This window comes from Occultella glacieicola, from assembly GCF_004353825.1.
Taxonomy (GTDB): domain Bacteria; phylum Actinomycetota; class Actinomycetes; order Actinomycetales; family Beutenbergiaceae; genus Occultella; species Occultella glacieicola.
The window spans coordinates 283226-340896 of the sequence record NZ_SMNA01000005.1 but is presented as its reverse complement, the minus strand read 5'-3'; the positions used below and the strand labels follow the sequence as shown (position 1 = coordinate 340896).

Annotated in this window: 50 protein-coding genes, 1 tRNA gene, 1 pseudogene and 2 riboswitches (2 of these 54 running past the window's edge); of the genes and pseudogenes, 37 read left to right on the top strand and 15 right to left on the bottom strand. The window is 73.2% G+C overall.

What is annotated here, in order from left to right; genetic code table 11:
* A protein-coding gene (locus tag EXU48_RS11920) for a sensor histidine kinase (RefSeq protein ID WP_133107868.1) crosses the window boundary here: on the top strand, positions 1-294 show its end. It extends 1368 nt beyond the left edge of the window; only the last 294 of its 1662 coding nucleotides appear in the window; its start codon lies beyond the left edge, outside the window; the stop codon is at positions 292-294.
* A gap of 46 nt (positions 295-340) precedes the next feature.
* Entirely contained in the window at positions 341-2155 is a 1815-nt protein-coding gene (locus EXU48_RS11915) for a glycosyltransferase family 2 protein (RefSeq protein ID WP_235856982.1), read from the top strand.
* Between the two features lie 62 nt (positions 2156-2217).
* Here the strand turns inward: EXU48_RS11915 and EXU48_RS11910 are convergent, their stop codons facing one another.
* The 5 genes and pseudogenes from EXU48_RS11910 to EXU48_RS24495 form a co-directional block, all read right to left on the bottom strand.
* Positions 2218-2610: a response regulator transcription factor gene (locus EXU48_RS11910; RefSeq protein WP_133107867.1), complete on the bottom strand. Its 393-nt coding sequence runs from the start codon at positions 2608-2610 to the stop codon at positions 2218-2220.
* Between the two features lie 46 nt (positions 2611-2656).
* Entirely contained in the window at positions 2657-3979 is a 1323-nt protein-coding gene (locus EXU48_RS11905) for a UDP-glucose dehydrogenase family protein (RefSeq protein ID WP_133107866.1), read from the bottom strand.
* Positions 3980-4053: 74 nt separating this feature from the next.
* Positions 4054-5203, bottom strand: a pseudogene (gene wecB / locus EXU48_RS11900) (non-hydrolyzing UDP-N-acetylglucosamine 2-epimerase).
* A gap of 166 nt (positions 5204-5369) precedes the next feature.
* On the bottom strand, positions 5370-7682 hold the full coding sequence (locus tag EXU48_RS11895) for a helicase-associated domain-containing protein (protein WP_133107865.1): 2313 nt from the start codon (positions 7680-7682) through the stop codon (positions 5370-5372).
* Between the two features lie 111 nt (positions 7683-7793).
* Positions 7794-7967 carry a hypothetical protein gene (locus tag EXU48_RS24495; RefSeq protein WP_165962782.1) on the bottom strand — a complete coding sequence of 58 codons (174 nt, stop codon included), beginning with the start codon at positions 7965-7967 and terminating at the stop codon, positions 7794-7796.
* Positions 7968-8258: 291 nt separating this feature from the next.
* Here EXU48_RS24495 and EXU48_RS11890 point away from each other — a divergent pair, with 291 nt between their 5' ends.
* The 13 genes from EXU48_RS11890 (at position 8259) to EXU48_RS11830 (ending at position 18621) form a co-directional block, all read left to right on the top strand.
* Positions 8259-8642 carry a cold-shock protein gene (locus EXU48_RS11890; protein ID WP_133107864.1) on the top strand — a complete coding sequence of 128 codons (384 nt, stop codon included), beginning with the start codon at positions 8259-8261 and terminating at the stop codon, positions 8640-8642.
* A 23-nt stretch (positions 8643-8665) separates the two neighbouring features.
* Entirely contained in the window at positions 8666-9568 is a 903-nt protein-coding gene (locus EXU48_RS11885; protein WP_235856981.1) for a DUF3027 domain-containing protein, read from the top strand.
* A 165-nt stretch (positions 9569-9733) separates the two neighbouring features.
* The gene (locus tag EXU48_RS11880; protein WP_133107862.1) at positions 9734-10015 is read left to right on the top strand and encodes a hypothetical protein; all 282 of its coding nucleotides are present in this window, start codon (positions 9734-9736) and stop codon (positions 10013-10015) included.
* Positions 10016-10171: 156 nt separating this feature from the next.
* A complete protein-coding gene (locus tag EXU48_RS11875) occupies positions 10172-11404 on the top strand; it encodes an MFS transporter (protein WP_133107861.1) in 1233 nt (410 codons plus the stop codon).
* Complete coding sequence (locus EXU48_RS11870) at positions 11401-12222, top strand: 2-phosphosulfolactate phosphatase (protein WP_207947708.1); 822 nt, start codon at positions 11401-11403, stop codon at positions 12220-12222. The genes EXU48_RS11875 and EXU48_RS11870 overlap by 4 nt, the downstream gene beginning before the upstream one ends.
* 145 nt (positions 12223-12367) lie before the next feature.
* Entirely contained in the window at positions 12368-12976 is a 609-nt protein-coding gene (locus EXU48_RS11865) for a hypothetical protein (RefSeq protein WP_133107860.1), read from the top strand.
* Between the two features lie 35 nt (positions 12977-13011).
* Positions 13012-13707 (top strand): acVLRF1 family peptidyl-tRNA hydrolase, encoded by a 696-nt coding sequence (locus EXU48_RS11860; RefSeq protein ID WP_133107859.1) that lies wholly within the window; start codon positions 13012-13014, stop codon positions 13705-13707.
* Between the two features lie 144 nt (positions 13708-13851).
* Positions 13852-14268: a hypothetical protein gene (locus tag EXU48_RS11855; RefSeq protein ID WP_133107858.1), complete on the top strand. Its 417-nt coding sequence runs from the start codon at positions 13852-13854 to the stop codon at positions 14266-14268.
* Positions 14269-14341: 73 nt separating this feature from the next.
* On the top strand, positions 14342-14998 hold the full coding sequence (locus tag EXU48_RS11850) for a DUF305 domain-containing protein (RefSeq protein ID WP_133107857.1): 657 nt from the start codon (positions 14342-14344) through the stop codon (positions 14996-14998).
* 53 nt (positions 14999-15051) lie between these two features.
* Positions 15052-15906 carry a dTDP-4-dehydrorhamnose reductase gene (gene rfbD, locus EXU48_RS11845; protein WP_133107856.1) on the top strand — a complete coding sequence of 285 codons (855 nt, stop codon included), beginning with the start codon at positions 15052-15054 and terminating at the stop codon, positions 15904-15906.
* Positions 15907-16005: 99 nt separating this feature from the next.
* Positions 16006-16935, top strand: a complete 930-nt coding sequence (locus EXU48_RS11840; protein ID WP_133107855.1) for a phosphodiesterase — start codon at positions 16006-16008, stop codon at positions 16933-16935.
* 9 nt (positions 16936-16944) lie between these two features.
* Positions 16945-18159 (top strand): type I phosphomannose isomerase catalytic subunit, encoded by a 1215-nt coding sequence (locus tag EXU48_RS11835; RefSeq protein WP_133107854.1) that lies wholly within the window; start codon positions 16945-16947, stop codon positions 18157-18159.
* Positions 18160-18204: 45 nt separating this feature from the next.
* Positions 18205-18621: a GNAT family N-acetyltransferase gene (locus EXU48_RS11830; RefSeq protein WP_133107853.1), complete on the top strand. Its 417-nt coding sequence runs from the start codon at positions 18205-18207 to the stop codon at positions 18619-18621.
* Between the two features lie 123 nt (positions 18622-18744).
* Here EXU48_RS11830 and EXU48_RS11825 read toward each other — a convergent pair whose 3' ends face one another.
* Positions 18745-21465, bottom strand: a complete 2721-nt coding sequence (locus EXU48_RS11825) for an ATP-binding protein (RefSeq protein WP_133107852.1) — start codon at positions 21463-21465, stop codon at positions 18745-18747.
* 465 nt (positions 21466-21930) lie between these two features.
* On the opposite strand from EXU48_RS11825, the gene EXU48_RS11820 reads away from it, so the two are divergent.
* The 4 genes from EXU48_RS11820 (at position 21931) to EXU48_RS11805 (ending at position 27685) form a co-directional block, all read left to right on the top strand.
* Positions 21931-22881: a hypothetical protein gene (locus EXU48_RS11820; RefSeq protein WP_133107851.1), complete on the top strand. Its 951-nt coding sequence runs from the start codon at positions 21931-21933 to the stop codon at positions 22879-22881.
* A 423-nt stretch (positions 22882-23304) separates the two neighbouring features.
* Positions 23305-24471: a class I SAM-dependent methyltransferase gene (locus EXU48_RS11815; RefSeq protein WP_207947707.1), complete on the top strand. Its 1167-nt coding sequence runs from the start codon at positions 23305-23307 to the stop codon at positions 24469-24471.
* 77 nt (positions 24472-24548) lie between these two features.
* Positions 24549-26816: an alpha/beta hydrolase gene (locus tag EXU48_RS11810; protein ID WP_133107850.1), complete on the top strand. Its 2268-nt coding sequence runs from the start codon at positions 24549-24551 to the stop codon at positions 26814-26816.
* Positions 26816-27685, top strand: a complete 870-nt coding sequence (locus tag EXU48_RS11805) for an alpha/beta fold hydrolase (protein WP_133107849.1) — start codon at positions 26816-26818, stop codon at positions 27683-27685. Before EXU48_RS11810 ends, EXU48_RS11805 begins: the two co-directional genes overlap by 1 nt.
* 86 nt (positions 27686-27771) lie before the next feature.
* Here EXU48_RS11805 and EXU48_RS11800 read toward each other — a convergent pair whose 3' ends face one another.
* Complete coding sequence (locus EXU48_RS11800; protein WP_165962781.1) at positions 27772-28707, bottom strand: NAD(P)-dependent oxidoreductase; 936 nt, start codon at positions 28705-28707, stop codon at positions 27772-27774.
* Positions 28704-28955, bottom strand: coding sequence for a hypothetical protein (locus tag EXU48_RS25055; protein ID WP_165962780.1), 252 nt, complete (start codon positions 28953-28955; stop codon positions 28704-28706). Before EXU48_RS25055 ends, EXU48_RS11800 begins: the two co-directional genes overlap by 4 nt.
* 89 nt (positions 28956-29044) lie before the next feature.
* Here EXU48_RS25055 and EXU48_RS11795 point away from each other — a divergent pair, with 89 nt between their 5' ends.
* Positions 29045-30520 carry an NCS2 family permease gene (locus EXU48_RS11795; protein WP_133107847.1) on the top strand — a complete coding sequence of 492 codons (1476 nt, stop codon included), beginning with the start codon at positions 29045-29047 and terminating at the stop codon, positions 30518-30520.
* A gap of 78 nt (positions 30521-30598) precedes the next feature.
* On the opposite strand, the gene EXU48_RS11790 is transcribed toward EXU48_RS11795, so the two are convergent.
* Complete coding sequence (locus EXU48_RS11790) at positions 30599-32647, bottom strand: PhoX family protein (protein WP_133107846.1); 2049 nt, start codon at positions 32645-32647, stop codon at positions 30599-30601.
* A gap of 203 nt (positions 32648-32850) precedes the next feature.
* Between EXU48_RS11790 and EXU48_RS11785 the strand changes: the two genes are divergently transcribed.
* The 6 genes from EXU48_RS11785 to EXU48_RS11760 all read left to right on the top strand — a co-directional run bounded on the left by EXU48_RS11785 (position 32851) and on the right by EXU48_RS11760 (position 38994).
* On the top strand, positions 32851-33351 hold the full coding sequence (locus EXU48_RS11785; RefSeq protein ID WP_235856980.1) for a MarR family winged helix-turn-helix transcriptional regulator: 501 nt from the start codon (positions 32851-32853) through the stop codon (positions 33349-33351).
* Positions 33348-34679, top strand: a complete 1332-nt coding sequence (locus EXU48_RS11780) for an MFS transporter (RefSeq protein WP_133107845.1) — start codon at positions 33348-33350, stop codon at positions 34677-34679. The genes EXU48_RS11785 and EXU48_RS11780 overlap by 4 nt, the downstream gene beginning before the upstream one ends.
* A gap of 136 nt (positions 34680-34815) precedes the next feature.
* A riboswitch (TPP riboswitch) is annotated at positions 34816-34929 on the top strand.
* Between the two features lie 81 nt (positions 34930-35010).
* Positions 35011-35742, top strand: a complete 732-nt coding sequence (locus tag EXU48_RS11775) for a YkoF family thiamine/hydroxymethylpyrimidine-binding protein (RefSeq protein ID WP_133107844.1) — start codon at positions 35011-35013, stop codon at positions 35740-35742.
* The gene (locus EXU48_RS11770) at positions 35739-36419 is read left to right on the top strand and encodes an ECF transporter S component (protein WP_133107843.1); all 681 of its coding nucleotides are present in this window, start codon (positions 35739-35741) and stop codon (positions 36417-36419) included. The genes EXU48_RS11775 and EXU48_RS11770 overlap by 4 nt, the downstream gene beginning before the upstream one ends.
* Positions 36416-38140: an ABC transporter ATP-binding protein gene (locus EXU48_RS11765; RefSeq protein WP_133107842.1), complete on the top strand. Its 1725-nt coding sequence runs from the start codon at positions 36416-36418 to the stop codon at positions 38138-38140. Before EXU48_RS11770 ends, EXU48_RS11765 begins: the two co-directional genes overlap by 4 nt.
* Positions 38137-38994 (top strand): energy-coupling factor transporter transmembrane component T family protein, encoded by an 858-nt coding sequence (locus EXU48_RS11760; protein WP_165962779.1) that lies wholly within the window; start codon positions 38137-38139, stop codon positions 38992-38994. The genes EXU48_RS11765 and EXU48_RS11760 overlap by 4 nt, the downstream gene beginning before the upstream one ends.
* A gap of 7 nt (positions 38995-39001) precedes the next feature.
* On the opposite strand, the gene EXU48_RS11755 is transcribed toward EXU48_RS11760, so the two are convergent.
* Genes EXU48_RS11755 through EXU48_RS11745 form a run of 3 tightly spaced genes read right to left on the bottom strand, consistent with a single transcriptional unit; the run spans position 39002 to position 41930 of the window.
* Entirely contained in the window at positions 39002-39811 is an 810-nt protein-coding gene (locus EXU48_RS11755) for an SDR family NAD(P)-dependent oxidoreductase (protein ID WP_133107840.1), read from the bottom strand.
* Positions 39811-40917, bottom strand: a complete 1107-nt coding sequence (serC, locus tag EXU48_RS11750; RefSeq protein WP_133107839.1) for a phosphoserine transaminase — start codon at positions 40915-40917, stop codon at positions 39811-39813. The genes EXU48_RS11755 and serC overlap by 1 nt, the downstream gene beginning before the upstream one ends.
* A complete protein-coding gene (locus EXU48_RS11745) occupies positions 40914-41930 on the bottom strand; it encodes a citrate/2-methylcitrate synthase (RefSeq protein WP_165962778.1) in 1017 nt (338 codons plus the stop codon). The genes serC and EXU48_RS11745 overlap by 4 nt, the downstream gene beginning before the upstream one ends.
* Before the next feature lie 168 nt (positions 41931-42098).
* Here EXU48_RS11745 and EXU48_RS11740 point away from each other — a divergent pair, with 168 nt between their 5' ends.
* From EXU48_RS11740 to EXU48_RS11730, 3 genes are all read left to right on the top strand, one after another.
* On the top strand, positions 42099-42785 hold the full coding sequence (locus tag EXU48_RS11740; protein ID WP_133107837.1) for a metal-dependent transcriptional regulator: 687 nt from the start codon (positions 42099-42101) through the stop codon (positions 42783-42785).
* Between the two features lie 151 nt (positions 42786-42936).
* Positions 42937-43121, top strand: a riboswitch (cyclic di-AMP (ydaO/yuaA leader).
* Positions 43122-43181: 60 nt separating this feature from the next.
* On the top strand, positions 43182-43904 hold the full coding sequence (locus tag EXU48_RS11735) for a C40 family peptidase (RefSeq protein ID WP_235856979.1): 723 nt from the start codon (positions 43182-43184) through the stop codon (positions 43902-43904).
* Between the two features lie 162 nt (positions 43905-44066).
* Positions 44067-44999, top strand: a complete 933-nt coding sequence (locus tag EXU48_RS11730; RefSeq protein WP_133107835.1) for a universal stress protein — start codon at positions 44067-44069, stop codon at positions 44997-44999.
* Positions 45000-45024: 25 nt separating this feature from the next.
* Here the strand turns inward: EXU48_RS11730 and rocD are convergent, their stop codons facing one another.
* Together rocD and EXU48_RS11720 are read right to left on the bottom strand one after the other, a co-directional pair.
* Entirely contained in the window at positions 45025-46191 is a 1167-nt protein-coding gene (gene rocD / locus EXU48_RS11725) for an ornithine--oxo-acid transaminase (protein ID WP_133107834.1), read from the bottom strand.
* Positions 46192-46541: 350 nt separating this feature from the next.
* Entirely contained in the window at positions 46542-47009 is a 468-nt protein-coding gene (locus EXU48_RS11720; RefSeq protein ID WP_133107833.1) for a hypothetical protein, read from the bottom strand.
* 73 nt (positions 47010-47082) lie between these two features.
* Here EXU48_RS11720 and EXU48_RS11715 point away from each other — a divergent pair.
* Positions 47083-47155, top strand: a tRNA-Arg gene (locus EXU48_RS11715).
* A gap of 29 nt (positions 47156-47184) precedes the next feature.
* Here the strand turns inward: EXU48_RS11715 and EXU48_RS11710 are convergent.
* Positions 47185-48003, bottom strand: coding sequence for a TIGR03619 family F420-dependent LLM class oxidoreductase (locus tag EXU48_RS11710; RefSeq protein WP_133107832.1), 819 nt, complete (start codon positions 48001-48003; stop codon positions 47185-47187).
* Positions 48004-48171: 168 nt separating this feature from the next.
* On the opposite strand from EXU48_RS11710, the gene EXU48_RS11705 reads away from it, so the two are divergent.
* The 7 genes from EXU48_RS11705 to EXU48_RS11675 all read left to right on the top strand — a co-directional run.
* On the top strand, positions 48172-49080 hold the full coding sequence (locus tag EXU48_RS11705) for an ABC transporter ATP-binding protein (protein ID WP_133107831.1): 909 nt from the start codon (positions 48172-48174) through the stop codon (positions 49078-49080).
* A 10-nt stretch (positions 49081-49090) separates the two neighbouring features.
* Positions 49091-49831, top strand: coding sequence for an ABC transporter permease (locus EXU48_RS11700; protein ID WP_133107830.1), 741 nt, complete (start codon positions 49091-49093; stop codon positions 49829-49831).
* A 20-nt stretch (positions 49832-49851) separates the two neighbouring features.
* Positions 49852-51117: a sensor histidine kinase gene (locus EXU48_RS11695; RefSeq protein ID WP_133107829.1), complete on the top strand. Its 1266-nt coding sequence runs from the start codon at positions 49852-49854 to the stop codon at positions 51115-51117.
* The gene (locus EXU48_RS11690; protein ID WP_133107828.1) at positions 51114-51743 is read left to right on the top strand and encodes a response regulator; all 630 of its coding nucleotides are present in this window, start codon (positions 51114-51116) and stop codon (positions 51741-51743) included. The genes EXU48_RS11695 and EXU48_RS11690 overlap by 4 nt, the downstream gene beginning before the upstream one ends.
* Before the next feature lie 40 nt (positions 51744-51783).
* Positions 51784-52119, top strand: a complete 336-nt coding sequence (locus EXU48_RS11685; protein WP_133107827.1) for a DUF488 domain-containing protein — start codon at positions 51784-51786, stop codon at positions 52117-52119.
* Positions 52120-52341: 222 nt separating this feature from the next.
* The gene (locus EXU48_RS11680; RefSeq protein WP_133107826.1) at positions 52342-57141 is read left to right on the top strand and encodes a hypothetical protein; all 4800 of its coding nucleotides are present in this window, start codon (positions 52342-52344) and stop codon (positions 57139-57141) included.
* Positions 57142-57331: 190 nt separating this feature from the next.
* A protein-coding gene (locus EXU48_RS11675) for an MscL family protein (protein ID WP_133107825.1) crosses the window boundary here: on the top strand, positions 57332-57671 show its 5' portion. It continues 35 nt past the right edge of the window; 340 of the gene's 375 nt are visible here — the first part of the coding sequence; it begins with the start codon at positions 57332-57334; its stop codon lies beyond the right edge, outside the window.

The window sequence follows — 57671 nt, the reverse complement described above, 5'->3', positions numbered from 1 at the left end:
CTCAAATACACCCCTGCCGGCGGGCGGGTGGTGGTGCGGACCTGCAACGTCCCGGAGGCCTCGGAGGTCGAAGTGGCGATCGAGGACACCGGGATGGGGATGTCGCCTGCGGAGGTGGATCGGTTGTTCACCCGCTTCTTCCGTACCCCGAACGCCCGTGATCTGGCGGTCCCCGGGGTGGGGCTCGGCCTGGCCATCAGCAAGGAGATCATCAGCGCACACGATGGCGCCATCGCGGTCGAGTCCACGCCGGGGAAGGGATCGATCTTCCGCGTCAGGCTGCCCGTCGCGTGATCGGGTACCTTCGGCAACAGTTCGAGGATCGAACCGGGGGGAACACGTGAAGAACCTGCTCATGGTGGTCATCGCCGGCGCGTATGGCGCTGCGGCGTTCACGCTGTTCTCGGCCACGGGTATCTGGGGGCGCTGGGGCGAGAACGGATGGCGCGATGCCGCCCTTCTGCTCGTCACCATCACGGCGGCCTGCGCGCTCACCTACATCTCCATGCTGGTGATGGCCTACCTCCGCCGGTCTCGGAACCCCACCGGCGATCCGGGCCAACTCGAGTGGCACCTGATGATCCCCTGCCGGGATGAGGAGTCCGTGATCGCGGCCACCGTCTCCGCCGCGCGGACCTCCTTCCCACTGGCGCACGTCTGGGTCATCGATGACGACAGTGAGGACGCCACCGCGTCCATCGTGGCCGCACTGATGGAGTTCGACCCTCGCGTGCACCTGATCTCCCGGGTCCGACCGGACGCCCGGATCGGAAAGGGCGAAGCGTTGAACGCCGCCTACCGGACCATTGGCGCGAGCCTCGACGCGGGTACCGACCGGGCCCAGGTGATCATCGGGGTCCTCGACGCGGACGGCTATCTCTCCGACAACACCCTGGCGCACGTCGCCGGCCCCGAGGCGTTCGGCGACCCGAAGGTCGGCGCCGTGCAGGTCGAGGTGTGGATGAAGAACCGCAACGACCGCAGGCCGCTCCCGAACCGCGGGCGACTGGCCAACGCAGTCGGCCGGTTGCTGGTCCGGATGCAGGACGTGGAGTTCCGCACCACCAACTCGGCCATGCAACTGCTACGGGTCGCCGCGGGCAGCGTGGGCATGGGCGGCAACGGCCAGTTCACCAGGCTCAGCGTGCTCGACGAACTGACCGTCGCCAACGGCCGGCCGTGGGGACGCAAGCTGTGCGAGGACTTCGAGCTCGGCCTGGGCGTGCTGACCCTCGGGCACCGCACCCACTACGTCCGGGAGGCGCACGTCTCCCAGGAGGCGCTGCCCTACCTGCGCCGGCTGCTGACACAACGGACCCGCTGGGCACAGGGTGTGCTCGAGTGCGCCTCGTTGCTGCCCGCGCTGCGCCGCTCGGGAATGGTGCGCCTCACCGGACAGCTCGAGATCCACTACTTCATGCTGTTGCCGTGGATCATGATGGTCAACCTGCTCGTGCTTCCGACGCTCACCTTCCTTGCCGTCGTCGAAGGACGGTTCGACTTCCTCTCCGAGAGCAGCCTGGCATTCGCGGTCACCGCGCTGCTGGTGTTCCTGATCCTGCCGTACGCATCCTGGGGACCGATCTACCGCAGGGTCACCACGGAACGCATCGGAGTTCTGGCCGGGATCGGGCTGGGCCTGGCGACACTGGTGTACGCCTACCTCACCTACCTGTACTACCCAAGGGCGATCGCCCGTCTGGTCACCGGCCGTAACGCCTGGGCGAAGACGAAGCGAAACGCCGACGACGTCGTACCGCTGTCCGCGCCGGCGCTGCCCGTCCTGGACTCGCTCGCGCTACTCCGGCGGGAGCAGATCGAGGACCTGGCGGGCGAACTCGACCAGCGCAACGACCTCGCCCTCGAGTTCGTCTCCGGCTTCGCGATCATGTGGCCCACGCGCCTGGCTCGCCTGAACGAGACGGTCGCGGCGGCCGAGCAGCGCGCCGCACGCGACGCGGCCGTCAGCCTGGCCGCCTCCGCCGCGATGCTCGGCGCGGACCGGCTCGAGGCCGTGGCGCGGGCTGTGGACGCCGTCGTGGCCAATGGCCGGTTCGACGAGGCACGGCGCCTTCTCACCAGGGTCGACGAGGTGGGTGAGCAGACGGTCGACGTGCTCCGTACCCAAGTGCTGGCGGATATCCGCGGCGAGTGAGACCGGCGAGCGGGTGGTGCGAGCGATGCCCGCGTCGCAGGGTGCCGGTCGCTGCTTCCCGGTCAGGTCGCCGTCACGCCGCGGGCCGGCTCAGCCACGACCGAGGCGAGCGCTTCCCGGAACGCCCGCGGCCGGAACGGCTTCGTCAGGTACGCGTCAGCGCCGACCTGCATGCCGTACTCGGCGTCGTAGGCCTCCGCGCGAGCGCTGAGCATGACCAGGTGGCCGCCGTAGAACGTGCGCAGGGTCTCGGCGACGGCGTACCCGTTCGTGTCAGGCAGGCCCACGTCCAGGGTGATCAGGTCCGGCGGCGTCGCGCGGGCCAGCCGCACCCCGTCCGCTCCCGTCGCGCTCGAGGTGACCTCATACCCCGCTTGGCCCAGCACCACCTCCAGCAGCCGCCGGATGTCGTCGTCGTCCTCGATCACCAGTGCGTGTACCTGGGGCTTGCTCATCCCTCGAACCTACCGGCTGCGGCTCCGATCCCGCATCGGCGTGGAGTTACGGACGGCCCACTCCGTGGTACGCCCACCCGGCGGCCCGCCAGGTCGCCGGGTCGAGGACGTTACGCCCGTCAATGATCTGCGGGATAGCGACCACCTCACGCAGCTCGTTCGGGTCGAGGTCGCGGAACTGGCGCCACTCGGTCAAGAGCAGGACCAGGTCCGCGTCCTTCGCGGCCTCGAACGCATCCGCGGCGACCTCCATGTCCGGTCGGGACGTCGCGAGCTTGGGCCCGGCGGCAGGGTCGGTGATCACCACGCGGGCGCCACGGCCGGCGATGGCGTTCGCGATGTCCAGGGCGGGGGAGTTGCGCATGTCGTCGGAGTCCGGCTTGAACGCAGCACCGAGCACGGCCACCCGCTTGCCGCCGAGCGAGCCGCCCAGGAGCCGCTGCGCCAGCTCGACGGCGGCCGTGCGGCGGCGGGTGTTGATGGTGTCCACCTCACGCAGGAACGTCAGCGCCTGGTCCACGCCGAGCTCGCCGGCGCGGGCCATGAACGCCCGGATGTCCTTGGGCAGGCACCCGCCGCCGAAGCCCACCCCGGCGCGCAGGAACTTCGGGCCGATCCGGTCGTCGTGCCCGATCGCCTCGGCGAGCACGGTGACGTCCGCCCCGGTCGCCTCGCACAACTCGGCCATCGCGTTGATGAACGAGATCTTCGTGGCCAGGAACGAGTTGGCGGCCACCTTGACGAGCTCCGCAGTGGCGTAGTCCGCCGTCAGCCGCGGGATGTCCGCAGACAGCATCGGCGCGTACACGGCGTCGAGCACGGCGCCGGCGGCAACGGCAGCCTCCGGGTCACCGGGCAGCCCGTAGATGATGCGGTCCGGACTGAGCGTGTCCTGCACGGCGAATCCCTCGCGCAGGAACTCGGGGTTCCAGACCAGATGCGCGGGGGAGTCGGCGAGCTGGGCGGCGAGTCGCGCCGCGGTGCCGACCGGCACCGTCGACTTCCCGGCCACCACGGTGGGGCCGTCCGGGTGCGCGGCCAGGTGCGGTACCAGCGCCTCGACCGCGGCGTCCACGTAGGTCATGTCCGCGGCGTAGCCCTCGTCGGACTGCGGCGTGCCGACCGTGATGAAGTGCACCTGCGCGCCGCGCACGTCGGCGTGGTCGGTCGAGAACCGCAGCCGGCCGGCCGCGACCTGGCGCTCGAGGATCTCATCGAACCCCGGCTCGTGGAAGGGAGCCTTGCCGTTGTTGAGGAGATCGACCTTCCCGGCGTCGACGTCGATGCCCACCACGTCGTGCCCGAGCTCCGCCATGCAGGCCGCGTGCACCGCTCCGAGGTAGCCGCAACCGATCACCGAGATACGCATGATCGTGAGTCTAGGTCGGTCGATCCGCACCTGGCTGGCGTATCGGTGAGCATCGCGAATGCGTGGGGTGCTCGTCAGGCGGTCGCCGGCGCGGTCGGTTCGAACCCGGGTAGCCGTTCCCCCGTGCCGAGCAGGGCATTGATCGCGGCGACGGCTCGCCGTGCCGCCCGCCCGTCGCCGTACGGGTTCACGGCACGGGACATCGATCCGTAGTGTGCGGGATCACTGGCCAGCGCCGTGACCTCGGCGACGATGCGTTCCTCGTCCGTTCCGATCAGGCGGACCGTTCCCGCCTCGACCGCCTCGGGCCGCTCGGTGTTGTCGCGCATGACGAGGACCGGCTTGCCCAGGCTCGGTGCCTCCTCCTGGACCCCGCCGGAGTCGGTGAGCACGATCGTGGACAACGCGAGCAGACGCGTGAACTCCCCGTAGGGCAGCGGCTCGGTGACCAGGACGTTGGCCAGGCCCTCGAGGTGTGGCAGGACCGCCTCACGGACGATCGGGTTGCGGTGTGCCGGCAGCACGATCGTGTACTCGGGCAGGTCCGCGGCCAGCCGGGCTAGGGCGCGACCGACCCCTGCCATCGCGCCCCCCCCAGTTCTCCCGACGGTGGGTCGTGACCAGCAGCACGGGCCGGGCGGCGTGCGCGAGCGCCTGCAGGTGTGGGTCGGTGAACGGTGCTGCCTGCGCCACGGTGTGCAGCAGCGCGTCGATGACCGTGTTGCCGATCACCGCGACCGAGGCCGGGTCGACGTTCTCACGCAGCAGGTTGGCCCGGGAGGTGCTGGTCGGGGCCAGGTGCAGCGCGGTGACCTGTCCGGTGATCTTCCGGTTCGCCTCCTCCGGGAAAGGTGAGGTGATGTCGCCGCTGCGCAGCCCGGCCTCCAGGTGCACCACCGGGATGTTGCGGTAGAACGCCGCGATCGAGGCCGCCGCCACGGTGGAGGTGTCACCCTGGACCAGGACCGCATCGGGAGCGACCCGGGCGAGGACCGGGTCGAGCCCGCCGAAGACCTTCGCCATCAGGGCGTTGAGGGTCTGGCCGTGCGCGAAGACGTTGAGGTCATGGTCGGGCACGATGCCGAAGATCTCGTTGACCTGGTCGAGCATCTCCCGGTGCTGCCCGGTCACCACCGTGACGGACTCGAGCGTGCTCGACTCCTCGATGGCCCGGATCACCGGGGCCACCTTGATGGCCTCCGGACGCGTGCCGTAGACGGTCATGATCGTATGGGTGCTCATCACGGATCCCCTGCTCGGTGGTGGCGGCCCTGGTGCGGACCAATTGATCGTATCGAGCCGGCCGCCGGTGGGCCTGCGCGGATCAGTCCCGCGAGCCGCGTCCGCGCCCCGGGCGGCTGCGGGCTGGACGCCCTGCGGGTCGGATCGCTCAGTTCGACGTCGGGGCTGCCGGCCCGCTCGGCGCCGCCGGGCCGACCGGCCGCACCGCCGCGATCCGGTGAACGGCTACCGTGATCTCGGAGTCCCGGCTCAGGTCGCGGACCCGAACCCGGCCGCCGTCGACGCTCATCGGCCGGACCCGGCGCCGCTCGGTGCGCCCGCTCGGGCCGGCCATCACCAGGTCCACGTCGGTGCCGTGGGCCGCGGCGGCCCGGAGGAGTTCGACGGACCGGCCCGGGTCGGTGAGGTCGGGCTGGGCGGCGCGTTCGCTGAGCAGCCGACGGGCGCGCTCCTCCCCGGCGTGCATGCCGGCCACCACCTCGGCGAGCGGCACCGCCGTCGGGCTCGGTGTTGCCGGACCCGAGACCGGGCGGGCGGCGCGGACCCTCTGGGAGGAGAGGACGAGCAGTTCCCCGTCGGCCCCCTCCAGGAGCGGGGCGGTGCCGGCCGCGCGGAGGGCGTCCGCGACGTCATGCGCACTCGCCTGCGCGGCGAGCACGGTCGGGGCGATCAGCCGGAGCCCCAGGTGGGCCAGCCGGGAGTCGGCGAGCACCGCGGTCAGCGCCCGGGCGTCGTCCGACCGCAGGAACGCCCGCGCGGACCCGACCCGTACCTGCCCGTGCGTGCGCGCCGTGTCCGCGATCAGGTACTCCAGCGGCTGCGGCAGCGGCGTGCGGGAGACCTCCCGCAACCGGCCGGTCAGCGATTCGGCAGTGAGCCCGGAGTCGAGGGCGCGTCGGATCGACGTGGGCGTGAACCGCACGGTCAGCGCCGCGCCGCGGCTCTCGACGTCGGCGCTCGCCGCCAGCAGGGCGGCGAGCCCGGCCCCGGGCCGGCCCGGCACGATGCCGCTCAGGTCGCCCTGGACGAAGATCTCATCGACCGACGGCGGCAGGTCCCGCGCGAACGCCCGCGCCAGCTGGTCCTCGGTTGCGCCGTCGAGAAGCAGCCGGGCGGGCGCGCCGAGCGCGCCGGCGCCGGTGAGCCCGAGGGCGGCCGCCTCGTCGAGGATGGCCTGCACGGCACTCAACGGCGGCGCCGCCCTGGCCGTGTGCCACGCGACGTGGGCGTGCACGGCCGCCGCGTCCGGGGCGGCGTGCTCGGGCCAGGCGCGCACGGACTCCAGCACCCGACGCCGCAGCGGGGCCGCCCAGGCGCGCTCGAGGTCGGGTTCCAGCGCCGAGCGCAGCACGCCCTTGTCCGTGCGGGTGCCAGCCAGCCACGGTGTCCGTGGGGAGGCCAGCCAGGCCCGCACGGTCCGCGCCCACCGAGCCGGCACCGGCTCCTCGCGCCAGTCCTCGGCCTCGGCGACCGGGGCCCAGACGCTGCCGTCGGAGTCGTGGACGTGGCCGAGCAGCCCGAGCATCCCGGCGAGCTCGACGACGAACGCCGCCCGGGTGCTGGATGCCTCGAGCGCGCCTGCGACCTGGCGCAGGTCCCGCACGCCGAGCCCGCCCGAGCGCAGCACGGCCGGAGGGTCGTTCGCCCAGGCATCCAGGACCAGCCCGACGGCGTGCATCGCCTCCTCGGCGACGCGCACCGTCTCCGCCCCGATCGTCGCGGGCGGGCGGGCGGTCGCCTCGGGCAGGGGCGGCTCGGTGCGCAGCTCGCGGACCAGCCGGCCGCCGCGGGCGGCCAGGGCCACCTCCCGGGGCAGGACCAACTGGGTCGGTGCGATCCGGTACAGCACGTGCGCGTCCAGCAGCCACCGGGCCGCCGGCGGGATGTCATGGGTCACGGTGCCCAGCGGTGGCCCCCAGGTCAGCGCCTCGAGCATCCGCACCGGGCCGGGCGGCGCCTTCGCGAGCACGGCGGCCAGGGCCCGGGCCGTGGTGGGCCACCCGTCGGCCAGGTTCACCGGCAGGTCGCCCAGGCTCGGGCCGAGGCCGAGCGGATGCGGCCCGATCGCCTCCGCGAGCGCCGGCACCGCCCGGGCGCCGTCGAGGTCCCCGGTGGCGAGCGCCAGGTCGAGCAGGTGCTGCAGGTAGCCGGTCACGTCGGGGCCGATCAGGCCGAGCAGGCCGGCGAGCCGGTCCGCGGTGACCCCCGCCGCGTCGTCGGCCACCACCAGTGCCTCGGCCACCGTCAGGGTCGGCGCGTCCAGGTGGGCCAGGGCGCGACCGACCGACGCCCGCGAGCCGGCCCGGGCGATCATCGCGGTGATCGAACTGGGAGGCGGGCTCGCAAGGTCCGGCCGGGTCTCCAGCAGGGCCAGCAGGCGCGCGTCGTCCCACTCGCGTAGGGCCGCCGCGAGCGGGTCGCGGGCCGCGGACTGGCCGGCAGCGGCGGGGCGGGTGGTCATCCGCGCAATTCTACGGGTGGCCCGGGAAGGCGCGGGTCGTGTGCAGCCCCTGCAGTTCCGGATCGAGCCTCGACGCTGATGACGCCGCACCGGACCCGGGCGGGTCCACGGTCAGCGCAGCCGCACCGCCGCCGTGGCCGGGCTCGTGGCCGCTGTCGGCTCGGTCCGCGGATACGGGGCCGTGGACGGGGCGTCGGCAGGCCGGGTGTCGGCGCGGTCGCGCTCGACCTCCGGGCTGGTGGGGACCGGGACCGCGCGGTGGCGGATCCGGGCACTGGTGCTCATGGTGGGCCTCGAGGTCGGTGGCGGGACGGGACCCACCCTCCCGCAGGGCCGTCGGGCGTCGGTGCGGGTGCGCGGGTGATGGGTGGGTGAGGTTGGCCCCTCACCCCACGCTCGACGGCGGGCGGGCGCGGGTGAGCCGCGGTCGGGGGATAGTGGAGCGGTAATCGGGGTTCGTGCGGGTAAACTCGACGCTGCAGCACGCGTACCAGCGCACTTCGGCGCGCCCGCGTCCACGCAGCCAACGTTCCCGAACACACCGTTCACGGACACCCAAGAGAGTCAGGGATCTTCGTGCCCACCGGCAAGGTCAAGTTCTTCGACGCCGACCGCGGCTTCGGATTCATCGCGTCCGACGACGGCGGTGAGGTTTTCCTGCATGCCTCCGCGATGCCCGCCGAGACACCGGCGCCCAAGCCCGGCACACGCGTCGAGTTCGGAGTGGCCGACGGCCGCCGCGGCCTGCAGGCGCTCTCGGTGAAGATCCTCGAAGCAGCTCCCTCCGTGGCGCGGGCGCACCGCCGCCCCGCCGAGGACATGGGCCCGATCGTCGAGGACCTGATCAAGCTGCTCGACCGGGCCGGCAACAGGCTCCGGTCCGGCCGCTACCCGGACAAGGCCGAGGCCACCAAGGTGGCCAAGATGCTACGTGTCGTGGCTGACGAGTTCGACGCCTGAGACCCATGACGGAGACCTTCACCGTGCCATCAACCACCACCACGGCCGGCGCCCGTCGGCCGGCCAAGGATGCCGTCCTCGCTGGCGCCGTCGAGCAGGCCCGCGACACGCTGCTGGAGGCGGGCGCCAAGGACGTCGGTGACCACCTCGGCATGGTGCTCGAGGCGGAGCGGCTCGCGACGCACTATTTCGCGGCCACCTCGCCCGGCTACGAGGGCTGGCGCTGGTATGTGACCATGTCCCGGATCTCGAGGTCCCGGACCGCCACGGTCTGCGAGAGCGGGCTGCTGCCCGGTGACGGCGCCCTGCTGGCTCCGGACTGGCTGCCCTGGGCGGAGCGGCTGGCGCCGGGCGATCTGGGGCCGACCGACCGGCTGCCCTACGTGGCCGAGGACGATCGGCTCGAGCGGGGTTACCTGACCTCAGCCGACCCGGAGGAGGCACGGGTCGCGATCACGGAGCTCGGCCTCGGCCGTGACCGGGTCATGAACCGTCGGGCGATCGACGCTGCCGCCACCCGGTGGTACTCGGGCCCGCAGGGCCCGGACACCGCGGGCACCAAGGCGGCCGGCGCCAACTGCGCCGACTGTGGCTTCATCGTCCGGATCGCCGGGTCGCTCGGGACCGTCTTCGGGGTCTGCGCCAACGAGTGGTCACCCGACGACGGCAAGGTGGTCTCCCTCGATCACGGCTGCGGTGCCCACTCCGAGACCGACGTCCCGCCGCAGGGGCACGAGTGGCAGCAGAGCGCGCCACACCTGGACGAGGCCGACATCGAGGTCGTCGCCACCGAACCGTTGACGACGGACGGCGCGGAGGCGGCGCCTGTAGCGGAACCGGCAACCGTGGCGGATGCGGAACCGGCCCCCGTGGCGGACGCGGAGGTCGCACCCGAGTCGGGTGGCGAGCAGACGCCGACGGATTGAGACACCCGGCTCGACCGGGGTCGCGGGCCCACGAAGCGTTTCGTGGATCGCCCACAGGTGTGATAACGAGGGCTCGCCCAAAGGTGCCCCCTGGGGTAGATTTGATCGTGCAAGCCACAGTTGTGGACAACCATGCGCCTTACCCCGTCTCAAGGAGCCCTGAACATGCAGAAGTCTTTCCGCTTAAGAGTCCGAGTCGCCGCCGTCGCTGCTGCCGCCGCACTCGGACTTGTCGCTATTGCCCCTGCCGCCATCGCCGCCACGCAGGATGACGGTTCCGTCGCCACGGGCTGGGGCGACGAACTGATCCGCAACGGGTGGGGCGACGAACTGATCCGCGCCGGCTGGGGCGACGAACTGATCCGCAACGGGTGGGGCGACGAATTGATCCGCGCCGGCTGGGGTGACGAACTGATCCGCAACGGCTGGGGCGACGAACTCATCTGACCTTCGAGGTCCCGGGGGCCCGTGTGGACACCATCTCGGTGTTCCCACGGGCCCTTCGCGTGGGTACTGCCGATGGTTCGGCCACACGGGGCGGACCGTCTTGCCACCTGACCCGCCGCGCGCCGGACCGGGCCGGTGCGAGACGATGACCCCGCGATGACACCGACCCCCGAGCACACCACGTCCCTGCGATCGATGATCCCCGGCGTGTACCTGCCCTCGTTGCTGTTCGAGATCGGCGTGGGCGCGATGCTGCCGCTCATCGCGGTCACCGCGATCGGCCTCGGCGCGGATCTGGCCACCGCGGCACTGGTGGCCGCGCTGCTGCCGATCGGGCAGATCCTCGCCGATGTGCCCGCCGGGATGCTTGCCGCCCGGTTCGGGGACCGCCGGGCCATGATCGGCTCGTCGGTGGTGGCGATGGGCGGCATGGCCACCCTGGCGCTCGCACCGAACCTGCTCGTGATCGGCGTCGGCGTGCTGCTCGTGGGTGCCACGAACTCGGTGTACACCCTCGCCCGGCAGTCCTACCTGACCGAGGTGATCCACCCACTGCGCCGGGCCCGGGCGCTGTCCACGCTCGGCGGCGTGGCCCGGATCGGGCTGTTCATCGGCCCGTTCGCCGGCGCCGCACTGGTCCACGGCGGCGCGGACACCGCGAACGCCTACTGGCTCGGGGTGGGCACGTCCCTGCTCGCGGCCGTGGTGGTGATCCTCGCGCCGGAGGTGGCGCACGAACGCACGGTCGCCGCCCGGGACGCGGCACCGCGCCGTCCGATGCGGACCGTGTTCGCCGAGTACCTGCCGGTGTTCCGCACCCTGGGCGTGGCCGTGCTGCTCGTCGGCGCGGTCCGTGGCGCCCGCCAGACGGTCCTGCCCCTGTGGACCGAACACCTCGGCTTCGAACCCTCCGCCACCGCCCTCGTGTTCGGGATCTCCGGCGCCGTCGACATGCTGCTGTTCTACCCGGCCGGCAAGGTCATGGACCGGTTCGGTCGGCTCTGGGTGGCGATCCCGTCGATGCTCGTCATGGGCGCCGCGATGATCGCGCTGACCTTCACCGAGGGCCTCGTCAGCATCAGCATCGTGGCCATGGTCATGGGCTTCGGCAACGGCATCGGCTCCGGCATCCTGATGACCCTCGGCGCGGACACCGCACCACCGGCCGAGCGGGCCCAGTACCTCGGCATCTGGCGGCTGTTCTCCGACTCCGGCAGCGCCTCCGGGCCGCTCGTGGTCTCCGCCGGGACCGCGCTCGGGTCGCTCGCGGCCGGGATCGCGACGATGGGCGCCCTCGGCGCCGTGGCCGCGCTCGCCCTGTGGCGCTGGGTACCCCGCTGGTCGGAGCACGCGAACCGGACCACCCGCCGTCGGGCCGGGATCCTGTGAGCATCGACCCGGCGCACACCCAGGCCGGCGCCCGGATCCGCTTCGAGTGGGGCCATGCCGGCGCCGCCCTGATCCGGCCCGGCGGGATCGCCGTGGTCGTGGACGTGCTCAGCTTCAGCACCACCGTCTCGGTCGCCGCGGACCTCGGCGTCGAGGTGCTGCCCTACCCCTGGGCCCGCGGCGATGCCGCCGACCATGCCCGGCGGCACGGGGCCGCGCTCGCGGTGCGCCGGGACGAGGCCTCGCCCGGGCAGGTCAGCCTCGCGCCGGGCTCGCTGCGCCGGGCCGGCGACGTCCGCAAGGTGGTGCTGCCCTCGCCGAACGGCGCCACGATCTCCCACCGGCTGCAGTCCGCCGGTGCGCGGGTGGTCGCCGGGTGCCTGCGCAACGCCACGACGGTCGGCCGGTGGGCCGCCGCGCGGGACGTGGACGTGCTCGTGATCGCCGCCGGTGAGCGCTGGCCGGACGACACGCTGCGGCCCGCCGTCGAGGACCTCTGGGGTGCGGGTGCGGTCGTCGACGCGTTCGCCACCGCCCTGCCCGACGGCGGTGCTGCGGCCCGCCCGGACGGCACCCCGGGTGGGTGCTCGCCCGAGGCGCGGGCGGCCCGGGACGCCTATCTCGCGGCGCGCGCGGCGTCGGCCGCCGCCGGCTGGGAGGGTTTGCTGGCCGACCTCGCCAGCGGGCGCGAACTCACCGCCGCCGGCCACGGCGAGGACGTCCGGATCGCCGCCGAAGTCGGCGCCGGCGAGTCGGTCCCGCTCCTCACCGGCGCCATCGGCGACGGCCACGGGTTCGTCGGGGCCCAGCTCCCCTGACGCGACCTGCCGTTGGTCCCTACCCGACCCGCACGTCGGGTCAGGCGGACGCGGCGCCCGGTGACGCGCCGTCGGGCAGATGCACCTGCGCCGCGTGCGCCCCTGTGGGAGACTCGAAATCGAAGCCACCAGCGCAGGAGGCGTCATGTCGGAGACGGTCGAACAATCCAGCGATCTGAAGGCGGCGGAGCCGGACGAGGCCACCGCGTTCGCGCATGTGCTCGCCTTCGCTCGCAAGGTCGCCCACGAGTTGGAGGCGGCCCGGGTGCCGCGGGACGAGTGGCTGGCCCAGGAGTATCGGCCGGCGCACTCGGCCGAGCAGTTCGGCTGGCACCAGCTCGGCGAGTCCGTTCGGGTCCCCACCATGGAGCGACGCGAGCCGATCGACGGGTGGCGGGTGTTCGGGACCCCCGTGGAGGAGCGCTATGTCGCCGACGGCAGGGGTGAGCGCGTCGGCCCGGAGGTCGGGCGCCGGGTCCGCGAGCTCTGGCTGCTGCACACCGGCGAACTCCGTGACGTCATGCTCACCACGGATGCCTCCGGGGCGACCACCGCCGAGCGGACCGAACTCGACCGGGGGGCGGTCGGCGACCTGGTCCGCGAACCCGAGTGGACCGAGGACGTCACCCGGGTGCATGGGCAGCTGCACGTGCACCGGTACCGCACCGACGGCGACCTCGTGCACACCGACCCGGTCCCGGCGCTCTCGGGCCTGATCACCGCGCTGCGCACCCGGGTCCACGAGGCGCGCTGACCGGCGGCGACCGGCCCACCTGCCATGATCGGTGCGTGCCCCACGCCCCCGAACGCCGCCTCGAGGTAGCGCCCGCGCGGGTGGCCCGCTGGGTGGAGGGCTTCGCCGAACGGCACGACGGCGCCCGCCTCGTCCGGCCGGGAGCCGGCCGCGACGCGGCACCGGCCGGGTCGCACGTCCCGGAACCACCGCCCGACGGCGTGGTGCTGCTCGGCGGGGACGGCGCCACCGCCGTCCTGACGGCCTGGCCGGGCGAGCCCCCCAGTGCCCTCGACCGCCTGCCCGACTGGGCGCACGGCCCGGCCGAACTCGTCCTGATCCTGCTCCGCCGTGGCGGGTACGCCGTCGGGCGGGCGCACGGCGCCGACCTGACCGCGCACAAGAGCGGCACCCGCTACGTGCAGTCGCGTACGGCCGCGGGCGGCTGGTCGCAGCAACGCTTCGCCCGACGGCGGGGCAACCAGGCCGACGAACTGGTCACCGCGGTCGTCGGTCACGTCGTGCGGATGCTCGCCGAGCATCCCGTGCCGCCCGCCGGGGCCGGGCTGGTCCTCGGCGGGGACCGGGCGCTGGCGGCGCAGGTCCTGGCCGAGCCGCGGTTGCGCGCCGTGGTCGACCTGCCCCGGCGGTCCTTCCACGACATCGGCGACCCGCGGCTGCAGGTCCTGACCGAGGTCCTCGGCCGGGCCCGGGGCGTTCGGGTGGCGATCCGGGAGCCCGGCGAGCGCTGAGCGAGGGTCCCCGGCGGCCAATCACCCGGGCATCACCCACACGGCGGGAGCCCGGGTTGCGCGCGCGGTGTCGCGGGCAAGTATCGTGAGGTCAGGGGGACGACCAGGGGCAGGGCCGGACCTGACCGAGACGAAGGACGAGTGATGAGCGCCGCAGCGACGCGAGGGGATGGGACGGGTCCGATCGATGGGGATCTGGCCACCGTGCGAGCCTCGGCGACGATCGTCCACCCGCTCACCGAGCAGCTCCGGGACCGGCTCACCCACCCACGGTGGGGCAACGAGCTCCTCGTCGACGAACTCATCGAGGCGATCACGCTGCTTGTCACCGACGACGCCGGGCTGCCGCTGGCCGAGCCCCGGTGGCGCTACGAGGTCACGGCCGTCGGCATGGCCGTGAACAGGCGCGGCCGGGTCACCCGCCGACCCGAGGTGGCGGTGTTCGCCCCCGAGGACCTGCCCGAGCAGTACCGGGGCCTGCTCCAGGGGCCCGAGACGCTCTTCGCCCGGATCTCGTCCACGATCACCGATTCGCTCGACTCCTCCCGGCTCGTCGACTGAGACCGGCCCGACCGGGCGACTAGGGTGGGCCTGCCCGCCGCAGCCCGCGCGGGACGTCACGAAGGATCTCCCCATGCCGCGCCGCCTTGTCCAGTCCGCCGCCGTGCTCGCGCTCGGACTGCTGACCGGGCTGTTGGCCGGGTGCACGGACCCGTCGCCGCAGACCTCACCCTCGGCGACCGAGACCGCCACGGCGCAGGCCTCGACGAGCCCCAGCCCCGAGGCGACCACAGCCACGCCGGAACCGGGGAACGAGGCGGACATCGACTTCGCGAACGCGATCCGGGTCTACCACGCGCAGAGCTCGCAGATGCACCAGGCCATCCTCAGCAAGGCCGGGGTGCCCGACGACGTCCTCACGCTGGCCGGGACCCTCGCGAACGTGCAGGGCCGCGAGAGCGGGGACCTCGAGGCGCTGCTGGTCACCTGGGGGGAGGAGCCTGTCGATCCGGCGACCGCCGGCATCCGCACCGGGATGCTCACCCCCGAGGAGTTGCAGAACCTGTTCACCGGCAGCGGCTCCGACGCGACCGTCGTCTACCTGACCGGGATGGTCGGCCACCACGAGGCGACCCTGGACCTCGCCGAGCAGGTGCTGACCACCGGGTCCAGCCCGGAGGTCGCGGCCATCGCCGAGGAGATCACCTCCTCCCAGCCCGAGGAACTGGACGAGCTGCGCGCGCTGCTCGCCGCTACCGGGCCCACCGGGTCCGAGAGCAGCTCCGGCTGACCACGAACGTTGCCGGGGTCGCGTCGACCGGCCACCGACGAGAGGGAGAACACGTGCGGATCCTGGTCACCGGAGCCGGCGGCATGCTCGGTACGGACGTCGTGGCGAGCCTGCGCGCGGCCGGACACGACGTGCTGGCACGCTCGCGCGCCGACCTGGACATCGCGGCCGGCCCGGTCCCGCCGGAAGCCCTCGGTGGGTCCGCCCTGGTCGTCAACTGCGGCGCCTGGACGGCCGTGGACGACGCCGAGAGCGCCGAGGCGCAGGCGTTCACGGTGAACGCCGTCGGCGCCGCGCACCTGGCCCGGGCGTGCGCCGGGGCCGGTGCCCGGCTGGTGCAGATCTCCACCGACTACGTGTTCGCCGGGGATGCCACCACGCCGTACGCCGAGGACGCCCCGATGGCCCCCCGGTCGGCGTACGGGCGCACCAAGGCCGCGGGCGAGTGGGCGGTGCGGGCCGAGGCACCGGAGCACTGGATCCTGCGCACCGCGTGGCTGTACGGCGCCCACGGGCCCAACTTCGCCGCGACCATGGCGCGGCTCGCCGGGGATCGGGACTCGCTCAGCGTGGTCGATGACCAGATCGGGCAGCCGACCTGGACCGTGGACGTCGCGCAGCTGATCGTCGCGCTGATCGCCGCGGACGCCCCCACCGGCACCTACCACGCCACCTCCTCGGGGCGGGCGTCCTGGTTCGACTTCGCCCGCGCCGTCGTGGGCAGTGCCGGGCACGACCCGGCGATGGTGACCCCGACGGACTCGGGGTCGTTCGCGCGGCCGGCGCCACGCCCCGCCTGGTCGGTGCTCGGTCACGACGGGTTCGGCGCGATCGGCGTCGAACCGATCGGGGACTGGCGCGAGCGGTGGGAGCAGGCCGCGGCGGTCGTCCTCGGCGCGTCGGCCTGAGGCCCGCTCGAGGCCGGCCGGGACCGCCTGGACGTCGTCCGCCGAGGCTGTTCACGTGTCGTTCAACTTGCGGTTCGGCGGGTACTCCATACTCGGGCCGTGACCTCCTCATCGCCGCTGCGCGCCGCCGAGTACCCGCACGCCGACCATGTGCTGGTGCACCTGTCCGACACCCATTTCCTGCCCGATGGACAACTGCTGCACGGTGTCGCGCCCGTGCGTGAGCACCTCGAGGCACTGCTCGCGGACCTCGAGTCGACGAACCTGAGCCCGGAGGCCCTGATCTTCACCGGGGACCTGGCGGACCGGGGCGAGGAGGAGGCGTACCGGAACCTGCGCGGGATCGTGGAGCCGCTCGCGCAGCGGCTCGGCGCCGAGCTGATCTGGGTGATGGGCAATCACGACGACCGCGCCACCCTGCGGCGCACCCTCCTGGACACACCGGCCGGCAGCCCCGGCCTCATGGAGCCCTACGACCGGGTGGTCATGCTCGGCGGGTTGCGCCTCGTGGTCCTCGACTCCACGGTGCCCGGCCGGCACCACGGCGAGATCACGCCCGAGCAGCTGGACTGGCTGGCCGGGGTGCTCGCCGACCCCGCGCCCGAGGGCACCATCCTCGCGCTGCACCACCCGCCGGCGCCCTGCGTCATGGACCTGCTGGTCACGTTCGAGCTGCGTGACCAGCGGGCGCTCGCCGACGTGCTCACCGGCACCGACGTGCGCGCGATCCTGGCCGGTCACCACCACTACTCGTCCTCGTCCACCTTCGCCGGCATCCCGGTGTCGGTGGCGTCGGCCACCTGCTACACCCAGGACCTGCAGACCCCGGACCGGGGCACCCGCGGCCGCGACGGCGCGCAGGCCTTCAACCTGGTGCACGTCTACGCGGACACGATCCTGCACTCGGTGGTCCCGATGGGCGGCGGCGCCACCGTCGGCGAACAGGCCGACGCCGCCCGCACCGCCGAGCGGCTCGCGGCGGCCGGCATGTACATCCCGGACGCGCACGTCCCGAGCCCCGCCCGCTGACGCGCCACCGTGCACCTGCTCACCAACCCACTGCTGCGCTACCGCTGGGGTTCCGAGGACCTGCTCCAGCGCCTCCTCGGCGTGCCCACGGACGGCCACCCGCTCGCGGAGGTACGAATCGGGGCGCTCGGTGAGGCGTCGTCGCAACTGATCGACGGCGGCCACGCGGTGCGTCTGGACCGGTACGTAGCGGCACACCCGGCGGCGACGCTCGGGGATGCGGCCACCGGGGGCCACCGGCTGCCCTTCGGGGCCCGGCTGCTCGCCACCCGGGCTCCGCTGCCGCTGCAGGTGTGCCCGGACGCCGGCCAGGCCCGGACCGGGCACGCCCGGGAGGAGGCCGCCGGCGTCGACACCTACGCCGCGCAGCGGCTCTACCCCGACGCCTCGGCCCGCCCCGGCCTGATCCACGCGTTCGCACCGGTGCGGCTGCTCGGCGGGTTCCGGCCGGTGGCGGCGACCCGGGCCTCGCTGGACGGGTGGGATCTGTCCGTGCTCGACCCGATCATCTCGGCCCTGGCGCAGGCCGGCCCCGGTGACGAGCTGCTCTACGCCCTCACCACGCTGCTCGCCTCAAGCGCGGCGAAGCAGCGCCAGATCGCCGACGGCCTTGCGCGCGCGGCGGCGGCACAACCGGAGCACCCCGACGCGGCCCTGGTGTCGCTGCTCGCGACGCATCACCCGGGCGACGTGGGCGTGGTCCTGGCCCTGTTCCTGAACCGGGTCCGGATGGAGCCCGGCGAGGTCAGGTATCTGCCCCCCGGGATGATCCACGGCTACCTCAGCGGGATGGGTCTGGAGCTCACGGGTGCCTCCGACAACCTCGTGCGGGCGGGCCTGAGCCTGGAGCACGTGGACCTGCGCCAGGTGCTCCGGATCGCGGACCTGCACGTCGGCGAGCCGCCGCGGTTGGAGGCCGAGCCCGACGGCGGCGCTTCCCTCTTCACGTCGCCCGCGGGTGATCTGGGGTTGTGGCGCTCGCCCGGCGCGCGCGGCCAGGTGCCCGGGCCGGCGGCCGGGCCGCGGTTGGTGGTCTGCCTGCACGAGTGGGCTCCCGAGGTCGGCGCGGGTGCGGGCGGCCGCTCGACGGTCTCGCTGACGTCCGACACCGGTGGCCTGACGCTCTCGGCGGGCCAGAGCGCGTTCGTCTCCGACGCCGACGGCCCGCTCCGGGTCCGGTCCTCCGGCCCGGTACTGGTGGCCCACCTGCCGGACGCGCGGTAGCGACGCGGCTTGCGCCCGGGTGGACCGGTGCCGCATCGTGAAGGGATGCCGAGCGGATCGAGCACAGACGTCCAGATCGAGTGGCGGGCGCCGGTGTCCGACGACGAGCTCGTCGAACTCACCACGTCCCACGGCGGCACGCCCGAGGTCGGCTGGTGGGACCGGGTGCGTCCGCACTCACTCGGATGGGTGAGCGCCCGAACGGAGGATGGCCGGCTCGTCGGGTTCGTCAACGTCGCCTGGGACGGCGGCGATCACGCCTTCCTGATCGACACGAAGACGCGGCCGAGCCACCAGGGACGCGGCGTCGGCACCGCCGTCGTCGCCCACGCGGTCACGCAAGCGCGCGCGGCCGGATGCGAGTGGCTCTTCGTGGACTTCGAGCCGCCGCTGGCGCGGTTCTACCTGGACGCGTGCGGATTCCGGGCCACCCCCGCCGGCCTCATCCACCTCACCGACTGAGGCACTCCTCCACCACGCCGGGGACGCCGCCACGCACTCTCGGCTGCCGACGTCCAACTTCCAACGTTTCACTTTCCGGATGGAACGATTGAGGGTGGACGTCGGCGCGGATCGGGGTGGGTCTCAGCCCACGTCGCTCAGGACGACGGCGAGTTCGTCCCGGGAGTGGATCGCGAGCTTCGTGTAGGCCTTGCGCAGGTGGTACTCGATCGTCTTCGGGCTCAGGAACAGGGCCGCCGCGGCCTCCCGGGTGGTCCGGCCCTCAGCGAGCAGGAGGCACACCTGAAGTTCCTGCGGCGTGAGGGCGCCGGGGCCCGCGGCTTCGCGCGGCCGCACGTGCTCGCCGGTGGCCTCCAGCTCGGTCCGGGCGTTCGCCGCCCAGAGCCGCGCCCCCAGCTCGTCGAACGACGTCAGCGCGGCGCGCAGGGAGGTGCGGGCGTCGACCCGTCGCCCGGCCCGACGCAGCCGCATCCCCAGTGCCAGCTGGGTCCGCGCCGTCTCGAACTCGTCCCGGGTGTGCCGGTGGTGCGCCAGCGCGGAGGCGAAGTGCGTCTCGAAGTCCTCGTCGGTCGCGATCAGGCCGAGCGCCCGGTCGGCCCGCGCGAGGGTCCATGGTCGCCCGCTCGCGGCCGCTGCGGCCGTGAATCGCGCGGTCACCTCGGCCGCGGCGTCGGCGGCGCCGGTCCGCAGCAGGGCATCGACCAGGTCCGGCCCGGGATGCAGATCGGGGTCGCCGACCTGGTCCTGATCGAGCCGGGCAGCGACCCCACCGAGCCGTTGCGCGGCCTCGACCGGCCTGCCCTCGGACAGGGCCAGCTCGCCCACGGCGAGTTCGCACCAGATCTCACCGAAGCGGATCGATCGCTCCCGGCAGCGGGCCAGCGCGTCCGCGGCGTGCTCCCGGCACTGTGCGGCCCGACCGGAGCGGGCCTCGAGGCAGGCCAGCCCCGCAAGCGACATCGCCAGCTCGCCGCCCTGACCGGTCTCCCGGGCCAGCCGGGCCGCCTCGTCGTAGTTGGCCGCCGCCCGGTCCCAGGCGTTCGTGGTCGCCTGGTCGCGGGCCACGTGGAAGAGCAGGTTCGGCAGCGCCCCCACACCGACCCGCTCCCGCACCCGGTCCACGAGGGTGCGCAGCTCGCTTCCGGCGTCGGCATCACGCAGGAACAGCGGCGCGAGCAGCAGCCACGGAAGCGCGGCCGGATGCGCGAGCGGGTCGACGTGGTCGGCCAGCTGCGACACGGCGTCGGAGAGCACTGCCCTGCTGTCCCGGCCGAGCAGTACTCCGGCGGTTCCGGACGCGGCCAGCCCGACGGCGCCGGCCACGGGGTCCGTCGCGAACGGCAGGGCGGCGGCGAGCCGCGCGTCGATCCGCCGCATGGCGGTGGTGTCGGTGAGGTACATGCAGGCATGCCACGCCTGCGCCAGGATCAGCACCCGCTGGTCGGGATCGGCGAGCTCGGCCGCGCGCTCGAGAAGACCGAGGCCCTCGCGGGCCGAGCCGGAGCGCACGGCGATAGTGGCCCGTAGCTCGGATCCGGGCGCGGTCGCAGGTCCGCTCGGTGGCTCCACCTCGTCGAGCAGGGCCAGGGCCCGATCGCGTTGGCCCCCGGCCCAGGCCGCGCGGGCGGCGGCGATCATCCGGTCGTGGCTGTCGCCGGGGTCCGGGCTCAGCCGCGCCGCCCGTTCGTAGGCCGTCGCGGCGACCGTGAACGCGGTGCGCGCGCTGGCTCGGCCGCCGAGGTCCGCGAGGAGTGCGGCGACCGGCTCGTCGAGGTGGGTCGTGGCCGCCGCGAGGTGCCAGGCGTGGCGGTCGGCGTCCACACCGACGAGTTCCGCGGCCAGGGCGAGATGCGCCCGCCGCCGCAGGTCGGGCGTCACCGAGCCGTAGGCGGCCGCCCGCAGGAGCGGGTGCCGGAAGGTCACGTGAGCGCCGTCGACGGCGATCAGGCCGGCTCCGGACGCACCGTCCAGGCCGGCGGGGTCCACGCCGAGACGGCCACAGGCGGCGCGGGTGAGCCGAAGGTCGTCGCCGGCCATCGCGGCCACCATCGCGACGGTGCGCTCGTCCGGGGTGAGTGCCTCCAGCCGCCGGGCGAAGGTGCGCTGCAGTCGGTCGGGCAGGGTCCGCGGCAGGCCAGCGCCGGCGGCGTCGCCCGGGTCCGGCTCGCCGGCCAACTCGAGTAGGGCCAGGGGGTTCCCGCCGGTTGAACGGTACAGCCCGTCGACGTCGCGCCGGCAGTCCGATGAGCCGAACGCCTCGGCCAGCAGATTCTCCGCGGCCTCGGGGGACAGGCCGCCGAGCTCGATCGTGGGCATACCCCGCACCGGTTCCGGCAGTTCGGCGCTGCGCCCCGCGATCAGGATCGCGATCGGGTCGTTGTGTACCCGGCGCGCCGCGAACGCGAAGGCGTCGACGGAGGGTTGGTCCGCCCACTGCACGTCGTCGAGCACCACAACCACCGGCCCATCCTCGGCATACCGGCTCAGCAGGCTCAGCGTCGCGGCACCGATCGCGAACCGGTCCGGTTCGCCGCCGTGCCGCAGGCTCAGCGCGGTGCCGAGGGCCAGTGCCTGCGGGGCCGGAATATCATCGAGAAGCGGTAGCGCGGGCAGCACCAGGGCGTGCAGCGCAGCGAACGGCAGATTCCCCTCGGACTCCGCGGGCGTCGCCCGAAGCACGCGCACGCCACCTGGCGGCAGGCTCTCGAGCGCTCCGGTGAGCAGCGACGTCTTGCCGACGCCCGGTTCGCCGATGATCGTCAGCACCCCTCCGCTGCCCAGGCGCGCCGAGGCCAGGAGGCGGGACACCGTCTCCTGCTCGGCCGCCCTGCCGAGGAGCGTCACCGCTCAAGTGTAGGGAGCCGCCGCAGTCGAATTCGCGGGATCGATGTGGTTCCGACGTACCCGGTGCGTCGGAACCACACCTCAACAGTGGGCCGGTGGGCGGCGAGCGCGGAGCGGAAGGAACGTGCGGGCGCGGTCGCCTCGCGTGGTCCCCTCGCATGCCTGGGCCGCAGTGGTGCGATTCCGAGGTGCCCAGTGCGTCGGAATCACATCGCTGACGCTCCGACCTGTGCTGCGGGGCGGCGATCCTGGGGCGCTCGCGGCGGGGCGTGTGCGGGTGACCGGCCGGGCTCGCGGCGGGGCGTGTGCGGGTGAGCCCGCCGGGCTCGCCGCCTGGCGTGTGCGACCGTGAGCGCCCGCTGACGCTTGACCCGTGCCGCACAGGCGTGGCTCCGACGCCTGGCGGTCCACAGGGGTGGGCGCGCGATCGGGCATCTGCTACTACAGGCGTGACACCGTGCCGCGATGTCGGAACGGTTCGAGCTCGATCGCGTGCCCCTATTGGAGCTGCTCTCGGTGCAGGACGGCGTGGTCGCACGGTGGCAGTTGCTCGAGGCGGGTGCCCTGCTGCATGACATCGAACGGATGCTCCGGCGGCGCGAACTCCGGCGCGTCCATCCCGGCGTCTTCGTGAACCACACCGGCCCGCTGACCCGGCGGCAGCGGGAGTGGGCCGCGGTGCTGACGGCGTGGCCGGCCGCGTTGGCGGGCGCTTCCGCGTTGCCCGGTCCGGCTCCGGCGCACGTGCAGATCGCGATCGCACGCGCCCGCACTCTCCGGCTGCCGAAGGGCGTGGAGGTCCGCCGCATGAGCGACCTCCAGCGACGGGTGCTGTGGCATCGGGCGCCACCGCGGGTGCGGACCGAGCACGCGACGATCGACGAGATGTCGAAGCACATCCGCGCGGGGGACGTGGCCGCGGGTTTCGCCACGCTCGCCAGGGTCGCACAGTCGCGCCGGACCACGCCGGAGCGGATCCTGGTCGCGCTCGCCAGCCGTCGACGTGTTGCCGGGCGAACGATGATCGTCTCGATGCTCAACGACCTGCGCGACGGCGTGTGCTCTGTACTCGAGCGTGGCTATCGCGACAACGTCGAGCGCGCCCACGCGCTTCCGCGCGCGAGTCGCCAGCACGAGAGCTCGTCGCTCGGGATCCGCACCCACCAGGACGTCAGGTACACGCGGTTCGGGCTTGTGGTGGAGCTCGACGGTCTGGCCTTCCACGGCGACGCCGCCGCACGTGACGATGACGCTGCCCGCGACCTGGCCGAACTGGCTGCCTCCGGGGCGCCGACCGCGCGGGTCACGTACGGGCTGGCCTTCACCACGCCGTGCCGGACCGCCCGGTGGATCGCCGAGATCCTGCACCACCGCGGCTGGGCCGACGAGCTCGAACCTTGCCCGCGCTGCACATAGGACCCCGCTCAGCGCTAACGGTGCGATTGCGAGGTGCTGGGTGCCTCGCAATCACACCACAACAGGCTGGGCCGCATGCGGGGAGCGGTGGGCCCGGTGCGCTGGGGGAACGGGGCCGGGTGGGCGGAGCGGGGTGGGCGGAGCCGGGTGGGCGGAGCGGGGTGGGTGGAGCGGGGTGGGCGGAGCGGGGTGGGTCCCCTCGGCCCATGCCTGACCCGCTGTGGTGCGGTTGCGAGCCACCCGGTGCGTCGGAATCACACCACGGACGCTCCCGCCAGGCCAGGGGCCGGGCGGGTGAGGTGCTGGTTCGGACCAGGTGGGGCACCTGACGCGGGCCGGTGCCGCGCGAACCTACGTTCTCAAGTCACGGCATCAGCCGCGAACCACAACCCACTTCACACCGAGGAACCGACGGAGGATCCGATGAGCACCGAGACATCCGCACCGAGCACCCAGCAGGCCGCGAGCACGCCAGCCGTCACCCCGCCGACCGCCCCCGAGTCGGCTGCCAGCGCGCCGCCGGAGGCACCCCCCGCCGTCGACATGGACGCCCTGATGGCGTTCGTGTTCCGTGCGGTCGACGAGGTCGGCGCCACCCTGAACGCCGCCCTGGTCGTCCTAGGCGACAAGCTCGGCTACTACCGCGACCTGGCCGCGCACGGTCCCAGCACGCCGGCCGAACTCGCGGCCCGTACCGGGACGGCGGAGCCGTACGCCCGCGAATGGCTGAACGCCCAGGCCGCGGGTGCCTACCTGACCTACGACCCGCCGTCGGGCCGGTACACCCTGCCGCCGGAGCAGGCCATCGCGCTCACGGTCGAGGACAGCCCCGCGTTCCTGCCCGGGTTCTTCCAGATCGCGCTCGGCACCGTGCACGACGTCGACCACATCCTCGACGCGGCCCGCAACGGGTCCGGCTTCGGCTGGCACGAGCACGTCACCGACGTGCACGTCGGGTGCGAGCGGTTCTTCCGTCCGAGCTACAACGCGAACCTGATCGATTCCTGGCTGCCCGCCCTCGACGGCGTCGTAGAGAAGCTGCAGGAAGGGGCCCTGGTCGCGGACGTCGGTTGCGGCCACGGGGCCTCGACCGTGCTGATGGCCCAGGCGTTCCCGAACTCGCGGTTCGTCGGCTCCGACTACCACGAGGCCTCGATCGCCACCGCCCGGCGCCGGGCCGCGGACGCGGGGGTCGCCGACCGGGTGGACTTCCAGGTGGCGCCCGCGCAGGCGCTCCCGGGCTCGGGCTTCGACCTGATCACGATGTTCGACTGCCTGCACGACATGGGTGACCCGGTCGGCGCCGCCACCCAGGTTCGGCAGGCCCTCGCGCCGGGCGGGACCTGGATGGTGGTCGAGCCGATGGCCGGCGACCACGTCGAGGACAACCTGAACCCGGTGGGCCGGGCGTACTACGGCTTCTCCACGCTGCTGTGCACGCCCGCGTCCCTGTCCCAGGATGTCGGTCTGGCCCTCGGCACCCAGGCCGGCCCGGCCCGGATCCGGGACGTCGCCACCGCGGCGGGCTTCACCCGGTTCACCTCGGTGGCCCAGACCCCGTTCAACCGGGTGCTCGAGATCCGGGCCTGACCCCCGGGGCGGACATGAGGTCGGCGGCACTGCGGAAAGGCTGGGCGATGAGTGCCGAACCGGAGGACACTGCGGACATGACGGGACGTCCCGTGCTCGGGCGAAGCAGCCCGACGCGAGCCAGGGTCCTCCGGTTCACCCCCGCGGCCGGGGACCGGGACGAGCCACGGCCGGTCCGGGCGCCGGGGACCACCGGCGTCACCGTCCGGGACGGCGTGGCGATCCCGTACGCGGTCTACGGGTCCGGCCCCACCACGATCCTGCTGCTGCCCACCTGGTCGCTCGTGCCGTCCCGGTTCTGGAAGGCGCAGGTGCCTTACCTGGCCCGGTACTTCCGGGTGATCACGTTCGACGGGCGGGGCAGCGGCGCCGCCGGGCGGCCGTCGGGGGCGTCGGCCTACACCGACGAGCAGTACGCGGCCGACGCGGCCGACGTGCTGGACGCCACCGGGACCGACCGGGCCGTGATCGTCGGCTACTCCTGCGGCGCGGCGTGGGCGGTCCACCTCGCCGTGGGGCACCCGGACCGGGTCGCCGCGCTCGTGGCCATCGCGCCGTCCTGCGGCCTGGACGTGGCGGCGCCGGAGCGGGAGAGGTACGCCTGGGACGGCCAGCTCGACACCACGCAGGGCTGGGCCAAGTACAACAAGGAGTACTGGCTCGGCGGCGGGTACGACGACTACGTCGACTTCTTCGCCCGGAGGATGTTCACCGAGCCCCACGCCACGAAGCAGATCGAGGACGTGGTGGCGTGGGCCCACCAGATCGATCCGCAGACCCTCGCGGACACGACGGCCGGCCGGCTCGGCCTCGAGGGCGCCACCCGGATCAGGCTCGATCCGCTGTGCGAGCGGGTGCGCTGCCCCGTGCTCGTGGTGCACGGGGTCCAGGACGCGCTGCGCCCGGCGGCCATCGGGATCCGGCTCGCCGACCTCACCGGTGGCGACCTGGTCCTCGTCGAGGGCGGCGGCCACGGCCTGCCCGCCCGGGACCCGGTCCGGACCAACCTGCTCATCAAGGAGTTCGCGATGGATGCCACCACCGCCCGCGCCGCCCCGCCCGCCCCGAGCACCACGGACCGACCGGACCCGCGCTGGAGCCCGAACCCCCGCCGTCGGACCTGGACGCGCGCGCAGCGGCGCCCGCGCCGTGCCCTGTACCTGTCCTCCCCGATCGGCCTCGGCCACGCCCGGCGGGACCTCGCCGTCGCCCAGCAGTTGCGCCTGCACCACCCGGACCTGGAGATCGACTGGCTCACCCAGCACCCGGTGACCCGGGTGCTGGGCGACGCCGGGGAGCGGGTGCACCCCGCGTCCGCGTGGCTCGCGAACGAGTCGGCCCACATCGAGGACGAGTCCGCCGACCACGACCTGCACGCGTTCCAGGCCATCCGTCGCATGGACGAGGTCCTGGTGAACAACTTCATGGTGTTCGCCGACGTGGTGCGGGAGGAGAACTACGACCTCGTCATCGGCGACGAGGCGTGGGACGTCGACTACTTCCTGCACGAGAACCCCGAGCTCAAGCGCTTCTCGTTCGCGTGGATGACCGACTTCGTCGGGTGGGTGCCGATGCCCGACGGCGGCGCCGCCGAGGAGGCGCTCACGGCCGACTACAACGCGGAGATGATCGAGCAGCGGGCGCGCTACCGCCGGGTCCGCGACCGCTCGATCTTCGTCGGGAACCCCGACGACGTCGTGGACCTGACGTTCGGGCCGGGGCTGCCGGGCATCCGCGAGTGGACGGAGGCGAACTTCGACTTCGCCGGGTACGTCACCGGCTTCGTGCCGCCCACCGACGCGGAGCGCGCGGCGTTGCGACGGGGGCTCGGACTCGGCGCCGACGACCGGCTCTGCGTGGTCACCGTGGGCGGCTCGGGAGTCGGCACCGCACTGCTGCACCGGGTCCTGGACGCCGTGCCGGCGGCGCGCCGGGCGGTTGACGGACTGCATGTCCTCGTGGTCACCGGTCCGCGGATCGATCCCGACGACCTGCCCCGACGGCGTGGGGTCACCTACCGGGGGTACGTCCCCGACCTGTACCGGCACCTGGGTGCCTGCGACCTGGCCGTGGTCCAGGGCGGCCTGACCACGTCGATGGAGCTCGCCGCGGCCGGCCGTCCGTTCCTGTACGTCCCGCTCCGGCACCACTTCGAGCAGAACGTGCACGTGCGGCACCGGCTCGAGCGGTACCGGGCGGGCCGGTGCGTCGAGTACGAGGAGGCCTGCGACCCGGACGCGCTCGCGGCCGCGATAGCCGCGGAGATCGGGCGCGCCTCGACGGCACTGCCGGTGGAGACCGCCGGCGCGGCGCGGGCCGCGGCGATGCTCGCGGAACTCCTCTGATGCGCGCGCTCGCACCGACCCGGGCCGGCGAGGTCGGCGTGCGCGGGGTCCGCACGCACTACGAGGTCTTCGGCACCGGCGGGCCGACCGTGTTCCTGCTGATGCCGGACGTCATCGCGCAGGGCCGGGCCTGGAAGGCGCAGGTGCCGTTCCTGGCCCGGACCTGCCGGGTGGTGACCGCGGACCCGCGCGGCAACGGTGGGTCGGACCGGCCCACGGACCCGGCCGACTACGCGTTCGATGGCATGGTCGAGGACGCCTGGGCGGTGCTGGCGGAGGTCGGGTCCGCCGCGGCCGTGCTGTGCGGCGTGTGCTCCGGCGCCGGTCTGGCGCTGATCATGGCCGCCGAGCATCCGGAGCGGGTCCGCGGCGTCGTCGCGATCAATCCCGGGCTGCCGTTGACCCCGCCGCACCCGTGGAAGGTCGCCCACGACTTCGATGCCGTGCTCGACACCGAGGCGGGCTGGGCCAAGCTCAACCGGAACTACTGGCAGCGCGACTGGCCCGCCTTCACGCGGTTCTTCTTCGACCAGATGTTCCCGGAGCCGCACTCGAGCAAGCAGGTCGAGGACATGGTCTCCTGGGCCGGCCCGACGGCGGAGGCGAACCTCGCGGACGTCGGTGCGCCGCCGTCGAGGTACTCCGGGGAGGCCGCGGCCCGCGCCGCGTGCGCGGCCGTGCGGTGCCCGGTGCTCGTGATCACGGGCACCGAGGACCGGTGCCAGCCGCCCGAGCGGGGCCGGATCGTCGCGGACCTGACCGGGGGCGAGCACGTCGAGATCGACGGCGCCGGGCACCTGCCGATGGCCCGCGACCCGGTCTTCGTGAACCTGCTCCTGCGGGACTTCATCACCCGGGCCACCCGCTGACCCGCCCCTGACCCGCCGCCGACCCGCGAGGGTGCGGTCCTGCGGCCGATCGGCGCGATCCGCCGCCCGATCGCACCCTCGCTCGCTCAGACGGTGTAGAGCAGGTCCTCGCCGGCCAGGAAGCGGCGCAGGTTCTCCTCGATCCGCAGCTCCGGGTCGTGCGGCCGGCCGCCCGCGATGTGCGGAGTGACGATCAGGTTGGGGGAGCCCCAGAGCGGGTCGCCGGCGGGCAGCGGCTCGGTGGCGAAGACGTCCAATGCCGCCCCGCCGATGGTGCCGTCGGTGAGTGCCTGCTTGAGTGCCGCCTCGTCCACGGTGGCGCCGCGGCCGACGTTCACGAACCAGGCATGGGTGGGGAGCGCGCCCAGGATGGCGGCGTCGACCACGTTCTGCGTGGTCGGCAGCGCCGGGAGGATGTCCACGAGCACGTCGGCGTCGGTCAGTTCGCCCGGCAGGTCCGCGGGGGTGATCACCCGGTAGCCGCTGCGCTCCCCGGCCGTAGTGGCCACGCCGACCACCTCGGCGCCGAGGCCGGTCAGGTGGCCGGCCAGCCGGGTCCCGATCCCGCCGAACCCCCAGATCACGACCTTCGCCCCGTACAGGGTGCTGAACGTCTCGGTGGTCCCGAACGACTGGTGCGCGGACGGGTCGGAGTACCACTCGTGGGCGTCGCCGGCCCGGACCGCCACGTCGAGGCGCCGGGCAGCGGCGAGGATCAGGCCGAGGGTGTGCTCGGCGACCGGTGCGTCATGGAGACCGCCACCCGACGTCACCACCACGGAGGGGTCGAACCCGGCCGCGGCCACCGCGTCCGTGCCGGCCATCAGCGCCTGGATCCAGCGCAGCCGCGGCAGTTCCGCGACCATGTCGGCGAGCCGCTGACCGGAGATCGCCCACACCACGATCGCCTCGGCGTCGCGGTGCTCGTCCGGGATCGGGGCGGCGTTGTCGTACGTGGCGGTCGTGACGCCGTCGGGCACCGTGACGGACAGCGGGATCGAGGTCGGCAGCAGCAGTTTCACTCGGAGATTCCTTCGTCGTTGATGAGGTGGACGCGGTGCAGCCACCAGAAACCGATCCAGCCCAGCACCACGCCGGTGATGCAGATCAGGGGCCAGCGACCGTCGATGACGGTTCCGGTCAGGTGCAGCACCCCGAACACCACCAGGGCGGCCACCCAGGCGCCGATGCCGATCAGGGTGAGCGCCTTCGCGTTCACCCGGGCGGGCGCGAGTTCCTTCGGCGCCGGGCGGTCGGGGGAGGGGAGCACCCCCCGATCGTAGGACAGGTCGGCATCCGCCCGGGCGGGGAGTCCGAAAGGTGTTGCCCGGCCGCCGGCCTCTGCCAAGATGGCGACCCATGAGCACCCCTCGCACCGAGAGCGCGCCCGCGACCTCCGGTCCCCTGGACAGGTTCTTCAAGATCACCGAGCGTGGTTCGACCGTCGGCCGGGAGATCCGCGGTGGCCTGGTCACGTTCTTCGCGATGAGCTACATCATCGTGCTGAACCCGTTGATCATCGGCACCGTCGCGGACGGCACGGGCGCCTTCCTCGGCGGCGACGAGGCGACGTCGGTCGCCAAGGTGGCCGCCGCGACCGCGCTGATCGCCGGCGTGATGTCCGTCGCCATGGGGGTGTTCGCGAACTTCCCGATCGCGATCGCCGCCGGACTCGGGTTGAACGCCGTGGTCGCGTTCTCGATCGCGATCCTGCCGGACATGACCTGGGCGGACGCCATGGGCATCGTGGTGATCGAGGGCATCATCATCGGAGTCCTGGTGCTCACCGGGTTCCGGGAGGCCGTGTTCAAGGCGGTGCCGGTCGAACTCAAGACCGCGATCAGCGTGGGCATCGGGCTGTTCATCGCGTTCATCGGCTTCGTCGACGCGGGCATCGTCCGGATCCCGGCCTCCCTGGCCACCCCGGTGGAGCTCGGGATCGGCGGCTCCCTGGTCGGCTGGCCGATGCTGGTGTTCGTGCTCGGGCTGCTCCTGACGATCGTGCTCTGGGTCAAGAAGGTGAAGGGCGCCCTGCTCATCTCGATCATCGCCGCCACCGTCCTGGCGATCATCATCGAGGCGATCGCGCAGGTCGGTCCGCAGGTTCCGGACGGGTCGAACGCGGACGGGTGGAAGCTGAACACCCCGGCCATCCCGGACTCGCCGGTCGCGGTGCCGGACTTCGACCTGCTCGGGAACTTCTCGCTGTTCGGCTCGATCGAGAAGGTCGGCCTGATCACGGTCGTCCTGCTCGTGTTCTCCCTGCTGCTCGCCGACTTCTTCGACACGATGGGCACGATGGTCGCGGTCGGCAGCGAGGCCGGGCTGCTGGACGAGCAGGGCAACCCGCCGCGGACCCGGGCGATCCTCGTGGTCGACTCCATCGCCGCGGCCGCCGGTGGCGCCGGGTCGGTCTCGTCCAACACCAGCTACATCGAGTCCGCGGCCGGTGTGGGGGAGGGGGCCCGGACCGGGCTCGCCTCGGTGGTGACCGGGATCGCGTTCCTGCTCGCCACGTTCCTGTCCCCGATCGTGGACATCGTCCCCTCGGAGGCCGCCACCCCGGCGCTGGTGCTGGTCGGCTTCCTGATGATGTCCCAGGTCACCGGGATCGACTGGAAGAACATCGAGGTCTCGTTGCCGGCGTTCCTGGCGATCGTGCTGATGCCGTTCACCTTCTCGATCACTGCGGGCATGGGCGCCGGGTTCATCGCGTTCGTGGTCATCAAGGTCGCGGTCGGCAAGGCGGCGAAGGTGCACCCGCTGATGTGGGGCGCGGCCATCCTGTTCGTCCTGTACTACATCCGGGGACCGCTGCAGGTCTGGTTCGGCTGACGGGCGGACGACGCCAGGAGGGCCACCCGCCGGCTCGGCGGGTGGCCCTCGGTTCGAGTGCGGGCCGGTGCGGGTCGGTCAGCGGCCGATCCGGATGCCGTCCGGACGCCACGCCACGACGACCGACGGCCGCGGGACGGACGTGCCGCCGTCGGGCCAGTGCGAGAACTGGTTCTCGAACGAGGCGCCGGACGCCTCGCCCGGGTGCTGCACGCACACCAGCACGCGGGTCTCGGTGACCTTCGGACCGCAGGTCTCCGCGGAGGTCGGCACGGTCAGGAACTGCTTGACCTGACCCCGGTACTCCCCGTCGACGGCGACCCCGAACAGGCCGTCGTTCGTGCCGAGGGCGTTGCCGTCGGTGCTGATCCAGAGATTCCCGTACGGGTCGAACGTGACGTTGTCCGGGCAGGAGATCGGGGAGACCTGTGACTTGTCGTACCCGGCGAAGTAGGTGCTCGGGTCGTTCGGGTCCCCGCAGAGCAGGAAGATCCGCCAGCCGAAGGCGAGGGCGAGCGGGTCGTTGCCGGTCTCCAGGAGTTCGATCACGTGGCCGTGCCGGTTCGTCGAGCGGGGGTTCGTCTCGTCCGGGCCGGGGTTCGTTCCGGTGCCGCGGTTGCTGTTGTTGGTCAGTGCCACGTACAGCACCCCGGTCAGCGGGTTCGTCTCGACGTCCTCGGGCCGGTCCATCTTCGTGGCCTGGACGGCGTCGCCGGCCTGCCGGGTGAACACGAGCACCTCGATGCCGGTCATGCCCTCCACGTGCGAGGTTGCGCCACGTTCGTCGCTGGTGACCAGCGGGATCCACTCGCCGGCGCCGTCGAACGCGCCGTCGCTGGGCAGCGTGCCGGACCCGTCGATCTCCTCGGCCGGGGAGTTGCCGGTGAACCTGGCCACGTAGAGCGTGCCGTTGTCCAGCAGGGTGTCGTTGTGCTCCGGGTCGTTCCGGCGGAACTGATCGCGGGAGACGAACTTGTACAGGTAGTCGAACCGTTCGTCGTCGCCCATGTAGGCGACCACGTGGTTGTGCTGACCCAGGTGGACGTTGGCCGCCTCGTGCTTGAACCGGCCGAGCGCGGTGCGCTTGCGCGGGGTGGACTCGGGGTCGAACGGGTCGACCTCGACGATCCAGCCGAACCGGTTCACCTCGTTCGGCTCCTGGCCGAGGTCGAAGCGGGAGTCGTACGCCTCCCACTTGCGCTGGGAGGCGCCGCCACCCAACCCGTAGCGGCGCAGCCGCTCGCGAACCACCGGGTCGGTGACCGCGTCCGCGTTGGCGAAGTACTGGTTGAAGTTCTCCTCGGCGGTCAACCAGGTGTTCCACGGGGTGATGCCGCCGGCGCAGTTGTTCAGGGTGCCGAGCACGTCGCGGCCGCGGGGGTCCGCGGCGGTCTTGACGTAGTCGCTGCCGACCACGGGACCCGAGAGCCGGAACTCCGTGGTCGCGGTGAGGCGGCGGTTCAGGCGGTGGTCCACGACGGTGGTCAGCTCGCCGGAGGGGCGTCCCCGGGCGGCGCCCGTGACGCCCACGACGGTGAGGCCGTGCGCGGCCCAGGCGATCTCCACCTGCTCCTGCGTCGGTGCCGCCGGGTCGTACCCGGGAAACATGATCTCCTCGTTCGTGTACTCGTGGTTGATCACCATGACGTGCTCGTCGCGGCGGATCTCGAAGAGGTCGAGGTGGTCGTTGTTGTAGCCGAACTGGCGCGCCTGGCCGGCGGCCGTCTGGTTCTCGGGGTCGAACTCCGGCGCGTCGGAGAAGAGCGGGTCGCCCCAGCGGACGAGGACCTTGGAGGTGTACCCCTCGGGCACGGTCACGGCGTGCTCGGAGTTCGGTGCGACGGGGGTGAAGGCGAGCCCCCGGGCGGCCCGGTTCGGGGCCGCGGACGCGGGCTGGGCCCCGAGCGCGGCGGCGCCCGCGCCGGCCACCGCGACGACGGCGCCCACCTTCAGCAGGCTCCGGCGGGAGAGCCCAGCGGCGATGATGTCGCCGAGGTAGGCACCGGCGGACGCGTTCGGCACCTCGTGGAAGCACGCGTCTCCGCAGCGGTACAGGCAGGTCATGGGCGAGCGGTTGCTGCTGTGGTTGGGCAGCAGCGGCAACAGCTTGCGAGGGGAGGTCGGCATGGGACTGCTCCTTCACAGGATGGGGACGCTAGGGACGCTAGGCCGCCCCGGGGCGGGCCGGGTGAACGCCCCGTGACCAGTCGTTGACAGTTCGGGAACGGCCGATTTACGCCGCCTGAACGTGCGCTAAATCGCCGGGGCGCCCCACGATCCTCCGGTGTTGGAATTTACTTAGCCGAACTAATCATCTAAGATGAGGTACCGTGACCGACTCCAGCCCTCTCCCGCAGGCGAGTTCCGCCGTCGGTCCCGAGGACCCCGTGGTGCCGAGTCGCCGCCAGCAGAACCGCGGAGACGGCGGCCTCGCAGCGCGCTTGCGGGTCACCCTGCTGCGCACGTCCCGGCGGCTGCGCGCGGAGCGGTCCAACGCCGTCAGCGAGGCGCAGGGAGCAGTGCTCGGCAGCCTGTTCAACCAGGGCCCGCAGAGCCCCACCGCGCTCGCCGAGCGGGAGCACGTGAGCGCGCCGACCATGACCAGGACGATCCAGACCCTCGTCGAACTCGGCATGGTGACCAAGGCGCCCCACCCGCAGGACAAGCGGCAGGTGATCGTCTCGCTCACCGAGGGGGGCGAGCAGCACATCATCGCCACGCGGCGCCGCCGCGACCAGTGGCTCTCCCGACGGCTGGCGTCCCTGACGCCCGCCGAACGTCAGACGCTGTCCGACGCCGAGGAGATCATGCGGAGGATCTACACCCAGTGAGTTCGATGTTCGCCTCGTTGAGGCTCTACAACTACCGGCTGTGGTTCGCCGGTGCCCTCGTCGCCAACGTGGGCACCTGGATGCAGCGGATCGCCCAGGACTGGCTGGTCCTGACCGAGCTGTCCGACGACTCCGGCCTCGCCGTCGGGATCGTCACCGGCCTGCAGTTCGCACCGTCGGTGCTGCTCAGCCCGTACGCGGGACTGCTCGCCGACCGGATCGACCGGCGCAAGCTGCTGATGGCCACGCAGGGGATCCTGGGGGTCCTCGCCGCCGCGCTCGGCGTCCTGGTGCTGTTCGGCCACGCCGAGTTGTGGCACGTGTACGTCTTCGCGACCCTGCTCGGGGTGGCGAGCGCGTTCGACGCCCCGGCCCGGCAGACGTTCGTCTCCGAACTGGTGCCGGCGAGCGGACTGGCCAACGCCGTGGCCCTGAACAGCGCGTCCTTCAACGCTGCCCGGCTGATCGGACCGGGCGCCGCGGGGCTGCTGATCGCCCTGGTGGGACCGGGCTGGGTGTTCCTCATCAACGCCGCCTCGTTCGCCGCCACGATCTTCGTGATGGCGATCATGCGGGTCGGCGAGCTGCACGTGTCGCCGCGCGTCGGCCGTGCCAAGGGACAGCTGCGGGCCGGGCTGTCGTATGTCCGGCGCCGCACCGACATCACGATGATCATGATCATCGTGTTCGTGGTGGGCGGCCTCGGGCTGAACTTCCAGCTCACCTCCGCGGTGATGGCCCGGATCGAGTTCGGCAGGGACGCCGGCGAGTACGGCATCCTCGGCTCGATCCTGGCGATCGGTTCCCTCGCCGGCGCGCTCCTGGCCGCCCGGCGCAAGCGGCCCCGGGTCCGCAGCGTGATCGCCTCGGCCGCCTTGTTCGGACTGTTCTCCGGCCTGATGTCGATCGCGCCCACCTACGAGTTGTACGCGCTCGCCTGCATCCCGGTGGGGTTCTTCTCCATCACCATGCTCACCTCCGCGAACGCCGCCATCCAGATCAGCACCGACCCCGCGATCCGCGGCCGGGTGATGAGCCTGTACGTGGTGGTGCTGTTCGCCGGGAACCCGATCGGCTCGCCGTTCGTGGGCTGGGTCGCCGAGGCCTGGGGACCGCGCTGGTCCATCGGGATCGGCGCGATCGCCTCCGTGCTCATCGCCGCAGCCGCCGCCCTGTGGGCCCGCCGGCACTGGCAGGTCGAGGTCTCCTACCGGATGGGCCGCCGCCCGCATCTGGTCCTCACCAACGCCGAGGAGCGCGCCGCCCGGGAGCGCGCGCAGGTCGAGGTGGCCTCCCAGCAGGCCGCCGACGGTGGCCAGGCCGCCTGACAGCCCGCCCGCCCTGAGGCGGTCCGGCGTGCCGCGGGTCAGGCCAGGGCAGCACATGAGCCGGATGCCTTCGGCGCCGTCCACACCGTGGACGCGCCTTGCCGGGCGCGGCGTCCTCGGGGCTAGGCTGGCCCGGACACAGCCCCCGGGGAGCGCGTTGGCGCTGAGAGTGCGGTCGGTACACCGGCCGCAGACCCGAGGAACCTGACCTGGTTAGCACCAGCGTAGGGAGTAGGGCAGTTGTCGGGCACCACCCGCGTGCGCAGTCTCGGGCGCGGGAGGGGCCCGGCGTCGTGCACTCGCCGGGGGTCCTTCCACGAGAGGACCCACGATGCGCACCCAGCAGATCGACACCCCGGCCGTTTCGCCGGCAGCCGGCCCGCCGGCCCAGACCGATGCCCACGCACCCGCCCCGGCCCAGCGACCCACCTCGCCCACGCCGGAGGAGTACGGCGTCGGTGCCCGGTTCACGCTGCTGCCGCTCACGGACGACTTCGTGGCAGTCATCACCGACGCGCTCGCCGTGGACCCGGAGCTGCGAGCCGGGCTCGAGGTGGTCACCGACGACGTCTCGACGTTCGTGCGCGGGCCGGAGTCCGACGTGCTCGGCTACCTCACCGCGGTGATCGCGCGGGCCGGGCGCACCGGCGTACACACGGTCGCCCAGGTGCTGCTGTCCCGCGGCTGCCCGGGCGAGGTCGCCTGCGAGGTGGCCGACGGCGTCGCGTACGCCCCGGCGCCACTCGCCCCGATCCCGGCCACCGGGCTGCGCGCGGCCGCGCACTGGTCGCTGTACCCGCTGCACGACGGGCCCGACGGCGATCACATGACCGCGATCTACGCCGCGATCGAGGGAGCCCGCAGGCGCGGCACCCTCACCCGTGGCGAGCACTTCGCGACCCGTCTGGACGGCGATCTCGCCGACGTCCTGACCACGATCGGGGACGCCTGGCTGACCGTCGGACGGTCCGTCCGGCACGTCGCCACCCACGCGACGATCTCCCTGAACTCGCCGAGCTCGGTGGACTCGCCCAGCGCCCCGACCTCTGCGGGCGACCGATGAGCGCCCGTACCGACGGGCCACGCCGCGACACCCCGAGCCCGGCCGGGCCGAACGGACACAGCCCGCGGCCCACGGCACCCCGCCGCTCCCCGATCACCCTCCACGACCTGGTCCTGCTGGCCGCGCTTGCCGTCGTCTTCGGGTTCCTGTACTGGGCCCTGGTGCAGCTCTGGGGCTGGCTGCAGGTGGCGATGGGCCCGTTCGGCGACCTCGCCCAGAACGCCCTCGCCGGCGGGTGGATGGTGGTCGCCCCGCTCGCGGTCTACATCGTCCGCAAGCCGGGCGTCGGGGTCGTCGTCGAGATCATCGCCGCGATCGTCGAGGTCGTGTTCCTGGCCTCACCGGTGGGCCCGATGCTGCTCCTGGTCGGCCTGATCCAGGGGGTCGGCGCCGAGCTCCCGTTCGCGCTGACCCGGTACCGCCGGTTCGGCTGGAGCGTGTTCGTGGCGTCCGGGATCAGCGCCGCCCTGTTCAACCTGATGCTCGGCGTGGTCCGGTTCGGCTGGGCCGGTCAGGACTTCTTCGCGCTGCGCGTGGGCCTGCAGTTCGCCAGCGGCATCCTGCTCTGCGGGCTCCTCGCGAAGGTGATCGGCGACGCCCTGCTGCGCACCGGGGTACTCGACAACTACGCGATCGGCCGGGCGGAGCGGGCCGCGGCCCGGGCACAGCGCCGATGACGGCCGCTCCGTCGCCGGCGACCGACCGGCGTGCGGGACCGGGCGCCCCCGCTGCGGTCACGGCAGCGGACCTGCGCGTGCACTACCCGACGGCGGCGGAGCCCACCCTCGACGGTGTCGACCTCGACGTGCCCGCCGGGCAGCGGCTGCTGCTGATGGGCTCATCGGGCTCCGGGAAGAGCACGGTGCTGCGGGTCCTCGCCGGGGTGGTCCCGGGGACCATCGACGCCGAGGTGACCGGCCGGGTCGCCATCGCCGGGGCGGATCCCACCACCACGCCGGTGCCGGTCCTGGCCGCCCGGGTCGGCACCCTCACCCAGGACCCCGCCGACCAGCTGTGCCTGCCCACCGTGACGGACGAGGTCGCGTTCGCCTGCGAGAACCGGGCCGTGCCACCGGAGCGGATCGGCCCGCGGGTGCGTGCCGCGCTCGCGGCCGTCGGGGCGGCGCACCTGGCCGGGCGGCGCACCGGTGAGCTCTCCGGCGGGCAGGGGCAGCGGGTCGCGCTCGCCGCGGCGCTCGTGGCCCGTCCCGAGGTGCTGCTCCTCGACGAGCCGACGGCGTTGCTGGACACCGCGGCGGCCCGGCGGATCGGCGCCCTGCTCGCCGATCCCGGGCCGGCCCAGGTGCTCATCGAGCACCGACTCGACGAGCTGGGCAGGCTGCCCGAGCGGGTGGTCGTCCTCGACGACGCCGGCCGGGTCCGGGCCGCCGGTCCGACGCAGCAGGTGTTGCGCGAGCACGGCGCGGACCTGACGGCCGCCGGGGCGTGGCTGCCGGCTCGGGTCGAGGTCGGGGCGGCGCTGGGGCGTGAGGTCGCCCCCGGGGTCGCCGCGCTGCGCGCGGGGCTGCTCGAGCTGATGGCCCGACGGCGCAGCGCACGTCGGTCACCCTCGGCACCGTCGGCCACGTCGTCGAAGGGTCCGGCCGGTGGGGCGCTCCTGCGCGCCCGCGGGCTCGGCGTGCACCGCGCGGCGACGCCGGTCCTGACCGGCGTCGACCTGGACGTGCACCGCGGCCGGATCACCGCGGTCCTCGGGGCGAACGGGTCCGGGAAGTCGAGCCTGCTGCTCGCCCTCGCCGGGCTGCTGCCGTTCACCGGCACGATCGACGGCCCACCGGCCGGCCTGGTGTTCCAGAATCCCGAGCACCAGTTTCTCGCGCGCTCGGTGCGCGCCGAGGTGGCGCACGGGGCGGACGCGACCCGTCCCGGGGTCGTCGAGGCCGCCCTGGCGCGCTACCACCTCGCCGCGGTCGCCGACCGGGACCCGTTCCGGCTCTCCGGCGGGCAGCAGCGCCGGCTCTCGCTCGCCGCCATGGCGGTCTGCGACGACGAGGTCTTCCTCGCGGACGAGCCCACGTTCGGGCAGGACCGGCGCACCACGGCCGCCGTCGCCCGGGCCCTGCGCGGGCTCGCCGACGACGGGCGGGGCGTGGTCCTGGTCAGTCACGACCTGCGTCTGGTGGCCACCCTGGCCGATGAGGTGGTGGTCCTCGGCGGCGGCGAGGTGCGGCCCGGGGGGATCCCGCTGCCCGGCGGGGTGCTCGCCCGCGGAGGGGTGGACGAGGTGCTCGCCGGCGCCGCCCTCGATCGGGCCGGGCTGGCGCTGCCACCGCTGCTCGAGGGGTGGCGCGGCAGCGGCCTGCCGCTGCGGGACCTGCTCGAGACCCTGGACGCCGCCACTGGGCTGGACCGGCCGGGCCGGGCGGTCCCGGCGTGAGCGCGACCGCCTTCGGCCGCCCCCTGGACGTGGACTCGCTCCTGCACCGGCGGGACCCGGCCGTCAAGCTCGCCCTCGTGCTGGTGACCTCCGCCGTCGTCACCGGTGTGTTCGACCCCTGGACGCCCACGGCCCTGTACCTGATCGCGCTGCCCGCGGTCGCCGTCGCCGGCCGGATCCCGCCGCGCACCCTGGCCCGCGCGCACGTGCCGTTCGCACTGTTCGGGCTCAGCCTGTTCACCGTCAACGCGCTCACCCGGCAGGGTGAGGTGGTCGGCACGCTCGGCCCCTTCGACGTGACCGCGCCGGGCCTGGCCATCGGGGCGTCCCTCGCGGTCCGGACCCTGCTCATCGGCACCCTGTCGCTCGGGTTCGTGCTCACCACCGACGGCGCCCGGCTGATGACCAGCCTGCACCAGCACGTGCGGCTGTCCGGCGCCTTCGCCTACGCGGTGCTGGCCGGGTACCGGCTCCTGGAGCAGCTGCCGCAGCAATGGCAGACGATCCGCCAGGCGCAGGCGATGCGCCGCACGCGCGCGCCCGGCCGAGGGGTACAGCGGCGCGGCTCGCGTGCCCCGCATCGTCCCGTCGCACTGCCCCGCTCGCCCCGGGCGCTCACCCGCGCCGCGTTCACGCTTCTGGTCACGACCCTGCGCCGCGGGGAACGGATGTCGATCGCCCTCGAGACCCGCGGCCTCGGCGCCGGCCGCCGCACGATCCATGACCCGGCCCGGTTGACCCCCGGCGACGCGGTGCTCACGGGCGTCGTGCTCGCGGTGGTCACGCTGGTGCTGCTCGTCAGTCGGCACGCCGGCCTCCTGGCCGGCTGGGGTGCTCTCGGCGTGTTCGGCTGAGCCGGGGTCAGTCGCCCGCGAAGTCGCGGATCCGGACCAGGGGTCCGGTCAGGAAGCCGCCGTCGACCGGCAGCGTGATCCCGGTGATCCAGGACGCGTCGTCGGAGGCCAGGAAGGCGACGGCGGCCGCCACCTCGTCCGGTTGGCCCACCCGGCCCATCGGGTAGAGCTGGGACATCGACTCCAGCATCTGCAACTGCTCGGGGCCGTTCTCGGTCCAGTTCCGGGTCACGATCGTCCCCGGGGCGACGACGTTCGCGCGGACCCAGCCGGAGCCGCCGCTCGCGGTGCCCAGTGCCTTGGGCCCGTACTCCACCGCGATGTTCATCGACGCGTTGATCAGGGCGGCCTTCGCGGCCGAGTACGGCACGTCGCCCACGGCCGTCATCCCGTTCACGGAGGAGATCGAGACGATCCGGCCGCCGCCGGCGGCCCGCAGCAGTTCCGGAAGGCAGACCTGGATGCACCGCAGCGCGCCGCGCAGGGTCGGCTCCACCTGGCGGTCCCACTCGGCGTCGTCGAGCTGGTCGAACGGGCGCCCACCCGCGACCCCGACGTTGTTGACGAGGATGTCGATGCCGCCGAACTCCTCGACCGCGGCGGCGACCGCCGCCTCCACCCCGGCCCGGTCGGTGACGTCCATGCGCAGGGCGCGACCCGCCGTCGGGAGCTCCGAGACGACCGCCTCCGCTGCCGGCAGGTCCAGGTCCGCGGCGACCACCCGCACACCCTCGGCGGCGAGCCGGCCGGCGATCGCTGCGCCGATGCCGTGTCCGGCGCCGGTGACCAGGGCCACCCGGCCCACGAGCCCGCGCATCAGAGGTGCTCGATCACGTAGTCGACGCATGCGGTCAGTGCGGCCACATCCGCCGGGTCGACCGAGGGGTACATGCCGACCCGGAGCTGGTTGCGGCCGAGTTTGCGGTAGGGCTCGGTGTCCACCACCCCATTCTCGCGCAGCGTCCTCGCCACTGTGGCGGCATCGACACCCGGATCGAACTCGATCGTGCCGACCACGGGGGAGCGGGCCTCGACGGCGGTCACGAACGGCGAGGCGTACTCCGAGGCCTCCGCCCAGCCGTACAGGTGCGCGGCCGAGGTGGCGCTGCGGTGGGCCGCAGCGGCCAGGCCGCCGGCGTCCAGCAGCCAGTCGAGCTGCTCGGCCATCAGCACCACGGTGGCGATCGCCGGGGTGTTCAGGGTCTGGTTCTTGCGGGAGTTCTCCAGCGCGAGCGGCAGCGACAGCGACTCGGGCACCCACCGCCCGGCCAGCTCGCCGACCCGCTCGAGCGCGGCCGGGGACAGGATCGCGAACCAGAGCCCGCCGTCGGAGCCCATCGCCTTCTGCGGCGCGAAGTAGTAGGCGTCCGCCTGGCCGACGTCCACCCCGACCCCGCCGGCCGCGGACGTCGCGTCCACCAGCATGAGGGCGTCGGTGTCCGGCACCCGCCGAACCGGGGCCAGCACGCCGGTGGACGTCTCGTTCTGGGCCCAGGCGTGGACGTCGACGGCGTCGCTCGCCCCGGGCAGGGCGAGCTCGCCGGGCGTCGCCTCGATGATCTCGGGCGCGCCGAGGAACGGGGCCCGGGTGGCCGCGGCCGCGAACTTGGCACCGAACTCGCCGGTGGACACGTGCTGCGAGCGCTCGCGGATCAGCCCGAAGGTGGCCGCGTCCCAGAAGAAGGTCGCGCCGCCGTTGCCGAGCACCACCTCGTAGCCGTCCGGCAGGTCGAACAGGGTGGCCAGCGAGTCGCGAACGCGCCCGACCAGCGAGCGCACCGGGTCCTGCCGGTGCGAGGTGCCGAGCACCGTGGTGCCCAGCGCCGCCAGGGCGTCCATCTGGGCTGGTCGGATCAGGCTCGGGCCGCAACCGAAGCGGCCGTCGGCGGGCAGCAGGCCGGCCGGGATGGTGAGGGTGGTCACGTGCCGATCATCCCAGGTCCGGGCGCCGTCCGGTGCTCGTGCACCTGCGCCACGTGGGCGCTCCAGCCGGCGAGCCGGGCGCACGCGAACATGGCGGTGAACATGCGCGCCGGGACCCGCGCGTGGTCGAACAGGAGGGCCGACCAGAACATCACCTGGTCACCGCGGTCGACGGGCACCGGCAGGTCACGGTCGGCGTACTCCGCCCGGGCGGCCTCGGCGACCGCGGTGGCCACCTCGAGCCGCCGCACGCCGAGGTCCGTGGCGACCCGGCGCAGGGCCGTCACCCGAGGGTCGGCGCCGGTGTACCCGGAGTTGCCGAACCCGAACAGGGTGCCCGCCTCGAAGGCGGCCCGGACGGCGGCGCGGGCGTCGCCGCGGTGCTCGGCGGCTTCGATCAGGCCGAGCGAGCGGGCCGTGGCACCGCCACCGATCGGACCGCTCGAGGCGGCCACCGCCCCGGACAGGCACGCGGCGGCATCCGCCCCGGTGCCCGCGATCAGGCGGGCCGCCCGGGTGGACGTGGCCAGGCCGTGCTCGGCGAGGGCCACCCAGCACGCGTTCAGGGCCCTGGCGTCACCCTCGGACACCTCCCCGCGCCAGGTCATCAGGAACCGTTCGGCCAGCCCACCGGCACCGACGATCTCCCGCCGCCCGATCGAGGGCAGGTCCGCGCTCCGCGCGGATTGGGCGAGGAAGGAGTAGGCCATCGAGCAGGCGCGGGCGAGATCGCTGCGCAACCGGACGCCGTCGACGTCGGTGATCGGCAGGAACCCCCACACCGGCGCCAGCGCCGCCAGGGCGGCCTGCAGGTCCACCCGGTGGTCACCGGTGCGCACCGGCAGCGGGAACGACTCGGCGGGCGGCAGCGGCTGCCCGTGCAGGGTGCCGTCCACGAGCAGGGTCCAGACCTCGCCGTAGGGCCGCGTGCGGACGAGTTCGCCGACGTCGTGGCCGCGGTACCGGAGCACGCCACCCGGCTCGACGGTGGAGATCGCAGGTATGACACTCATCACGCTGAGGGTAGGTGATCGGCGGGGCCCGTCCGGACCAGCCGGGGCGCGGTCCGCCTGGCGTTCGGGAGCGGCGTCGGCGGGCCGTGCGGCGCCCGAGGTCGGATGTCGGGGCGCAGCGACTAAGGTTGGGCCAGGTTCGCGGAGCAAGGGGATGGATAGGACGTCATGGCCGATCTGATCGACACGACCGAGATGTATCTGAAGACGGTGTTCGAGCTCATGGAGGACGGCATCGTGCCGCTCCGGGCCAGGATCGCCGAGCGTCTCGGTCATTCCGGCCCGACCGTCTCCCAGACCGTCGCACGGTTGGAGCGCGATGGCCTGATGATCGTCACCGGCGACCGTCATCTGGAACTGACCGAGGAGGGCCTGGCGCGTGCCACCCGGGTGATGCGCAAGCACCGCCTGGCCGAACGGCTGCTCACCGACGTGATCGGGCTGGACTGGCCGCACGTGCACGAGGAGGCCTGCCGCTGGGAGCACGTCATGAGCCGCCAGGTCGAGGAGCGCCTGCTCACTCTGATGAACCACCCCGACCACGACCCGTACGGCAACCCGATCCCGGGGCTCGAGGAGTTCGGGGAGGCCCGGCCGGTCCCGGACCTGGGCGTCGCACTCGCGGACGCGGTCACCGGCGACCGGGTCGAGTTCGTGCTGACCCGCATCGGGGAGCCGCTGCAGGTCGACGTGGAACTGCTCGCCCGGTTCAGCGAGGCCGGCGTCCGACCGGGCGCCGTGCTGACGTCGCAGCGCTCCCAGGACGTCATCACGGTCAGTGTCGAGGGCGCCGAGTACGCCCTCGAGGTACCCGAGGACACCGCGCGCCACCTGTTCGTGAGGTCGGTGAAGTAGTCGGGCCCGAGCCGCTTTCGAGCCGAGCGACCGGGTCGCGGTGCCCGTCCGGACACACTTCGTGACCGGAACGTGACAATTGCCGCGAGCGTCATGTAGCCTCAACCTCGCTCGACGAAACCCTCCTTCGGCGAGTACCTCGGACGGACGCCTAGCCCTGTCACCGAACGAGGTCCCGTACAGCAAGCGACAGGGACGGGGGACCCAATCCTTCTGGTGTTCAGGTTGTCGATGAACTCCTTGGGGTGAAGTCCCGCCGGATCGTGAGGTCCGGCAGACCGGGTGATCTCCCACCCGAACCCGACAGCTCACCTCGTAGGCGTCAGGAGAGGTACCACTTTGACTGAATGCACCGCAGGCGCGCGGCACCGAGCCGCCCGCCGTCCCGTCACCCCCTTGACCACGTTCGGTCAGGCCGTTGCAGGGACCGTCGGTCGCCGCACCGCTGCCGCTGTGGCTTCCTCGGGGATCATCCTCACGCTGAGCGCCTCCGCAGGCATCGCCGCCCCGAACAACGTGGCGCCGGTGCAGACCGCGAACCTGACGGCCGCCGCGGCCGCCAACCTGGACGCGCCGGGCACCACCGCCGAGACCGTCACCGTGGCCGCCGACGCCGCGTGGACGTTCACCGCCGTGGAGGCGACGTCCGAGGCCGCCCCGCCGCCGCCCCCGCCGCCGGTCGTGCGCACCGAGACCACGAGCCGCAGCACCACCACGCAGGCGTCGCGCAGCACCGAGCGCGAGGCTGTCGAGGAGGCCGCCCCCGCTCCGCAGGTCACCTCGGCCTCGGCCGCAGCCGTGATCGACATCGCCTACCGCTACGTGGGCACCCCGTACGTGTACGGCGGTGGCACCCCGTCCGGCTTCGACTGCTCCGGGTTCACGTCCTACGTGTTCGCCCAGGTGGGCATCAGCCTGCCGCGCAGCTCCTCCGCGCAGCGCGGCTCGGGCACCGTGGTCTCGGCGTCCGAGGCGCAGCCCGGTGACCTGATCTGGTGGCCCGGCCACGTCGGCATCTACCTCGGTGGCAACCAGCACATCGCTGCGCGCAACCCCGGTACCCCGCTGACCGCCGGCCCGATCTACCGCTCGAACCCCACCTTCATCCGGGTTCTCTGAGCACGCTCTCCCAACGGATGGCCCGCCCCCCGACCGGGGGCGGGCCATTCGTCGTTCCAGGCCGGTAACGTTCTCGTTTCCCCGCGTGGGGAACGCTGCGGGGCGCGCCCGGACGGGGCACAATAGTCAAAGAGATTCCCAAGGGACGGCGGTGAAGCGGTCATGGAGCATGAACAGGTGATCCTCGTCGGGGTGGACGGCTCAGCGGCGAGCCTGAACGCCCTGGACTGGGCGGTCGCCCAGGCGAAGCGGGTCGGTTGGCGGCTACACCTGGTGTGCGCGTACGCCCTGCCCACGTTCGCGGCGGCGTCGCTCGACGGTGGCTACGCCACGTTGGACGACACGGCGATCCGGGAGGGCGCCCAGGCCGTCCTCGACGAGGCGCTGGCGCGGGTCGACGGCCGAGGGGTGGACGTCACCAGCGCGCTGGAGACCGGCGACGCGGCCGGGGTCCTGGTGGACCTGTCCAAGCAGGTGTGCCTCGCGGTGGTGGGCACCCGGGGGACGAGCGGGTTCGCCGAGCGGATCCTCGGCACCGTCTCCTCGGCGCTGCCCGCGCACGCGCACTGCCCCACGGTGGTGGTGCCACTGCGGGAGGGCGAGGAGACCCCGCTGCCGGTGAAGCGGATCGTGGTCGGGGTCGACGGCTCGGAGTCCGCGAAGGTCGCCCTCGGTCGGGCGATCGAGGAGGCCGAGGTCTGGGGTGCGGAGCTGACGGCGGTCGTCGCGGTGCCGATCGGCGCGGGCGCGGGTCTGCTCGGCTGGCTGCCCGCGTCCGTCGACCGGGAGGGGGTGCTCGCCGACGTCAAGGAGGGGCTGAACGTCGCCGTCGACCACGCCCTCGAGGGACGGGACCTGACCGTGCGCCGGCACGCCCTGGACGGCAACGGTGCCGCGCTGCTCTCGGAGTTCTCCACCGCCGTCGACCTGGTGGTGGTGGGCTCCCGTGGGCGCGGGGGGTTCGCCGGGATGCTGCTCGGCTCCACCTCCCAGCAGGTGTTGCACCACTCGGCGTGCCCGGTGATGGTGGTGCCGACCCGGGTGGCCGACGAGGGTCTCCCGCCGATCGCGATGGGGTGGAAGCGCCGGCCCTGACCGGGGCCGGGCCGGCGCCGCCCCCTCAGGCCCGTAGGGCCGCCGTGAGCGCGTCCATGACCTGGTGCAGTTCGTCCTCGGTGACGCACAACGGCGGCGCGAACCGGATGGTGTTGCCGTGGGTCTCCTTCGCGATCACGCCCCGTTCGGCGAGCCTGATGCTGACCTGGCGCCCGGTGAGGTTCGCGACGTCCACGCCCATCCACAGGCCGAGGCAGCGCACGTCGGTGAGCAGCCCCTCGGCCACGAGGTCCTTGGCCCGCTCGGCCAGGATCGGGCTCAGGGTGCGGGCCCGCTCCTGGTAGTACCCAGTGCCGAGGATCTTCGTGACCGCCAGGCCCACGGCGCACGCGAGCGGGTTCCCCCCGAACGTGGATCCGTGGGTGCCCGCGGTGACCACCTCGATGACATCCGCGCGGCCGACGAGAGCCGAGGTCGGGATGATGCCACCGCCGAGCGCCTTGCCGAGCGTGGTCAGGTCCGCCCGCACCCCGGACAGGTCCTGGGTGAGGGTGGCCCCCGTGCGGCCGAGCCCGGACTGGATCTCGTCCAGGACCAGGAGCACGTTCGCGGCCGTGCAGGTGGCCCGCAGGGCGCCGAGGTAGTCCTCGGGCGGGATGATCACCCCGGCCTCGCCCTGGACCGGCTCCACGAGCACCGCGACCGTGGTCTCGTCGATGGCGTCCGCGACGGCCGCGGCGTCCCCGTACGGCACCACCCGGAACCCAGGGGTGTACGGACCGAACCCGTCGCGGGCCTCCGGGTCGGTCGACATCGAGACGATCGTGGTGGTCCGGCCGTGGAAGGCGTTCGCGGCGACCACGATGGTCGCGTCGTAGCGAGGCACGCCCTTGACGTCGTAGCCCCACTTGCGGGACGTCTTGATGGCGGTCTCCACCGCCTCCGCCCCGGTGTTCATCGGCAGCAGCATCTCGGTGCCGGTGAGCGCGGTCACGGCCTCCGCGAACGGGAGCAGCCGGTCGTTGCCGATCGCCCGCGCGGTCAGCGTGACCCGGTCGAGCTGGGCGTGCGCGGCCGCGGTCAGCTCGGGGTTGCGGTGCCCGAAGTTCAGGGCCGAGTAGCCGGCCAGGCAGTCGATGTAGCGGTTGCCGGCGGTGTCGGTGATCCACACCCCCTCGCCGTCGGCGATGTCGATGTCGAGCGGGGCGTAGTTGACCGCGAGTGCGCTCATGACGGAACCACCTCCGTTCGCGCGGGGACCGGACGGCGGCCGGTGGCGGGGTGGACCGGGCGGGCCCCGACGTGCGCGGATGGGCACGTCCGGTGGCGGGGGTGCAACATCGAACCTCCAGTTGGGTGTGCGGAAGTCCCGTCATTCTCACATGTTGAGACACGGCCCGGCTAGCGATCGGCGCCCCCATTCGCCACCGCACGTTCCACCACGACCTCCCCCCACCTCGGTCTCGCCCACCTCGGCCGACCGCGTTGTTGCCCCCGGTTGCGGCCGCGGTCCACCGTGGGAAGTGCGCGTTCGACGGGCCGTCAGGGGAGTCGGGGCGGGTGGTGGCGGGGGAGTCGGGGTCAGCCGCGCTCGCCGTCGGTCGCCTCGGCGAGCAGCCGCAGCGCCCGCGCCGTCATCACCGCGAGCAACGGGCACACGATCGCCTCGGCCGGCCGCCACGGGTCCACCAGGCGCACGTCCTCGGTCCAGTCGACCCGGGCCGTGGCCGGTCCGAGCGCGGTGACCACGATCTCGGCGCGGCCGAGCAGGACCGGGCCGAGTTTGCGGTAGACGGCCCGTCCCACCCCGGCGACGGCGGAGCGTGGGTCCGCGACGCCGTCGGGCCTCTCGTACTGCGTGAGCAGCATGACGTCCCGTAGCACTCCCGCGGAGGTGGCGACGACCCGGTCGCCCACCCGGGGCCGGCGGTGCGGCGCGTGCACGCGCGTCAGCGGGATCAGCCGCTCGTGGTTCGCGAGCGCCGTGACCCGGTCGAACAGGGCAACGGCGTCCAGGCCGATCACGCGGGAGGTGACGGTGGCGGGCACGCCCCCACGGTGCCACACCGACGCCGGGGCCGCTTCGCTTCGACCGCCGGTGGGCCGGTACTCTTCCACCGTGGCCCCCGTAGCTCAGGGGATAGAGCAACCGCCTCCTAAGCGGTAGGTCGCGCGTTCGAATCGCGCCGGGGGCACGCAGGCCGGCCGCCGAGGTCCGGGACGGTCAGCGGCCCAGGGCCGTGGCCAGCGCTTCCATCCGTTCCCGGGTGCCGCCGTGGTCACCGAAGTGCACGGCCACCCGCTGCGCTCCGGCTTCGGCGTAGGCGCGGATCTCGTCGGCGACCCGCCCGACCTGCGCGCCGCCGTCCCAGCCGAGCCGCACCGCGGCCACGACCTCAGGACGACCGGCCGTGAGCTCGGCCAGCCGCCGCGCCCGCTCGGCGAAGGCGCCGGGGCCGTCCGGAATGCCCTGCCAGACGTCGGCGGACCGGGCCGCGCGGCGCAGCGCCGCGTCGCTGTTGCCGCCCACCATGATCGGCACCCGGCCGTCCGGGACCGGGGCGAACACGCCCTGCTCGTAGGCGAACCGCCGGCCCCGGTAGGGCGCCGTGCCGCCGTCGAAGAGGTGGCGCAGCAGGGCGATCACGTCGTCGGTGATGGCGCCTCGGTGGTGATAGTCGGCCCCGACGGCATCGAACTCCTGCTCGATCCAGCCGACCCCGAGGCCCAGCACCACCCGGCCCGCCGAGAGCTGGTGCAGGGTGGCGACCTGCTTGGCGAGCACGAACGGGTTGCGCAGCGGGGCGATCAGTACGGACGTGCCGAGCCGCAGCCGCTCGGTTACCGCGGCCAGGTGCCCGATCGTCACCAGCGGCTCGTACACCCCGCCGAACGTCGCGCCGAACTCACCCGGCGGCGGTAGCACGTGCTCGGGCAGCCACGCCGTGGTGTAACCGAGGTCCTCGGCCGTCCGGGCCAGCTCGACGAGCGTGCGCACGGGAATCGACGGCGACTCGTCGGGCAGCACCATTTCGAGTTCCATGTCAGGGGCGAACCGCCTGCGCACGAGGCCTATTCCAGGCCGCTCCACCTGCGGGTCGGGCCGTGCTGCGCATCCACCGATCGGTTGATGCCCGCATCCACCGCAGCGGCGGCGGTCTCCGGCCAGGTGGCCGATCCGGTGCGCGGTGCCGCCGGGCACCGTTGAGGCATGGCAATCATCGAGGTGGACCACCTGCTCAAACGCTACGGACCGCACACCGCGGTGAACGGGGTCAGTTTCGCCGTCGAGCGCGGTGAGATCTTCGGGATCCTCGGACCGAACGGGGCCGGCAAGTCCACCACGGTGGAGTGCATCGAGGGTCTGCGCACCCCGGATGCCGGCACGATCCGGGTCTGCGGTATCGACCCGCAGGGCGGCGACCGCGAACTGCAGCATGTCCTCGGCGCGCAACTGCAGGAGAGTGAACTGCCCGACAAGCTCACCGTCGGTGAGGCGATGGCCCTGTACAGCTCGTTCTACCGCGACCCGGTCGACTGGCGGGAACTGATCTCCGCCCTGCGACTCACCGACAAGGTCGACACCCAGTTCCGGCACCTGTCCGGCGGTCAGCAGCAGCGTCTGTCCATCGCCCTTGCCGTGGTCGGCAACCCGAGGGTGGCGGTCCTCGACGAACTCACCACGGGCCTGGACCCGCAGGCCCGCCGTGACACCTGGGACCTCATCGAGACGATCCGGGACCGCGGGGTCACGATCCTGCTGGTCACGCACTTCATGGAGGAGGCAGAGCGGCTCTGCGACCGGATCGCCCTGATCGACTCGGGGCGGCTCGTCGCGCTCGACACCCCGGCCGGCCTCATCGAGCGGTCCGGCGGGCGGCAGCGGATCCGGTTCCGGCCGTCGGCGCCGCTGGACGGCGCCACGCTGACCGCGCTGCCCGAGGTCGCGTCGGTGGAGCGGTCCGGAGACCAGGTCCTCGTGACCGGCACCGGCGATCTCCTGCTCGCGGTGACGACCGCGCTCGCCCGCAACCAGATCGTCCCCGCCGACCTCCGTGTCGATCAGCCCTCGCTCGATGACGCGTTCGTCGCGCTCACCGGCCGCCCCATCCACGACTGAGGAGACCACCGTGTCCGCCCTGCTGAGACTCACCGTGACCGAGACGAAGCTCTTCCTCCGCGAGCCGATCAGCGTGCTCTTCGCTCTCGCCCTGCCCCCGGTCCTGCTCATCGTCCTCGGCGCCGTCCCGGCGTTCCGTGAGCCCGATCCCGACCTCGGTGGCCGCCGGGTGATCGACCTGTACACCCCGTTGGTGGTCGCGATCGCCATCGCGACCGTCGCGCTGACCAGCCTCCCGCAACAACTCGCGACCTACCGGGAGAAGGGTGTCCTGCGTCGGCTGCGCACCACCCCGGCCCGGCCGGCCCTCCTGCTCGGCGCGCAGCTGCTCATGTCCGTGCTGATGTCCTTCGCCACGACCGTGGTGGTCCTGGTCATCGCCCGCCTGGTGTTCGCCGTCGAGCTGCCCGGCAACCCGCTCGGGTACCTGGTGGCGTTCGCGCTGACCGCGGTCTCGATGCTGGCGATCGGACTGCTCGTGGCCGCGCTGGCGCCAGGTGCTGCAGGCGCGGGCGCGATCGGCCTGGTGCTGTTCTTCCCGTTCCTGTTCTTCGCCGGCCTGTGGATCCCGCGCGAGTCGATGAGTGGTGTGCTGCGCAACATCTCGGACGCGAGCCCATTGGGCGCCGGTGTCCAGTCGCTGCAGGACGCGACCGGAGGGGGCTGGCCGCAGTTGCTTCTCGTCGCCGTCATGCTCGGCTGGGCGATCGTGGCCGGCGGCCTGGCCGCGCGGTACTTTCGGTGGGAGTAGAGCCACCGGGAGCGGGGACGATGAGCATCGAGGCCGAACTGCGCCGTGAGTACGCCCGTGCGGAGCATCGCGAGGCGGCCGTGATCAGGGTGCTTCCGTACGCCCTGCTCGCGGTCAGCACGGTCATCGCCCTGATGGGACCGGCGCCCGCGCCGGCGGTGCTCGGCCTCACCGCCGTGGCTGCCGGCTGGCTGGTCTGGCTGGGTCGCCTCGACCGCCGACCGGATCCCGACGTCAGGCTGCTCGGGCTGTACTTCGCCGGGCTGACGGTGTGGACCGCCGCCCTGGTGGCGCTCGCACCTTCGTACGGCATCTTCGCGTTCATCGGCTACGTCCACGCGTTCCTGTATCTGCGTGGTCGCTGGCGGTACGTCGGAGTGGTCGCCACGTCGCTGATCATGGCGGTGACCTACGTCGGGGGCGTCGCGAACATCGTCGCGGACGACTGGTGGCTGTGGGCCGCGGTCAGCACCGTCAGCGTCGGCCTGTCCCTGATCTTCTTCCACATCCTCGCGAGCAGCGACCAGCACGGCCGGCGGCAGCAGCGTGCCCTCGCCGAGCTGCACGAGGCCAACCTGCGACTGGAGGCCGCACTGGCGGAGAACGCCGGGCTGCACGCGCAACTCCTGGATCAGGCGCGCGAGGCCGGCGTGCTGGACGAACGGCAGAGGATGGCGCGCGAGATCCACGACACCCTGGCGCAGAGCCTGGCGGGGATCCTCACCCAGCTCCAGGCGGCCGAACAGACGATTCAGAGACCGGACGCGGTCCGCCGGCACGTGACCACCGCCGTCGGTCTGGCCCGGGAGAGCCTCGTCGAGGCACGACGGACGGTCCATGCGGTGGAGCCGCAGGTGCTCGCCGGTGCCCGGCTCCCCGACGCGATCGACGACGTGACCGCACGATGGGCGCAGGTGCACCACATCGAGGCTGCCCTGACCACCACGGGTGATCCTCGGCCCATGCGTGTCGACGTCGAGCTCACCCTGCTGCGGGCCGCGCAGGAAGGACTCGCGAACGTGGCCAAGCACGCCGGAGCCTCCCGGGTGGGCCTGACCCTGTCCTACATGGAGGACCTGGTCACGCTCGATATCCGGGACGACGGCGTCGGGTTCGATCCCGAAGCCGGCCGCGCCGACGGTGCCGGTACCGGCGGGTTCGGGCTTGCCGGCATGCGGCAGCGGGTGCAGCGCCTGGCCGGCCGGCTCGACATCGAGTCCGAGCCCGGCGGCGGCACCGCGATCTCGGCCACCGTACCCGCGATCCCGGCGGGCAGCGCGCGATGATCTCGGTGTTGATCGTGGACGACCACCCGGTGGTCCGGGACGGGCTGCGCAGCATGTTCAGCGCGGATCCCCGGTTCGAGGTCCTCGGTGAGGCGGGCGACGGCGCCGAGGCGGTCGCCGCCGCCGAGCACCTCGGGCCCGATGTGATCCTGATGGACCTCCGGATGCCCGGGATGGACGGGGTCGATGCGATCAGGACCCTGACCGAGCGAGGGGTGCCGGCCCGGGTACTGGTGCTCACCACCTACGACACGGACGGCGACGTGCTGCCCGCCATCGACGCGGGCGCCACCGGCTACCTGCTGAAGGACGCGCCGCGCGAGGAGTTGTTCCGGGCGGTGGAGGCGGCCGCCGCCGGGACCGCGGTGCTCTCCCCGGTCGTCGCGACGAGGCTCCTCGGGCAGCGCCGCCGACCGCCGGTCGATCCGCTCTCCCAGCGCGAGCTGGAGGTGCTGGAGCTGATCGCGGGCGGTTCGACGAACCGCGAGGCCGCACGCACGCTGTTCATCAGTGAGGCGACGGTCAAGACGCACCTGTTGCACGCCTACGCCAAGCTCGGCGTGAACGACCGAGCCGCCGCCGTCGCCACCGCGTTCTCCCTTGGCTACCTCACGTCCCGCGGGTGACGATGTGGGCGGACACGCCGCCCGGGAGTAGGGAGTCGACATGATCGCGATCAAGCGGGTCTACGAGGCTCGCACCGCGGACGAGGGGCACGGCATCCTCGTGGACCGGCTCTGGCCCCGTGGGGTGCGCAAGGACCGCGTCGACGTCTGGCTCAAGGACGTCGCCCCGAGCGACGACCTGCGGAACTGGTTCCGGCACGAGGCCCCGAAGTTCGACGAGTTCGCCCACCGCTACACCGAGGAACTCGCCGGAAACGACGCCGTCGACCGGCTCCGCGACCTGATCGCCGCGCACTCCGGCGCCACCCTCCTGTACGGCGCGAGGGACACCGAACACAACCAGGCCGTGGTCCTGAGGCGCTACCTCGAGGGCTGAGCCGGGAGGCGGTTTGCATTCCGGGCAGCGTGGGTACACACTCTTCCACGGCGGTGTGCGTCGCCTGCCCCCTGCGTGGCGCACACCGTCCTTCCATGTCCGGATCCGGGCGCGGACGCCGGGTGCGCCGGAGCGCCCGGAATGGGCCGGTTCCAGCCCGGTACCGCCCCAGCCCGGCGGGTCACGGTGCTATCCGGGCCCGTAGGCGGTTAGCGTGGACGGGTGACCCCGCCCGTTCGATTCCCACTGCCCGGCGGCCGCAAGGCCTCGTCGGCGCCGCAGCCTCCGGAGGTGGAGCCGACGGCCCCGGAACCGACCGCGCGCGAACGTGCGGTCTCCGGCGCCGCGGCACAGTGGCGCAACCGGCTCGCGGATCTCGCCGGCGGCAGCGCCCTCTGGGACGTGGACGCACTCGGTGACGCCCTCGTCGACCTGACCGCCGCCCACCCGAGCGGGATCGCGCAACTGTTCGCCGGGCGCGCCACCCGGTTGTCGAACCTGGTGCGGGAGGGGTCCGCGCTGACCCAGGCCCGGCGGCGGGCCCGAGTGATGGGCGCGCGGACCGAGGAGCTCGCTCAGCGCTACGGGGTCGCCCCGACGTACGTGGCCGTCGGCGTCGCCACCTGGCGCGCGGAGTCACACGGTGAGCACAGCGACGCGGCACCCGGCCGGCCCGCGCCGGGTCCGGACGAGGGGTCGACGGCGCAGCCCGGGTCGGACCCGGCGGCGGCCCGCGGGTCCGAATCGGCCGCGCAGCCCGACCCGGACGCGACGACCGTGCTGGCCGAGGACGCCGGCACGACGCCCGCTCTGGCCGAGGACCCCGCGACCCCGGCGTCCGGCACACGCGCCCCGGCGCCCCGCCTCGTGCACGCTCCCGTGCTGCTGCGGCCGGTCCGCCTGACCGGACCGGGCTCGGATGCCGAGATCGACCTCGAACTCGATCCCGCCGTCGAGCTCAACTCGGTGCTCGTGCGCGAGTTGCGCGCCCACGGGGTGGACCTGGACCCGGCCGAGATCGCACGGTCCACCATGGGTACGCACGGCTTCTCGCCCAGTCCGGCCCTGGCCACGATCGCGGAGCTCGGCAAGGCCCTGCCCGAGTTCCGGATGGATTCCCGGATCATCGTCGGCGCGTTCGTGCACCCGGGTCAGGCCCTCGCGGACGACCTCGAGGCCCAGCAGAGCGCGCTCGCCGCACACGACGTGGTCGCCGCACTCGCGGGCGACGACGAGGCCAAGTCGGCGCTCCGGTCGACCCTGCCCTCGGCCGGTGACGGCGACCGCGACCCCGGGGCCGAACGTGGCGCCGGGGACCTGGACGCCGGCCAGCACCGGGTTCTGGACGCCGTCGGCGCCGGCGGTCACGTGCTCGTCGACGCCCCGCCCGGGGTGGATGTGCCCGCCACCGTCACGGCTGTGGTGGCGCAGGCCGCCGCCGAGGGCAAGCGGGTGCTGTACGTGCCCGGCACCCGCCGGGCCGCCCGGGCCCTCCTGGACGCGATGCGGGCCGTCGGGGTGGGCGACCTCGCCCTCGACCTGAGCAACGACCCGAGCTGGAACCGCACGGCGGCCCGGCGCCTGGTGGACGGGCTGAACCCGCCCGAGCCTTCGGTGGATCCGGCCGCGGTCGCGAAGGACCGCGAGGCCCTGCTGGCGGCCCGGACGAAGCTCGCCGGATACATCAACGCCCTGCACACCCCGCGTCCGCCCTGGTCGGCGAGCGCGTACCAGGCGCTCCAGGCCCTGGCCGAGCTCACCGCGCAGCGCCCCGGTCCGCGCACCCAGGTGCGCCTGTCCGGCACGGCGGTGCGCTCGATGGACTCCGACGAACGCGAGCGGGCCCGCGAGGAGCTCGCCCGAGCCGGAGCGCTCGGGGCGTTCCAGCTGCGAGCCTCGGACACGCCGTGGTTCGGCGCCGAGCTGACCAGCGCCGACCACGCGACCGCCACGCTCGCGGACGTGCGCGCCCTGAACGAGGTGCTGCCGAGGCTGCGGGAGCAGGTCGACGCGGCCGCGGCTCAGACGGGACTCGACGAGGCCCAGACGCTCGAGCAGTGGTCCGAGCAGCTCACCCTGCTCGACGGGATCCAGTCCTCCCTGGACGTCTTCACGCCGCAGGTGTTCGAGCGGTCGGCCACGGACATGGTCGCCGCCACCGCCAGCCGCGCCTGGCGAGCGCAGCACCAGGTCGACCTCGCCTGGGGTGCCCGGCGCCGGCTGCGCAAGCAGGCCAAGGACCTGCTCCGACCCGGGGTCACGGTCGGTGATCTGCACGCGGAACTGGTCGAGGTCGCCACCCGCCGCGACGTCTGGCGTCGGCACTGCGCCGGGGGCGGCTGGCCGCGGGTTCCCGAGGGGATGACGGCGATCGTCCGGACGGCGCAGGAGGTCACCGACCTCGTCGGCCGACTCGCGCCCGTGCTGGCCCCCACCCTGGGTGGCCGTACCCTGTCCGAGGTGCCGCTGGCCGAACTCGCCAACCGCATCGAACGGTTGGGTACCGACGACGCGGCGGTCCGGCAGATGCCGGAGCGGGCCGCGGTGATCGCGAAGCTCAACGGCCTCGGTCTCGCGCCGCTGGTGGCCGACCTGGGCCAGCGGCGGGTTCCGACGAGCCTCGTGGGCGCGGAGTTCGACCTCGCCTGGTGGTCGAGTGTGCTGGAGGAGATGCTCGCCGAGGACCCGGCCATGGCCGGCCTCGAGGCGGAGTCCCTGGACGAGGCGGCCGCGCGGCTGCGGGCTCTGGACGAGACCCAGACCGCGAGCCTGGTCGCACCGGTGCTGGCCGGATCGGCCGCCCGGGTGCGCGCCGCGATCTCCGCCGACCGTCCCCGCGCGCAGGAGTTCTACCGCACGGTGATGCGTGGGGCCACCGACCTCAAGGCCCTGCTGAACCGGTTCGGCGAGGTGGCCTGGGCACCCCGGCCGGTGTGGATCGTGCCACCGATGGTGGTGCCGCAGGTGCTCCCGCCCGGCCGTGACGTGGACCTGCTCGTGCTCGACGCCGTGCAGCACCTGCCCGTGGAGCAGGTGATCTCCGCGATCGTCCGGGCGAAGCAGGTGGTCGTCTTCGGCGACACCCGCCGTGGCGGCACCGGGACCGTCCGGGCCCTGGACCTCCTGCCGCGGGCAACGCTGCCCGGGGACCGGGTGGACCAGGACACCGACATCGCCGCGTTCCTCGCCCGGCACGGCTATGCGGACATCATCCGGCCGGTGCCGGCCCCGCCGCACAGCCCTCGGATCACCCTGGACCTGGTCGACGGCACCGGGATGCCGGCTCCGGGCTCGGACGTGGTCGAGAGCGTGCAGGCCGAGGTGGACCGCGTCGTCGACCTCGTCATCGACCACGCACTGACCCGGCCGGAACAGTCCCTCGCCGTGATCGCACTGAACAGCCGGCATGCGGACCGGGTCCGTGAGGCGGTGCTCTCCACGGCGGCCGGCAGCACCGCGATGTCCGCGTTCTTCGACCAGTCCGGCACGGACGCGTTCACCGTCGTCGACATCGAGTCGGTCGCCGGCCTGCGCCGGGACGCGATCATCTTCAGCCTCGGCTACGGCAAGACGCCGCACGGGCGGGTGCTGCACCGGTTCGGGGCCGTCTCCGGACGCGACGGGGCCGAGTACCTCGTGGACGCGCTCGACGCGGTGCGGCACCGGTTCACCGTGGTCAGCTGCCTCGCAGCCGAGGACCTGGACCCGGCACGGCTGCGGTCCGAGGGGTCCAGGATGCTCAAGGACGTGCTCGCCCTCGCCGCGGCCGGCCGGGCCGAACTCGACGAGGACACCGACGATCACGCCCCCGATCGACTGCTCGTCGACCTCGCCGAGCGGCTCTGGCGCCTCGGCCTCACCGTGGTGCCCCGCTACGGCGTGCCCGGGGGCGTACGCATCCCGCTCGCGATCGGGCACCCGGACCTGCCGGGGGAGCTGCTGGTCGCGGTCCTCACCGACGACCCGGAGTACGTCGCCGAACCGAGCCTGCGACGGCGTGACCGGCACTGGGTGCAACGGCTGCAGAACCGCGGATGGCGGGTCCGGATGGTCTTCTCCACGGCGGTGTTCATGGATCCGCAGGGCGAGGCGGAACGGATCGCGCAGGACGTGCGGGCCGTGCTCGCCGAGCGGAACGTGACGGTCACGAGCCCGGCGTCCGGGATCCCGCCCACGGATCTCGTGGACGAGGTCGCCGGGGAGGAGGAACCGGACCGTGATTCCGCGGCCCGTCCCACGACGTCCGCCCGCGGCATCGCCATGGTCGGTGAGCAGCCGACCCGGCCCGGCACCAGGTCCCCGATCGCCGGACTGCGCGGGGACCGGCCCGACGTGCCGCCGGGACAGCCGCTGAGCCGGTACGGCGACGACGAACTCGACGCCCTGGTCGGGTGGCTCGCCTCGGACGGCGAGCCCCGCTCGAGCGAGGCGTTGCGCGAGGAACTCCGCGCCGAGCTGGGCATCGCCAAGCGCGGCACCCACGTGGACGCCGTTCTCGGCGCCGCGGTGCGGCGCTCGGGGCTCGGGTCCGCTCCGGACTCCCCGGCCGCCACCGACGCAACGCGAGCGGCCGGGGAGGCCGACGGCGGCGACGTCACCGGGGCGGACGGCTCGCCCCCGGCGGAGGCCGCCGCGGCCGCCGACGATGAGCTCGCGGGCAACGCCGAGGCTGCCGGCAATGAGCTCGCCGGCGACGCCGAGGCCGCCGACGATGAGCTCGCCGGCGACGCCGAGGCCGCCGACGATGAGCCCGTCGGCAACGCCGAGGCCGCCGACGATGAGCTCGCCGGCGACGCCCAGGCTGCCGGCGAGGAGCCTGCCGACGACACGCAGGGCGATGGCGGCGCCGACGCCGGATCCACCGACGCGCACCCGGACGCGCCCCGAACCGGCACGGCCGGGCGAGCCGAGCCGACGATCCCGAACCGGGCCTGGGAGGACGAGGACCGCGCCTGGGGGGAAGGCTCGTCGGACTCCGACGACGAACGGCTCCGTCGCGACGTCCCGCCGCACTGGTCCTGAGTCGCCCGGCCGGCGCCGGCCCGGACTTCGGTACCGATGACCCTCCGACACGTTCGGACCCGTGACTTTGAGCGTTCAAGGCTTCAGGGACCGGAGTGGCTACGGTGGGTCCCGCACACAACTTCATCCCGAGTGTGCGGCCATGACGTCGCTTCGTCCGGCCGCGCAGCAATCAGAGAGGGGACCTGCCGTGGGCGGTTTCAAGGACTTCATCATGCGGGGCAACCTGGTCGAACTCGCCGTGGCCTTCATCATGGCCACGTCGTTCGCCGCGGTTGTCACGGCCTTCACGAACATCATTCTCGAGATCATCGCGAAGGCCGGCGGGGCGCCGAACTTCGACGAGTGGGCCCCGGGTGGCTTCACGACCGTCGGTCCGTTCCTGACGGCCCTCGTGGCCTTCATCATCCTGGCCTTCATCGTCTACTTCGGGATCGTCAAGCCCTACGAGGCCGTCAAGGCCCGGTTCGTCACGCCGGCCGACGAGGAGGCGGCCGAGGCCGCGGAGGAGATCGCGCTGCTGCGTGAGA

What these genes read in the sequence shown, in the direction of transcription:
- EXU48_RS11755 (WP_133107840.1), bottom strand. Translation starts at nt 39,811, where the DNA reads ATGCGCGGGCTCGTGGGCCGGGTGGCCCTGGTCACCGGCGCCGGACAC.
- EXU48_RS11770 (WP_133107843.1), top strand. Translation starts at nt 35,739, where the DNA reads ATGAGCGCCCGTACCGACGGGCCACGCCGCGACACCCCGAGCCCGGCC.
- EXU48_RS11865 (WP_133107860.1), top strand. Translation starts at nt 12,368, where the DNA reads ATGTCGGAGACGGTCGAACAATCCAGCGATCTGAAGGCGGCGGAGCCG.
- EXU48_RS11695 (WP_133107829.1), top strand. Translation starts at nt 49,852, where the DNA reads ATGAGCATCGAGGCCGAACTGCGCCGTGAGTACGCCCGTGCGGAGCAT.
- EXU48_RS11805 (WP_133107849.1), top strand. Translation starts at nt 26,816, where the DNA reads ATGCGCGCGCTCGCACCGACCCGGGCCGGCGAGGTCGGCGTGCGCGGG.
- EXU48_RS11810 (WP_133107850.1), top strand. Translation starts at nt 24,549, where the DNA reads ATGACGGGACGTCCCGTGCTCGGGCGAAGCAGCCCGACGCGAGCCAGG.
- EXU48_RS11740 (WP_133107837.1), top strand. Translation starts at nt 42,099, where the DNA reads ATGGCCGATCTGATCGACACGACCGAGATGTATCTGAAGACGGTGTTC.
- EXU48_RS11855 (WP_133107858.1), top strand. Translation starts at nt 13,852, where the DNA reads ATGAGCGCCGCAGCGACGCGAGGGGATGGGACGGGTCCGATCGATGGG.
- EXU48_RS11820 (WP_133107851.1), top strand. Translation starts at nt 21,931, where the DNA reads ATGTCGGAACGGTTCGAGCTCGATCGCGTGCCCCTATTGGAGCTGCTC.
- EXU48_RS24495 (WP_165962782.1), bottom strand. Translation starts at nt 7,967, where the DNA reads ATGAGCACCAGTGCCCGGATCCGCCACCGCGCGGTCCCGGTCCCCACC.
- EXU48_RS11880 (WP_133107862.1), top strand. Translation starts at nt 9,734, where the DNA reads ATGCAGAAGTCTTTCCGCTTAAGAGTCCGAGTCGCCGCCGTCGCTGCT.
- EXU48_RS11895 (WP_133107865.1), bottom strand. Translation starts at nt 7,682, where the DNA reads ATGACCACCCGCCCCGCCGCTGCCGGCCAGTCCGCGGCCCGCGACCCG.
- EXU48_RS11875 (WP_133107861.1), top strand. Translation starts at nt 10,172, where the DNA reads ATGACACCGACCCCCGAGCACACCACGTCCCTGCGATCGATGATCCCC.
- EXU48_RS11765 (WP_133107842.1), top strand. Translation starts at nt 36,416, where the DNA reads ATGACGGCCGCTCCGTCGCCGGCGACCGACCGGCGTGCGGGACCGGGC.
- EXU48_RS11705 (WP_133107831.1), top strand. Translation starts at nt 48,172, where the DNA reads ATGGCAATCATCGAGGTGGACCACCTGCTCAAACGCTACGGACCGCAC.
- rocD (WP_133107834.1), bottom strand. Translation starts at nt 46,191, where the DNA reads ATGAGCGCACTCGCGGTCAACTACGCCCCGCTCGACATCGACATCGCC.
- EXU48_RS11795 (WP_133107847.1), top strand. Translation starts at nt 29,045, where the DNA reads ATGAGCACCCCTCGCACCGAGAGCGCGCCCGCGACCTCCGGTCCCCTG.
- EXU48_RS11690 (WP_133107828.1), top strand. Translation starts at nt 51,114, where the DNA reads ATGATCTCGGTGTTGATCGTGGACGACCACCCGGTGGTCCGGGACGGG.
- EXU48_RS11910 (WP_133107867.1), bottom strand. Translation starts at nt 2,610, where the DNA reads ATGAGCAAGCCCCAGGTACACGCACTGGTGATCGAGGACGACGACGAC.
- EXU48_RS11905 (WP_133107866.1), bottom strand. Translation starts at nt 3,979, where the DNA reads ATGCGTATCTCGGTGATCGGTTGCGGCTACCTCGGAGCGGTGCACGCG.
- EXU48_RS11710 (WP_133107832.1), bottom strand. Translation starts at nt 48,003, where the DNA reads ATGGAACTCGAAATGGTGCTGCCCGACGAGTCGCCGTCGATTCCCGTG.
- EXU48_RS11790 (WP_133107846.1), bottom strand. Translation starts at nt 32,647, where the DNA reads ATGCCGACCTCCCCTCGCAAGCTGTTGCCGCTGCTGCCCAACCACAGC.
- EXU48_RS11730 (WP_133107835.1), top strand. Translation starts at nt 44,067, where the DNA reads ATGGAGCATGAACAGGTGATCCTCGTCGGGGTGGACGGCTCAGCGGCG.
- EXU48_RS11815 (WP_207947707.1), top strand. Translation starts at nt 23,305, where the DNA reads ATGAGCACCGAGACATCCGCACCGAGCACCCAGCAGGCCGCGAGCACG.
- EXU48_RS11850 (WP_133107857.1), top strand. Translation starts at nt 14,342, where the DNA reads ATGCCGCGCCGCCTTGTCCAGTCCGCCGCCGTGCTCGCGCTCGGACTG.
- EXU48_RS11830 (WP_133107853.1), top strand. Translation starts at nt 18,205, where the DNA reads ATGCCGAGCGGATCGAGCACAGACGTCCAGATCGAGTGGCGGGCGCCG.
- EXU48_RS11685 (WP_133107827.1), top strand. Translation starts at nt 51,784, where the DNA reads ATGATCGCGATCAAGCGGGTCTACGAGGCTCGCACCGCGGACGAGGGG.
- EXU48_RS11745 (WP_165962778.1), bottom strand. Translation starts at nt 41,930, where the DNA reads ATGAGTGTCATACCTGCGATCTCCACCGTCGAGCCGGGTGGCGTGCTC.
- EXU48_RS11775 (WP_133107844.1), top strand. Translation starts at nt 35,011, where the DNA reads ATGCGCACCCAGCAGATCGACACCCCGGCCGTTTCGCCGGCAGCCGGC.